61 protein-coding genes, 2 tRNA genes and 1 pseudogene (2 of these 64 cut by a window edge) are annotated in these 52,818 nt (G+C 68.4%); 36 read left to right on the forward strand and 28 right to left on the reverse strand.

Translation table 11 applies throughout. The annotated features are described in order from the left end of the window. The 3 genes in view from ACQHIV_RS29060 to ACQHIV_RS29070 are tightly spaced (at most 16 nt apart) and all read left to right on the forward strand, a layout consistent with a single transcriptional unit that may run on beyond the window. Positions 1–688: the end of a hypothetical protein gene (locus ACQHIV_RS29060; protein WP_427886973.1), read on the forward strand. It extends 5,867 nt beyond the left edge of the window; the window shows 688 of its 6,555 coding nt (coding positions 5,868–6,555); its start codon lies beyond the left edge, outside the window; its stop codon occupies positions 686–688. 16 nt (positions 689–704) lie between these two features. Then, a complete protein-coding gene (locus tag ACQHIV_RS29065) occupies positions 705–1,337 on the forward strand; it encodes a class F sortase (RefSeq protein WP_427886975.1) in 633 nt (210 codons plus the stop codon). A 6-nt stretch (positions 1,338–1,343) separates the two neighbouring features. Continuing rightward, positions 1,344–1,958 (forward strand): class F sortase, encoded by a 615-nt coding sequence (locus ACQHIV_RS29070; protein ID WP_427886977.1) that lies wholly within the window; start codon positions 1,344–1,346, stop codon positions 1,956–1,958. Positions 1,959–2,148: 190 nt separating this feature from the next. Here the strand turns inward: ACQHIV_RS29070 and ACQHIV_RS29075 are convergent, their stop codons facing one another. Beyond that, positions 2,149–3,015 carry an HIRAN domain-containing protein gene (locus ACQHIV_RS29075; protein ID WP_427886979.1) on the reverse strand — a complete coding sequence of 289 codons (867 nt, stop codon included), beginning with the start codon at positions 3,013–3,015 and terminating at the stop codon, positions 2,149–2,151. Positions 3,016–3,247: 232 nt separating this feature from the next. Here ACQHIV_RS29075 and ilvA point away from each other — a divergent pair, with 232 nt between their 5' ends. Next, on the forward strand, positions 3,248–4,519 hold the full coding sequence (gene ilvA, locus ACQHIV_RS29080) for a threonine ammonia-lyase IlvA (protein ID WP_427886981.1): 1,272 nt from the start codon (positions 3,248–3,250) through the stop codon (positions 4,517–4,519). 20 nt (positions 4,520–4,539) lie between these two features. Here ilvA and ACQHIV_RS29085 read toward each other — a convergent pair whose 3' ends face one another. Genes ACQHIV_RS29085 through ACQHIV_RS29110 form a run of 6 tightly spaced genes read right to left on the reverse strand, consistent with a single transcriptional unit; the run spans position 4,540 to position 11,163 of the window. Beyond that, entirely contained in the window at positions 4,540–4,782 is a 243-nt protein-coding gene (locus ACQHIV_RS29085) for a LuxR C-terminal-related transcriptional regulator (RefSeq protein WP_325036210.1), read from the reverse strand. A 5-nt stretch (positions 4,783–4,787) separates the two neighbouring features. Then, positions 4,788–6,209: a rhamnulokinase gene (locus ACQHIV_RS29090; protein ID WP_427886982.1), complete on the reverse strand. Its 1,422-nt coding sequence runs from the start codon at positions 6,207–6,209 to the stop codon at positions 4,788–4,790. Beyond that, positions 6,206–7,630, reverse strand: a complete 1,425-nt coding sequence (locus tag ACQHIV_RS29095; protein WP_427886984.1) for an arabinose isomerase — start codon at positions 7,628–7,630, stop codon at positions 6,206–6,208. Before ACQHIV_RS29095 ends, ACQHIV_RS29090 begins: the two co-directional genes overlap by 4 nt. 10 nt (positions 7,631–7,640) lie before the next feature. Beyond that, a complete protein-coding gene (locus ACQHIV_RS29100) occupies positions 7,641–9,674 on the reverse strand; it encodes a bifunctional aldolase/short-chain dehydrogenase (RefSeq protein WP_427886986.1) in 2,034 nt (677 codons plus the stop codon). Further along, entirely contained in the window at positions 9,671–10,834 is a 1,164-nt protein-coding gene (gene rhaI / locus ACQHIV_RS29105) for an L-rhamnose isomerase (protein WP_427886987.1), read from the reverse strand. The genes ACQHIV_RS29100 and rhaI overlap by 4 nt, the downstream gene beginning before the upstream one ends. Positions 10,835–10,836: 2 nt before the next feature. Next, positions 10,837–11,163, reverse strand: coding sequence for an L-rhamnose mutarotase (locus ACQHIV_RS29110; RefSeq protein ID WP_427886989.1), 327 nt, complete (start codon positions 11,161–11,163; stop codon positions 10,837–10,839). 194 nt (positions 11,164–11,357) lie between these two features. Between ACQHIV_RS29110 and ACQHIV_RS29115 the strand changes: the two genes are divergently transcribed. Continuing rightward, positions 11,358–12,428 carry a LacI family DNA-binding transcriptional regulator gene (locus ACQHIV_RS29115; RefSeq protein WP_427886991.1) on the forward strand — a complete coding sequence of 357 codons (1,071 nt, stop codon included), beginning with the start codon at positions 11,358–11,360 and terminating at the stop codon, positions 12,426–12,428. Here ACQHIV_RS29115 and ACQHIV_RS29120 read toward each other — a convergent pair. Then, positions 12,408–13,055, reverse strand: coding sequence for a TetR/AcrR family transcriptional regulator (locus ACQHIV_RS29120; protein WP_427886993.1), 648 nt, complete (start codon positions 13,053–13,055; stop codon positions 12,408–12,410). The two genes, ACQHIV_RS29115 and ACQHIV_RS29120, sit on opposite strands and share 21 nt — an antisense overlap. 78 nt (positions 13,056–13,133) lie before the next feature. Here ACQHIV_RS29120 and ACQHIV_RS29125 point away from each other — a divergent pair, with 78 nt between their 5' ends. The 3 genes from ACQHIV_RS29125 to ACQHIV_RS29135 are packed head-to-tail and all read left to right on the forward strand — an operon-like array spanning position 13,134 to position 15,513. Then, on the forward strand, positions 13,134–13,949 hold the full coding sequence (locus ACQHIV_RS29125) for an alpha/beta fold hydrolase (RefSeq protein ID WP_427886995.1): 816 nt from the start codon (positions 13,134–13,136) through the stop codon (positions 13,947–13,949). A 29-nt stretch (positions 13,950–13,978) separates the two neighbouring features. Continuing rightward, positions 13,979–14,923: an aldo/keto reductase gene (locus ACQHIV_RS29130; protein WP_427886997.1), complete on the forward strand. Its 945-nt coding sequence runs from the start codon at positions 13,979–13,981 to the stop codon at positions 14,921–14,923. 44 nt (positions 14,924–14,967) lie between these two features. Continuing rightward, positions 14,968–15,513 carry a DUF4240 domain-containing protein gene (locus tag ACQHIV_RS29135; RefSeq protein WP_427886999.1) on the forward strand — a complete coding sequence of 182 codons (546 nt, stop codon included), beginning with the start codon at positions 14,968–14,970 and terminating at the stop codon, positions 15,511–15,513. Here ACQHIV_RS29135 and ACQHIV_RS29140 read toward each other — a convergent pair. From ACQHIV_RS29140 to ACQHIV_RS29150, 3 genes are read right to left on the reverse strand one after another with little or no spacing between them, the layout of a single operon-like run. Next, a complete protein-coding gene (locus ACQHIV_RS29140) occupies positions 15,510–16,142 on the reverse strand; it encodes a hypothetical protein (protein WP_427887001.1) in 633 nt (210 codons plus the stop codon). The two genes, ACQHIV_RS29135 and ACQHIV_RS29140, sit on opposite strands and share 4 nt — an antisense overlap. A 12-nt stretch (positions 16,143–16,154) precedes the next feature. Next, positions 16,155–17,381, reverse strand: coding sequence for an RNA polymerase sigma factor (locus tag ACQHIV_RS29145; protein ID WP_427887003.1), 1,227 nt, complete (start codon positions 17,379–17,381; stop codon positions 16,155–16,157). After that, on the reverse strand, positions 17,378–17,731 hold the full coding sequence (locus ACQHIV_RS29150) for a YciI family protein (RefSeq protein ID WP_380190877.1): 354 nt from the start codon (positions 17,729–17,731) through the stop codon (positions 17,378–17,380). The genes ACQHIV_RS29145 and ACQHIV_RS29150 overlap by 4 nt, the downstream gene beginning before the upstream one ends. A gap of 182 nt (positions 17,732–17,913) precedes the next feature. Between ACQHIV_RS29150 and ACQHIV_RS29155 the strand changes: the two genes are divergently transcribed. Genes ACQHIV_RS29155 through ACQHIV_RS29165 form a run of 3 tightly spaced genes read left to right on the forward strand, consistent with a single transcriptional unit; the run spans position 17,914 to position 19,886 of the window. Next, positions 17,914–19,365, forward strand: coding sequence for an MFS transporter (locus ACQHIV_RS29155; protein ID WP_427887005.1), 1,452 nt, complete (start codon positions 17,914–17,916; stop codon positions 19,363–19,365). Next, positions 19,347–19,502, forward strand: coding sequence for a DUF6131 family protein (locus ACQHIV_RS29160; protein WP_427887006.1), 156 nt, complete (start codon positions 19,347–19,349; stop codon positions 19,500–19,502). The genes ACQHIV_RS29155 and ACQHIV_RS29160 overlap by 19 nt, the downstream gene beginning before the upstream one ends. 48 nt (positions 19,503–19,550) lie before the next feature. Beyond that, positions 19,551–19,886, forward strand: a complete 336-nt coding sequence (locus ACQHIV_RS29165) for a YciI family protein (RefSeq protein ID WP_427887008.1) — start codon at positions 19,551–19,553, stop codon at positions 19,884–19,886. Here the strand turns inward: ACQHIV_RS29165 and ACQHIV_RS29170 are convergent. Together ACQHIV_RS29170 and ACQHIV_RS29175 are read right to left on the reverse strand one after the other, a co-directional pair. Next, positions 19,879–20,634 (reverse strand): enoyl-CoA hydratase/isomerase family protein, encoded by a 756-nt coding sequence (locus ACQHIV_RS29170; protein WP_427887010.1) that lies wholly within the window; start codon positions 20,632–20,634, stop codon positions 19,879–19,881. The two genes, ACQHIV_RS29165 and ACQHIV_RS29170, sit on opposite strands and share 8 nt — an antisense overlap. A gap of 166 nt (positions 20,635–20,800) precedes the next feature. Further along, a complete protein-coding gene (locus ACQHIV_RS29175; protein WP_427887012.1) occupies positions 20,801–21,319 on the reverse strand; it encodes an ester cyclase in 519 nt (172 codons plus the stop codon). 55 nt (positions 21,320–21,374) lie between these two features. On the opposite strand from ACQHIV_RS29175, the gene ACQHIV_RS29180 reads away from it, so the two are divergent. Both ACQHIV_RS29180 and ACQHIV_RS29185 read left to right on the forward strand, forming a co-directional pair. Further along, positions 21,375–22,022, forward strand: coding sequence for a TetR/AcrR family transcriptional regulator (locus ACQHIV_RS29180; RefSeq protein ID WP_427887013.1), 648 nt, complete (start codon positions 21,375–21,377; stop codon positions 22,020–22,022). 261 nt (positions 22,023–22,283) lie between these two features. Next, complete coding sequence (locus tag ACQHIV_RS29185; protein WP_427896585.1) at positions 22,284–23,156, forward strand: SH3 domain-containing protein; 873 nt, start codon at positions 22,284–22,286, stop codon at positions 23,154–23,156. On the opposite strand, the gene ACQHIV_RS29190 is transcribed toward ACQHIV_RS29185, so the two are convergent. Beyond that, entirely contained in the window at positions 23,153–24,421 is a 1,269-nt protein-coding gene (locus ACQHIV_RS29190; protein ID WP_427887014.1) for an FAD-binding oxidoreductase, read from the reverse strand. The two genes, ACQHIV_RS29185 and ACQHIV_RS29190, sit on opposite strands and share 4 nt — an antisense overlap. A 64-nt stretch (positions 24,422–24,485) precedes the next feature. Between ACQHIV_RS29190 and ACQHIV_RS29195 the strand changes: the two genes are divergently transcribed. Beyond that, entirely contained in the window at positions 24,486–25,226 is a 741-nt protein-coding gene (locus ACQHIV_RS29195; RefSeq protein WP_427887016.1) for an aminoglycoside phosphotransferase family protein, read from the forward strand. Here the strand turns inward: ACQHIV_RS29195 and ACQHIV_RS29200 are convergent. Next, entirely contained in the window at positions 25,207–26,085 is an 879-nt protein-coding gene (locus ACQHIV_RS29200) for a sigma-70 family RNA polymerase sigma factor (RefSeq protein WP_427887018.1), read from the reverse strand. The genes ACQHIV_RS29195 and ACQHIV_RS29200 overlap by 20 nt on opposite strands. 289 nt (positions 26,086–26,374) lie before the next feature. Between ACQHIV_RS29200 and ACQHIV_RS29205 the strand changes: the two are divergent. The 4 genes and pseudogenes from ACQHIV_RS29205 to ACQHIV_RS29220 all read left to right on the forward strand — a co-directional run. Then, a pseudogene (locus tag ACQHIV_RS29205) lies at positions 26,375–26,434 on the forward strand (hypothetical protein); the annotation flags it as partial. An 89-nt stretch (positions 26,435–26,523) separates the two neighbouring features. Further along, on the forward strand, positions 26,524–27,324 hold the full coding sequence (gene trpD, locus ACQHIV_RS29210; RefSeq protein WP_427887020.1) for an anthranilate phosphoribosyltransferase: 801 nt from the start codon (positions 26,524–26,526) through the stop codon (positions 27,322–27,324). Next, positions 27,324–28,211: an RNA polymerase subunit sigma-70 gene (locus tag ACQHIV_RS29215; RefSeq protein WP_427887022.1), complete on the forward strand. Its 888-nt coding sequence runs from the start codon at positions 27,324–27,326 to the stop codon at positions 28,209–28,211. Before trpD ends, ACQHIV_RS29215 begins: the two co-directional genes overlap by 1 nt. 55 nt (positions 28,212–28,266) lie before the next feature. Further along, on the forward strand, positions 28,267–29,007 hold the full coding sequence (locus ACQHIV_RS29220) for a YybH family protein (protein ID WP_427887024.1): 741 nt from the start codon (positions 28,267–28,269) through the stop codon (positions 29,005–29,007). Here the strand turns inward: ACQHIV_RS29220 and ACQHIV_RS29225 are convergent. The 3 genes from ACQHIV_RS29225 to ACQHIV_RS29235 are packed head-to-tail and all read right to left on the reverse strand — an operon-like array spanning position 29,004 to position 30,654. Further along, a complete protein-coding gene (locus tag ACQHIV_RS29225) occupies positions 29,004–29,540 on the reverse strand; it encodes an alpha/beta fold hydrolase (protein ID WP_427887026.1) in 537 nt (178 codons plus the stop codon). The two genes, ACQHIV_RS29220 and ACQHIV_RS29225, sit on opposite strands and share 4 nt — an antisense overlap. A gap of 14 nt (positions 29,541–29,554) precedes the next feature. Next, positions 29,555–29,764: an alpha/beta fold hydrolase gene (locus tag ACQHIV_RS29230; protein WP_427887027.1), complete on the reverse strand. Its 210-nt coding sequence runs from the start codon at positions 29,762–29,764 to the stop codon at positions 29,555–29,557. Then, positions 29,755–30,654, reverse strand: a complete 900-nt coding sequence (locus ACQHIV_RS29235; protein WP_427887029.1) for an acyltransferase domain-containing protein — start codon at positions 30,652–30,654, stop codon at positions 29,755–29,757. Before ACQHIV_RS29235 ends, ACQHIV_RS29230 begins: the two co-directional genes overlap by 10 nt. A 103-nt stretch (positions 30,655–30,757) precedes the next feature. Between ACQHIV_RS29235 and ACQHIV_RS29240 the strand changes: the two genes are divergently transcribed. The 3 genes from ACQHIV_RS29240 to ACQHIV_RS29250 all read left to right on the forward strand — a co-directional run bounded on the left by ACQHIV_RS29240 (position 30,758) and on the right by ACQHIV_RS29250 (position 33,102). Next, positions 30,758–31,477, forward strand: a complete 720-nt coding sequence (locus ACQHIV_RS29240) for a DinB family protein (RefSeq protein ID WP_427887030.1) — start codon at positions 30,758–30,760, stop codon at positions 31,475–31,477. A 9-nt stretch (positions 31,478–31,486) separates the two neighbouring features. Continuing rightward, entirely contained in the window at positions 31,487–31,927 is a 441-nt protein-coding gene (locus ACQHIV_RS29245) for a GNAT family N-acetyltransferase (RefSeq protein ID WP_427887032.1), read from the forward strand. 128 nt (positions 31,928–32,055) lie between these two features. Further along, positions 32,056–33,102 carry a DDE-type integrase/transposase/recombinase gene (locus ACQHIV_RS29250; protein ID WP_427887034.1) on the forward strand — a complete coding sequence of 349 codons (1,047 nt, stop codon included), beginning with the start codon at positions 32,056–32,058 and terminating at the stop codon, positions 33,100–33,102. A gap of 21 nt (positions 33,103–33,123) precedes the next feature. Here the strand turns inward: ACQHIV_RS29250 and ACQHIV_RS29255 are convergent. Then, positions 33,124–33,214 (reverse strand) — tRNA-Ser (locus tag ACQHIV_RS29255). 420 nt (positions 33,215–33,634) lie between these two features. Here ACQHIV_RS29255 and ACQHIV_RS29260 point away from each other — a divergent pair. Beyond that, positions 33,635–34,438 (forward strand): inositol monophosphatase family protein, encoded by an 804-nt coding sequence (locus ACQHIV_RS29260; protein WP_427887036.1) that lies wholly within the window; start codon positions 33,635–33,637, stop codon positions 34,436–34,438. Further along, positions 34,438–35,109, forward strand: a complete 672-nt coding sequence (locus ACQHIV_RS29265; protein WP_427887038.1) for a hypothetical protein — start codon at positions 34,438–34,440, stop codon at positions 35,107–35,109. Before ACQHIV_RS29260 ends, ACQHIV_RS29265 begins: the two co-directional genes overlap by 1 nt. A gap of 24 nt (positions 35,110–35,133) precedes the next feature. On the opposite strand, the gene ACQHIV_RS29270 is transcribed toward ACQHIV_RS29265, so the two are convergent. Next, positions 35,134–35,712, reverse strand: coding sequence for a hypothetical protein (locus ACQHIV_RS29270; RefSeq protein WP_427887040.1), 579 nt, complete (start codon positions 35,710–35,712; stop codon positions 35,134–35,136). Between the two features lie 27 nt (positions 35,713–35,739). On the opposite strand from ACQHIV_RS29270, the gene ACQHIV_RS29275 reads away from it, so the two are divergent. Further along, positions 35,740–35,898, forward strand: a complete 159-nt coding sequence (locus tag ACQHIV_RS29275) for a hypothetical protein (RefSeq protein WP_427887041.1) — start codon at positions 35,740–35,742, stop codon at positions 35,896–35,898. Positions 35,899–35,958: 60 nt separating this feature from the next. Here the strand turns inward: ACQHIV_RS29275 and ACQHIV_RS29280 are convergent, their stop codons facing one another. Continuing rightward, on the reverse strand, positions 35,959–36,294 hold the full coding sequence (locus ACQHIV_RS29280) for a helix-turn-helix domain-containing protein (RefSeq protein WP_427887043.1): 336 nt from the start codon (positions 36,292–36,294) through the stop codon (positions 35,959–35,961). Between the two features lie 271 nt (positions 36,295–36,565). Between ACQHIV_RS29280 and ACQHIV_RS29285 the strand changes: the two genes are divergently transcribed. Beyond that, positions 36,566–36,760: a hypothetical protein gene (locus ACQHIV_RS29285; RefSeq protein WP_427887044.1), complete on the forward strand. Its 195-nt coding sequence runs from the start codon at positions 36,566–36,568 to the stop codon at positions 36,758–36,760. Positions 36,761–36,858: 98 nt separating this feature from the next. On the opposite strand, the gene ACQHIV_RS29290 is transcribed toward ACQHIV_RS29285, so the two are convergent. Beyond that, entirely contained in the window at positions 36,859–37,401 is a 543-nt protein-coding gene (locus tag ACQHIV_RS29290; RefSeq protein ID WP_427896587.1) for an ETEC_3214 domain-containing protein, read from the reverse strand. 1,433 nt (positions 37,402–38,834) lie between these two features. Further along, positions 38,835–38,923: transfer RNA gene (locus ACQHIV_RS29295), tRNA-Ser, on the reverse strand. 253 nt (positions 38,924–39,176) lie between these two features. Here ACQHIV_RS29295 and ACQHIV_RS29300 point away from each other — a divergent pair. The 3 genes from ACQHIV_RS29300 to ACQHIV_RS29310 all read left to right on the forward strand — a co-directional run bounded on the left by ACQHIV_RS29300 (position 39,177) and on the right by ACQHIV_RS29310 (position 42,541). After that, the gene (locus ACQHIV_RS29300; protein WP_427887046.1) at positions 39,177–40,415 is read left to right on the forward strand and encodes an MFS transporter; all 1,239 of its coding nucleotides are present in this window, start codon (positions 39,177–39,179) and stop codon (positions 40,413–40,415) included. Between the two features lie 76 nt (positions 40,416–40,491). Further along, positions 40,492–41,709 (forward strand): MFS transporter, encoded by a 1,218-nt coding sequence (locus ACQHIV_RS29305; protein WP_427887048.1) that lies wholly within the window; start codon positions 40,492–40,494, stop codon positions 41,707–41,709. Positions 41,710–41,941: 232 nt separating this feature from the next. Beyond that, positions 41,942–42,541 (forward strand): gamma carbonic anhydrase family protein, encoded by a 600-nt coding sequence (locus ACQHIV_RS29310; protein WP_427887049.1) that lies wholly within the window; start codon positions 41,942–41,944, stop codon positions 42,539–42,541. Between the two features lie 460 nt (positions 42,542–43,001). Here the strand turns inward: ACQHIV_RS29310 and ACQHIV_RS29315 are convergent, their stop codons facing one another. The 4 genes from ACQHIV_RS29315 to ACQHIV_RS29330 all read right to left on the reverse strand — a co-directional run bounded on the left by ACQHIV_RS29315 (position 43,002) and on the right by ACQHIV_RS29330 (position 46,440). Next, the gene (locus tag ACQHIV_RS29315) at positions 43,002–43,397 is read right to left on the reverse strand and encodes a hypothetical protein (RefSeq protein ID WP_427887050.1); all 396 of its coding nucleotides are present in this window, start codon (positions 43,395–43,397) and stop codon (positions 43,002–43,004) included. A 215-nt stretch (positions 43,398–43,612) separates the two neighbouring features. Further along, entirely contained in the window at positions 43,613–44,437 is an 825-nt protein-coding gene (locus ACQHIV_RS29320; RefSeq protein WP_427887051.1) for a hypothetical protein, read from the reverse strand. A 127-nt stretch (positions 44,438–44,564) separates the two neighbouring features. Beyond that, entirely contained in the window at positions 44,565–45,593 is a 1,029-nt protein-coding gene (gene cobC / locus ACQHIV_RS29325; RefSeq protein WP_427887052.1) for an Rv2231c family pyridoxal phosphate-dependent protein CobC, read from the reverse strand. Between the two features lie 55 nt (positions 45,594–45,648). After that, positions 45,649–46,440 (reverse strand): carbon-nitrogen hydrolase family protein, encoded by a 792-nt coding sequence (locus ACQHIV_RS29330; RefSeq protein ID WP_427887054.1) that lies wholly within the window; start codon positions 46,438–46,440, stop codon positions 45,649–45,651. Between the two features lie 66 nt (positions 46,441–46,506). Here ACQHIV_RS29330 and ACQHIV_RS29335 point away from each other — a divergent pair, with 66 nt between their 5' ends. The 4 genes from ACQHIV_RS29335 to ACQHIV_RS29350 are packed head-to-tail and all read left to right on the forward strand — an operon-like array spanning position 46,507 to position 49,540. Further along, entirely contained in the window at positions 46,507–47,094 is a 588-nt protein-coding gene (locus ACQHIV_RS29335; RefSeq protein ID WP_427887056.1) for a MerR family transcriptional regulator, read from the forward strand. 27 nt (positions 47,095–47,121) lie between these two features. Then, positions 47,122–47,661 carry a molybdenum cofactor guanylyltransferase gene (gene mobA / locus ACQHIV_RS29340; protein ID WP_427887057.1) on the forward strand — a complete coding sequence of 180 codons (540 nt, stop codon included), beginning with the start codon at positions 47,122–47,124 and terminating at the stop codon, positions 47,659–47,661. A gap of 33 nt (positions 47,662–47,694) precedes the next feature. Beyond that, on the forward strand, positions 47,695–48,552 hold the full coding sequence (locus ACQHIV_RS29345; protein ID WP_427887059.1) for a phosphotransferase family protein: 858 nt from the start codon (positions 47,695–47,697) through the stop codon (positions 48,550–48,552). 10 nt (positions 48,553–48,562) lie between these two features. Further along, positions 48,563–49,540 carry an NAD(P)H-quinone oxidoreductase gene (locus ACQHIV_RS29350; RefSeq protein WP_427887061.1) on the forward strand — a complete coding sequence of 326 codons (978 nt, stop codon included), beginning with the start codon at positions 48,563–48,565 and terminating at the stop codon, positions 49,538–49,540. 114 nt (positions 49,541–49,654) lie between these two features. Here the strand turns inward: ACQHIV_RS29350 and ACQHIV_RS29355 are convergent, their stop codons facing one another. Further along, the gene (locus ACQHIV_RS29355) at positions 49,655–50,074 is read right to left on the reverse strand and encodes a VOC family protein (protein WP_427887063.1); all 420 of its coding nucleotides are present in this window, start codon (positions 50,072–50,074) and stop codon (positions 49,655–49,657) included. Between the two features lie 73 nt (positions 50,075–50,147). On the opposite strand from ACQHIV_RS29355, the gene ACQHIV_RS29360 reads away from it, so the two are divergent. The 4 genes in view from ACQHIV_RS29360 to ACQHIV_RS29375 are tightly spaced (at most 34 nt apart) and all read left to right on the forward strand, a layout consistent with a single transcriptional unit that may run on beyond the window. After that, complete coding sequence (locus ACQHIV_RS29360; RefSeq protein ID WP_427887065.1) at positions 50,148–50,720, forward strand: TetR/AcrR family transcriptional regulator; 573 nt, start codon at positions 50,148–50,150, stop codon at positions 50,718–50,720. A gap of 34 nt (positions 50,721–50,754) precedes the next feature. Then, the gene (locus ACQHIV_RS29365) at positions 50,755–51,327 is read left to right on the forward strand and encodes a helix-turn-helix transcriptional regulator (RefSeq protein WP_427887067.1); all 573 of its coding nucleotides are present in this window, start codon (positions 50,755–50,757) and stop codon (positions 51,325–51,327) included. Further along, the gene (locus tag ACQHIV_RS29370; RefSeq protein ID WP_427887069.1) at positions 51,324–52,040 is read left to right on the forward strand and encodes an ABC transporter ATP-binding protein; all 717 of its coding nucleotides are present in this window, start codon (positions 51,324–51,326) and stop codon (positions 52,038–52,040) included. The genes ACQHIV_RS29365 and ACQHIV_RS29370 overlap by 4 nt, the downstream gene beginning before the upstream one ends. Next, positions 52,040–52,818, forward strand: partial view of an FtsX-like permease family protein gene (locus ACQHIV_RS29375; RefSeq protein WP_427887071.1) — the start only. Its footprint extends 1,831 nt past the window's final position; only the first 779 of its 2,610 coding nucleotides appear in the window; its start codon is at positions 52,040–52,042; the stop codon falls past the right edge of the window. The genes ACQHIV_RS29370 and ACQHIV_RS29375 overlap by 1 nt, the downstream gene beginning before the upstream one ends.

The following is a 52,818-nucleotide window of genomic DNA, read 5'->3' on the forward strand; positions in this document are numbered from 1 at the left end:
CCTCACCGCGAGCACCCCGGGCGGCCGGCTGGCATGTGCCAAGAGCACCCTGCGGCCGGGAGAGTCCACTACCTGTACGGCGACCACCACGGCGCAGCCTGGTACGCACAACGCGACCTTCACGGCCAGCGCGACCGGGCCGGACGGCAGTACGACGTCCGCCGCGACCACGGCGTTCTACACCGGCGCAACCACCTCCAACGGCACAGCGTCTGGGAACAAGAACCAATTGGTGATCGGCCGTCCGACAGTCAGCGGCAGGACCACCGACTCCGGCGTACTCGTGCCGGTCACCAACACGACCAACCACCGCATCGACAACCTCGGCGGTACGTCGGACCGCGGCCGGCTGGTCTGCAAGGACCGCTCGCTCGCAGCGGGTCAGTCGACCCTCTGCTGGCTGGGTACGCGCGCAGCCACCGGGCAGCAGGCAGTCCCGGTGTCCATCACAGGCGTCTCCGCGACGACCGGCAACGGCGTCGTGGCGACTGGTGTGGTCCGCTTCCGCGGCAGCACCACCGCACTACCCAGCACCAAGAGTCAGGTCACCAAGAAGCCGGTCGGACCGGTCCGCGCCGGTGGTGGAACAGGGGCCACCACCGTCGACGGTTGGCTGCTCGGCATCGGCCTGCTGACTCTGTTCGGCGCAGTGCTCCTCACGGCACGCCGGCGTCCGAGCGAGTCCTGACCAAGGAGATCAACTCATGACAAGGAGGATCCGCGGTGGTCGCGGAGGCGTGATCGCCTCCGCGGCCGTCGCCGGCCTGGCCACGCTCGTCGTACTGGTGATGAGCCTGGGCCCGACTGCCACCGGCCCGATGGCGATCACGCCTGACGCGGCCACGCCAACGCCGACGCCAGCCGCCGCTCCAACCAGCGCACCACTCGGCTACTCGCCAGCCACCTACCTGTCGGTCCCCAGCCTCGGAATCCGCACCAGTCTGGTCCAGCTAGGGACAACCAAGGACAAGAAGGACATCCAGCTACCACAGGTGGGCAAAGCAGGTTGGTTCCGCCTCTCAGCGGCACCCGGCCAGCAGGGTATTACCGTGCTGCTCGGCTACATCAGGCACTCAAAGACCGAGCCTGGCGTCTTCGTACAGCTGGCAAAGCTCAAACCAGGCGCCCAGTTCGCCGTACGCCGAGCAGACGGCCGCACGGCGTCGTACAAGGTCAGCGCGGTCGCCTACTACCCGCAGGGAAAGCTGCCCGCGGCCACCGTCTACAAGCGGACAACACCGTCAGAACTACGGCTGATCACCTGCGGCGGCGCGCTGAAGCCGAACCAGCCCGCCGGCAACGCGGTCGTCACCGCCCACCTCATCTCCACGAAGTAGGCGCCCATGCACCCACGTGTGATTCCGCTGGCGCTGGCGGCCGTAGGCGTCGCCTGTGTCACCGGAGCCTTTGCTTTCCACAGCCCAGAGCCGCCATCCACAGCCCCACCACCGCAGTTATCCACAGCCAAGCCCACGACTCCAGCCAAGCCCATCCCGAGCTCCGTCCCGGTCAGCCTGCAGATCCCCAAGCTCGGAGTCACCACCAAACTCGCCCAGCTCGGCCTCAACGACGACGGCACCATCGAAGTACCGCCGTTCAACCACCCCGAGCTGGCCGGCTGGTACCGCTACTCGCCGGCGCCGGGCAGCATCGGCCCGGCTGTCATCGTCGGGCACGTCTACGTCACCGGCCGCGGCCCGGGCGTGTTCCGTCACCTCACGGACCTCCGCCGCGGCGACACGGTACGAGTCACGCGCGCGGACCGTCGTACGGCGGTGTTCACCGTCGACAACGTCGCGCAGTACCCGAAGTCCGCCTTCCCCACAGCGCTCGTGTACGGCGACATCGACCACGCGGGGTTGCGCCTGATCACCTGCGGCGGGACGTACGACGGCGGCTACCCGGACAACGTTGTCGTCTACGCAACCCTGAAAAACTTGCCGAAAGTACCGTCATGATTGCCTGGCGCAACCGTCTCACCGGTGCGGGGACTCGGACCCCGTGGACGTGCGTGCGGACCGACCTCCGCCGTCGTCCGGTGCCGGGCAGCTCTCCAAGGGAAGCTGCCCGGCGCCATCTCACGTAGTTTCCAGTAGCTCCGCAGCGCCGGCCTGGTGAGGCATGGTCAGTACTGCGCAGCCGCCTTGTCTAGTTCGCTTCTTTCGTCGCCCAGTAGTGCCACTGCGGGGAAGCGACTGGGGAGCGGGCCAGGCCGTCCGGCCAGGTGGCCGGCAGGTCGTGACTCCGTGCCGCGTACAGGATCACCTCCGATGCGGAACGGTCGCCGCGGACGGTCACCCGGGCGGCGGTCTCGGCACGCATGTCGGCGAGGTAGTGGACGGCGGGCAGGAACTCGGCGCTCAGCCGCGCGCTGAGCCGGCCGACGGGTTCGTCGTCGAGCCGGATCTCGACCACGATCCGGTGCCGGTCCTGGATGCCGTCCTCCTCCTCGATCGCGTGCATGGTGGCGTACGCCCAGCACTCGCCCTCCGGACGGAAGAACGGTGCCAGTACGTCGGGATGCACCTCGCTGCCCGGGACCACGATGCCGCTCCCGGGCGGTAGCAGGTGAAAGCTGCCTGGCGGGGGCAGGTTCACCGGCACCAGCATGTGCGGCTGCCCGAGGGCGATCGCCACGCTGGCATGGAACTCGGTGCCCTGGGTGCCTCTGCGCTCCCAGTCCGCCGGTTCCCATTCGCTGACCCACAGGTGACACGGAACCCGCGGTTGCAGGCCCTGTGCGATCAGCTCCGACAGCACCGGGTGGTACCGGTGCGCGTCGTCCCTCGGCAGATAGCCGACCACCTTGCCCTCGACCCGGACGGCGATCGACCGTGGGTCGAAACGGTTGTGCGGTTCCGGGACGAGGTCCGCCTCGGTGTCCAGATCTGCGCCACGCGCCGGGATGGGGTCCGGGAACAGGCTACGGATCGCCTGCTCGTGCGGGGCCTCCCGCACGACCTCCTGACCACACCACAGGGCGTCTCCCCACAGACTGAACGGAATCAGTCCCATCTGTGCCCTCCAGTCCTCACTGACACGCTTCACCCGGCTCATCCGATCCAGGGCCCTGGTCGTTACACCGAGTGAGCGTATGAAAACTAGACTGCCCCGTGAAGGGCCGTTTCACGCATGGTGCAAGAGTCTGAAACGCAAAAGGAATCCCGTCGTCCGGACTCTGGACGCGGATCGTCTTGGGCAGCGAGCGAATCGGCGAAGATCGTGCAGATGCACGGGAAGGAACGTCATGCAGGGCAGCAGTTCAGTCGCTCGATCGACGGTTGACGCCGGTACGATCGAGGCCGCGGTCAAGCGCTTGGACGGCGTCGCCGTCCGGACCCCGTTACAACGCAATCTGCGCCTGTCGGAGCGCACCGGCGCCGAGGTCTGGCTGAAGCGCGAGGACCTGCAGATCGGGCGCTCGTACAAGCTCCGCGGCGCCTACAACCTGATCGCGCAGCTCGACGACACCGCCAAGGCGGCCGGCGTGGTGTGCGCGAGCGCGGGCAACCACGGTCAGGGGCTGGCGTATTCGTGCCACATCCTCGGCGTCCGGGGCAAGGTGTACGTCCCGCGGACGACGCCGCGGCAGAAGCGGGACCGGATCGCCGCGCTCGGCGGCAAGCAGATCACGGTGATCGTCACCGGTGACACGTACGACGACGCCGCCGCGGCCGCCTCCGCGGAGGGTGCGGCGAGCGGCGCGACGATGGTGCCGGCGTTCGACGACCCGCGAACCGTTGCGGGGCAGGGGACCGTGGCCGTCGAGCTGGTCGAGCAGCTCGGCCACGCGCCCGACGTACTCGTGGTCCCGGTCGGCGGCGGTGGTCTCGTTGCAGGGGTTGCAACCTGGATCCAGGAACGGCATCCGGGCGTCCGCATCGTGGGCGTCGAGCCGGGTGGCGCGGCGAGTATGGCGGCGGCGCTGGCGGCCGGTACGCCGGTGACGCTGCCGCAGCTGGACAGCTTCGTCGACGGCGCCGCCGTACGCCGGGCCGGCGACGTCACGCTCCCGCTGGTACGGGACGCCGGTGTCGAGCTGATGTCGGTGCCCGAGGGGCTGGTCTGCTCGGAGATGCTCGCGCTGTACCAGACCGACGGGCTGATCGCCGAGCCCGCGGGCGCTTTGTCGACAAGTGCCCTTGGCAACGGTCTCGACGTACGTCCCGGGGAGACCGTGGTCTGCCTGCTCTCCGGCGGCAACAACGACGTCAGCCGGTACGGCGAGATCCTCGAGCGCTCGCTCGTGTACGAAGGGCTGAAGCACTACTTCCTGGTGACGTTCCCGCAGGAGCCCGGCGCACTCCGCACGTTCCTCGACGAAACCCTCGGCCCGGACGACGACATCACCCTGTTCGAGTACGTGAAACGCAACAACCGCGAAACCGGCGTCGCCCTGGTAGGCATCGAGATCAGCACCCGCGACGACCTCCCGGGCCTCCTCACCCGAATGGAAGCCGCCCCCCTCGACATCGAACAGATCAACCCGAACTCCCCGGAGTTCAGATACCTGATCTGAACTCCGGGGAGCCCCAAGGCTCAGACGAGGCCGCGGCGGGCGGCCCAGACGATGGCTTCGATGGCGGTGCTGAAGCCGAGGCGGTCGCAGATCAGCCTGGTACGGCGACGCACGGTCCGCTCGGACAGGTCGAGGCGCCGGGCGACGCCGTCGACGGGCAGTCCGGTGGCGAGCAGACGGAGCAGTTGCAGGTCGTCGTGGCTGATCTCACGCGGCGGCACCCGGCGCGCCACCGGTCGAAGTTCCTGGGGGAGGACGGTCATGCTGATCACCTGGTTCCGAAGACCCGGGACTCGGCGGCGTCCCAGTCGGCCGGTTTGCCCTGCGGGGCGTAGCGCCGCAGAGAATGGGTGGACCGGACCAGGGCGCGCATCGCGGCCAGGTCCGGGAGGGGCTCGCCGAGGGCACGAGCCTGAACGAGTACGTTGCCGAGCGCGGACGCCTCGACCGGCCCGGCGAGGACCGGTACGCCGCACGCGTCGGCAGTCAGTTGGCAGAGCAGCTCGTTCTGCGAGCCGCCCCCGATCACATGCAGTACGTCGACGTCGCGGTCGGCGATCGTCTGCGCGGCGCGGAGCGTACGGCGATACGCGAGCGCCAGACTCTCGAGGATGCAACGGACCGCGGCGCCCCGGGTCCGCGGTGGTTCCTGCCCGGTCCGTCCGCAGTGCGCGGCGACCCGCTCCGGCATGTTGCCGGGGGCAAGAAATTCGGGGGCGTCAGGGTCGATCAGCACCGCGAACGGCGGGGCTTCGGCGGCGGCGCGGAGGAGGTCGTCGAGGTCGTTGCCCCAGACCCGTTGGCATTCCTGCAGGATCCACAGGCCCATCACGTTCCGGAGGAACCGGACGCGGCCGTCGACACCGCCCTCGTTGGTGAAGTTCGCTTCCCGCGCCTCGTCGGTCAGCACCGGCGCGTCGAGCTCGAGCCCGACGAGCGACCAGGTCCCCGAGGAGATGTAGGCGAACCGATCGCCACTGGCAGGCACCGCCACCACAGCAGATGCCGTGTCATGCGACCCCACCGCAATCACCGGAATCCCAGGCGCCAGCCCGGTCTCGTCTGGCAGCACGCTCCCGATCGTGTCCCCCGGTTCACGCACAGCAGGAAACACCCGCCGAGGAAGCCCCAGCCGGGCGATCAGCTCTTCACTCCAGTCCCGGGCCGACACGTCGTACAGCTGGGTCGTGGATGCGTTCGTCCGCTCCACCCCGATCTCACCCGTCAGCCAGTACGCCAGCAGATCCGGGATCATCAGGAACGTCTCAGCCTCACGGACCGTCCCGTCGGCAACCAGTTGGTAGATGGTGTTGAAGGGGAGTTGCTGGAGCCCGGTGATCGCGTACAAGTCCGTTGCCGGTGCCTGCGCGAGTACCTCCGCCATTACGCCGTCGGTACGCGAGTCGCGGTAGTGCACAGGATTGCCGAGCAGACGACCCGCCTGATCGAGCAGGCCGTAGTCGACCGCCCAGGAATCTATGCCGATGCTGTCGAGCGAACCGGCCAGGTGCAGGCCGTCCAGGACTGAGCGGTAGAGGTGCAGGATGTCCCAGTGGAGCGTCCCCCGCACCCGGACAGGGCCGTTCCAGAAGCGATTCAGTTCACGAAGCTGGAGTACGCCGGGACCGACCTCGCCGAGCATTACCCGCCCGCTCGAGGCGCCGAGGTCCACCGCGGCGATCCGCTTCACAGGGACACCACCGTCAGATCGAGCTTCAACAGATCCGCGACAGCCGCCAGGTCAGCAGCCCGGTGCCCGGTCCCGAGCGCCCAGTGATGCGCCACCCCCGACGCCGACCAGGCGTCGGTCCACTCGCCCGGATCGCACCCGAAGTCGACCCGCGACGTGGTGTTCCCGATCCGCAGCAACGGCCCCGGTACGACGGTCCCCTCGGACGCGATCAGCGTGAACGTCCCGTCCCGCCGCTGCCCCATCCCGCACAGCGTGACCGGCCCCGGCTGTACGTCGAACTCGACCGACACGCCCCACCCGCGCTTGCCGTGGTACACGCCGAGCCCACGCAGCAGAGGTTTCCGCGCCGAGATCGCCAGATGCGCCGGCCCGTCGTGCCCCATCTCGACCACGTTGTCCTCGAAGTTCAGCGCCTGCAGCTCGGTGAACGACCCGCCGGCGCCGAGCCGGTCCATCACCAACATCGCCAGCGACGTCCGCAACTCGTACTCGCCGGCGGCCGGCACACCCCTAGCCGTCAGCAACGACGCGCCGAGGATCATCCCGGCCGCGACCCGTTCATGGGTCTCGCCGTCAAGCCCACGGTGGTAGTACGCCAGCGAATCAAGGGAAAAGTCCTCGACCAACCGATCCAGCGCCACCGACACCGTCGCGCCCCACCGGAAGTCCTCGGTCTTCACCGACTCGTCCAGCGTGAAGATCTCCCGGGCCAGCTCCATCCGGGCGGTCGTCTCGGCGTCGGTCACCTTCTCGACCCGCACCCGCAGGTCGTCGATCTCCAGCACCTCGACGTGCCCGCCGAGCTGTGCGGACACCAGCGTCGGATCGGTGATCACGTCCATCATCCCCGGATACACATGCCCGAGCAGGCCGTGCCGCCCGTGCCGCAACGCCGCCCGTACGCCGGCCGACCGGATCCACCGGTCGATCCGGGTCCAGGCCCGCTCGTCCTCCAGGTACCCGGAGACCGAGCGGAAGTCGATCCCGCAGCGCTCGAACGCGTTCGCCATCTCGGGCAGCGGGCACGCCCCGCAGTACGCGAGCCACGCGCCGGTGTCGAACGACGCGTGGTCCATCGACTCGGTCGGCTGCAGGTTCAGCAACAGCACGGGCGATCCGCTGCGCTGGGCAACCGGTACCAGCATCGAGGCAGTCATGTACGTCGTGAGGAACCCGACGATCAGGTCGCAGTCGGCCGCCCGCAGCTTCTCGGCCGCGACGGCGCCCTCCTGCGCGTCCGAGATGAACCCGACGTCGACCACCTCGCAGTCGAGCGCCGCGAACCGCTCGGACACCCGCCGCGCGGACGCCTGCAGCTGCGGCAGCAGCTCCGGGAACTGCGGCCAGTACGCACCCAGCCCGCCGGCCACCAGACCGATCCGGGTCCGGCGGGGCGCGATCCGCTCGAGCTGGGTCATCCGTCGGCTCCTAACGCAGGAACGCGGCAGCCACGCCGGCGTCGACAGGCACGTGCAGGCCGGTGGTGTGCGTGAGCTCTCCGCCGGTCAGCGCGAACACCGCGGCCGCGACGTTCTCCGGCAGCACCTCACGCTTGAGCAGGGTCCGCTGCGCGTAGTACGCACCGAGCTCTTCCTCGGGTACGCCGTACACCGCGGCCCGCTTCGCACCCCAGCCGCCGGCGAAGATCCCGGAGCCACGGACGACGCCGTCGGGGTTCACGCCGTTCACCCGGATGCCGTGTTCGCCGAGCTCGGCGGCGAGCAGCCGGACCTGGTGCGCCTGGTCCGCCTTCGCGGCGCCGTACGCGACGTTGTTCGGGCCGGCGAACACCGAGTTCTTGCTGGAGATGTAGACGATGTCGCCGCCGAGGCCCTGGTCGATCAGCACCTTCGCGGCCGCCCGCGACACCAGGAACGAGCCCTTGGCCATCACGTCGTGCTGCAGGTCCCAGTCGCGTTCGGTTGTCTCCAGCAACGACTTCGAGATCGACAGGCCGGCGTTGTTGACGATCAGGTCGACGCCGCCGAACGCCAGCACGGCCTCCCGCAGCGCGGCCTCGACCGCCTCCGCCGAGGACACGTCCGCGGCCACCGCGACCGCCACGTCGGTCGAGCCGATCTCCTTCGCGACCGCCTCGGCCGCTGCCTGGTCGAGGTCCGCGACCACGACACACGCGCCCTCGGCCGCCAGCCGCTGCGCGATCGCCTTGCCGATCCCGGACCCGCCGCCGGTCACGAAGGCCACCCGCGTGGCCAACGGCTTCGGACGAGGCATCCGCTGCAGCTTCGCCTCCTCGAGCGCCCAGTACTCGATCCGGAACTTCTCCCGCTCGTCGATCGGCGCGTACGTCGACACCGCCTCGGCGCCACGCATCACGTTGATCGCGTTCACGTAGAACTCGCCGGCCACTCGAGCGGTCTGCTTGTCCTTACCGAAGGAGAACATCCCCACCCCCGGCACCAGCACGATCGCCGGATCCGCCCCCCGCATCGCCGGACTGTCGGCCTCGGCGTACGCGTTGTAGTACGCCTCGTAGTCCGCACGGTACTGGGTGTGCAGCTCCTTCAACCGGGCAGTGCATTCGTCCACCGACGCCGACGGCGGCAGGTCCAGTACGAGCGGCCGGACCTTCGTACGAAGGAAGTGGTCCGGGCAGGAGGTGCCCAACTGGGCGAGCGAATGGAGTTTCTCGCGCGACAGGAACTCGAGTACTGCCTCCGAGTCGTTGAAGTGGCCGACCTGTGGCTTGTCTGTTGACGCAAGCCCACGGATGAAAGGCGCGAGGGCGGCTGCCTTCGTACGGCGTTCTTCCGCCGCGAGAGGCTCGTGGACCAGTGCGCCGAAGGGTTCGGGTACGCCGCGGTCGGCGAGGAACTGTTCCGCGGTACGGATGATCTCGAGGGAGTTGGCCTCGCACTGCGCCGAGGTGTCGCCCCAGGCGGTGATGCCGTGGCCGCCGAGGATGCAGCCGATGGCCTGCGGGTTCTCGCGCTTGACGGCCGCGATGTCCAGGCCGAGCTGGAACCCGGGCCGCCGCCACGGCACCCACACCACGCGGTCGCCGAAGCAGTCCGCGGTCAGCTTCTCGCCGTCCGCCGCGGTCGCGAGCGCGATCCCGGAGTCCGGGTGCAGGTGGTCGACGTGCGGTGCGTCGACGAGCCCGTGCATCGCGGTGTCGATCGACGGCGCCGCGCCGCCCTTGCCGTGCAGGCAGTAGTCGAACGCGGCGACCATCTCGTCCTCCCGGTCCACGCCCGGGTAGACGTCGACGAGCGAACGCAACCGGTCGATCCGCAGCACAGCCAGCCCCGCCGGCGTCAGCGTCCCGAGATCACCACCGGATCCCTTGACCCACAACAACTCAACAGAGTCCTGGGTCACCGGATCGGTCGCCTTACCTTTCGCCGACGTGTTGCCGCCGGCGTAGTTGGTGTTGCGCGGATCGGCACCCAGCCGGTTGCTCCGCGCAACCAGTTCGGCAGCGGTGTCGGTCACTGTCATGCTCCCCATCCGGCTTGCTGACCGCCTTGACGGTCCTTGGTGATCTGATCGAAGTACCCGCTGCGCTTGTACGCGGCGATCGGGTCCGCATCCAGGCCCTGCGACTCGCGCAGTTCGGCGAGCAGCGGGCGGACGTCGGTGTTGTACGCGTCCATCAGCGCGGCGTTCGCACCGAGTACGTCGCCTTCCTGCTGGGCCTTCCGCAGTACGTCGCGGTCCACCAGCAGCGCCTTCGCGGTGGCCTCCTGGACGTTCATCACCGAGCGGATGATCGCGGGGATCTTCTCCTCGATGTTGTGGCACTGGTCGAGCATGAACGCGATCCCGGCGGCCGGGTCGAGCGCGTCGCCGCGGACGATCTCGTTCATGATCCGGAACAGCTGGAACGGGTCCGCCGCCCCGACCATCAGGTCGTCGTCGGCGTAGAACCGGCTGTTGAAGTCGAACGCGCCGAGCTTCTTCGCCCGCAGCAGGAACGCCACGATGAACTCGATGTTGGTCCCCGGCGCGTGGTGCCCGGTGTCGATACAGACCGTTGCCTTCGGCCCCAGTTCCAGGCAGTGCGCGTACGACGTACCCCAGTCCGGCACGTCCGTGGTGTAGAAGGCCGGCTCGAACAGCTTGTACTCGAGCAGCATCCGCTGGTCGTCGCCGAGCCGGTCGTACACCTCCCGCAACGCCTCCGCGAGGCGCTCCTGCCGGTCCTGGATGTCGTCCTGGCCCGGGTAGTTCGTACCGTCGGAGAACCACAGCTTCAGGTCCCGCGACCCGGTCTGATCCATGATGTCGACGCACTCGAGCAGATGGTCGGTGGCCTTGCGCCGTACGGCGGGGTCCGGGTTCGTCACGCTGCCGAGCTTGTAGTCGTCGTCCTGGAAGACGTTGCTGTTGATCGCCCCGAGCCGTACGCCCTGCTCCTTCGCGTACGCCGACAGCGCCGCGTAGTCGTCGACCTTGTCCCAGGGGATGTGCAGCGCCACGCTCGGCGCGACGCCGGTGTACCTGTGGACGACGGCCGCGTCCGCGATCTTCTCCTCCGGCGACCGCGGGACGCCGGGCTGGGTGAAGACCTTGAACCGGGTGCCGGAGTTCCCGAACGCCCACGAGGGCAACTCGATCTCCTGACGGCTCAGCGCGTCCTTCGCGGCATCGGGTGTCATGGTCAGTTCTCCTTCAGGTGGAAGATCTCGGGCAGCAGCAGGAACGATTCGTCGGGCGGCCGGCCGTCGATCCCCTGGAAGAACTCGGTCATCTGCGCCTGCCAGCGGGTGTTCACCTCGGTCGCCGCCATCGCCTGCTGCGCCGCCTCCAGGTCCTCGGACTCGACGTACCCGACCAGCAGGCCGTCGGCGCGGAGGAACAGCGAGTAGTTGTGCCAGCCGGACTCGCGCAGCGCTGCCTGCATGTCGGGCCAGACGTTGCGGTGCCGGTCGACGTACTCGTCGAGGCGGTCGGGCCGGACCTGCAGGCAGAAGCAGTAACGATTCACGGCGGCACCTCTGCTGTGGGCGGTCTGTGAAAGGTTTCAAGAGCGTGCCTTGACGCTAAGCGGGCGTACGGGTGGGCGTCAAGGGCCTGCCCAGCTTTTACGTCCGATTGCGGACCGTCGGCGCGGAGATTCCGGCGAAACCGGGTATCCTTCGGCAGCTAACACGTTTCAAGTGCGCAGGGAGGTGGCGGTCCGTGGACGATGCGGAAGCCTTGCCCGAACGCACCCGCCGGCGGCCGGCGCCGAAGCCGCACGCGGCCGGCGTGAAGGCGGTCGCGGCCGCCGCCGGGGTCTCGCTCGGGACCGTGTCGAACGTGCTGAACCGGCCCGAGGTGGTCAGCCCGCTGACCCGGGCCAAGGTCGAGGCCGCGATGGCCTCCCTCGGTTTCGTCCGGAACGAGTCCGCCCGGCAGTTGCGCGCCGGGTCGAGCCGGATCCTCGCGTACCTGATGCTCGACGCCGGCAACCCGTTCTTCACCGACGTCGCGAAGGGCGTCGAGGAGGCGGCCCAGGCGGCCGGGCTGTCGGTGTTCCTGTGTACGAGCAGCGAGGACGCCGACCGCGAGGCGGCGTACCTGGATCTGCTCGAGCAGCAGCGCGTGCAGGGCATCCTGATCACGCCGATCGACCAGCACTCGTCCCGGCTCCGCAAACTGCCGTCCCGCGGTACGCCGGTCGTGGTCGTGGACCGGACCCTCGACGAGGCCACGCACTGCTCGGTCGCGGTGAACGACGTACTCGGCGGCGAGCTGGCGATCTCGCACCTGCTCGAACTCGGCCACGAACGGATCGCGTACGTCGGCGGGCCGAATACGCTCGGTCAGGTCGTGGACCGGCGCGACGGCGCCCGGCGCGCGCTGCGGACCGCCGGGAAGCCGATCACCGACCTGATCGAGCTGACCACCGGCGCGCTCACCGTCGCCGAAGGCAGGGGCGCAGGGCAACGACTTGCCGGACTGCCCGCGGACCGCAGGCCGACCGCCGCGTTCTGCGCGAACGACCTGCTGGCATTGGGTTTGCTGCAACAGTGCGTGAGCCTCGGCCTGCGCGTCCCGGAGGACCTGGCGATCGTCGGGTACGACGACATCGAGTTCGCCGAGGCCGCCGCCGTACCGCTGACGTCGGTGCGGCAGCCGCGCCAGCTGCTCGGCCGGACCGCGGCGGAGCTGCTGCTGGACGAGTCGTCGAACCCGGACCACGAGCACCAGCGCGTCACGTTCACGCCGGAGCTGGTCGTCCGGACCTCAACGCGCGGGACTATCTAGGCCGTACGCCGCCAGGAACACGTCGGCCGCCCGGTCGGCAAGCTTGTCCAGCTCGTCGTCCTTCGGCCGCTGACGGGTGCCGGCGAACATCGCGCGGTTCATCGGCTTGTACATCACCAGCCCGGCGAACTGGTACGCCACCAGCGTCGGGTCGTCGAGCTGCTTGAGCAGGCCGCGGTCGCTGAGTTTCGTCAGCGCCTCACCCAGCGCATCGAGCGACTTCTCGAAGCCGCTGGTGAACCACGCGCCGCAGACCTCCGGGAAACGGTCCGCTTCGGCGATCACCAGCCGCCGGAGCTGCAGCACACTGTCCGCGGTCAGGCTCTGCAGCAGCCGATGCGCCAGCGCCCGCAGGGCCTCCCGGGCGTCGGCCGCGTTCTCGAGCGTGTCGACGTACGCCTGGAAGAGGCCGTCCAGCAGCTGGTCGCTGGTGCCGAGCACGATCTCGGCGAACAGGCGTTCCTTGTTCTCGAACTGCTTGTAGACGGTCTGTTTGGAGACGCCGGCCTTGGCGGCGACCTCGTCCATGCTCGCGCCGAGGTACCCGTGCTGGAGGAACACCTCGGTGGCGGCGGCCAGGATCGCGCGGCGTTTGCGGGGCGTCCGTCCCTCGGTCTCCGGCTCCATGACGAAACCATACTAGACAGTCCAGTTCTCTGCGCAGTACTGTACGGTCTAGTTTCCGTTTCAGGTGGGGAGAAGACCATGAGCACCGTGACATCGGCCGACGGCACCACGATCGGCTTCGAGGCGTACGGCGCCGGCCGGCCGCTGATCCTGATCGACGGCGCGACCGCGCACCGGGCCGTGAACCCGATCAACGACCAGCTCGGGCAGCTGCTGAGCGACGGGTTCCGGACGTACGCGTACGACCGGCGCGGGCGCGGCGCCAGCACCGACACCGCGCCGTACGCGATCCAGCGCGAGATCGAGGACCTCGGCGCGCTGATCGAGACTGCATCGGTTGAGGGCGGCGGCCAGCCCGCGATCCTGTTCGGCTGGTCGTCGGGGTGCCTGCTGGCGCTGGACGCCGCGGCGGCGGGGCTGCCGGTCGCGGGCCTCGTACTGTTCGAGCCGCCGGTCGTGGTGGACGACGTACGGCCGCCGCTGCCGTCGGACTACGTCGAGCAGCTGGACGCGTTCGTCGCCGCCGGCCGCCGGGACCAGGCCGCCGAGCTGTTCATGACCGCGGCCGCCGGGATGCCCGCGGAGGCGGTCGCCGGGATGAAGCAGTCGCCGTACTGGGCGCCGCTGGAGGAGATCGCGCACACGATCGCGTACGACGGCCGCATCATGGGCACCACGATGTCCGGCAACCCGCTGCCCGCGGACCGTTGGGCCGACGTGAAGGTGCCTGTGCTGGTGCTGTACGGCGACAAGACCTGGCCGGCACTGTCCGCCGGGGCTCGTGCGGTCGCGGCGAACCTGGACGCGCCGCTGAAGGCGGTTCCGGGCGAGAACCACTCGACCGAGGCTGCCACGCTGGTCCCGGTCCTGCGGGAGTTCGCGGACTTGACCTAGACAGCGCTCTAGCTTGTTGGATCTGGCGCATGGTGAATCTTGCGCTGGGCGCGATGGAGTACGGGACGCGGATCGACGAGGAGACCTCGTTCCGGTTGCTGGATGCCTTTGTGGACGCGGGCGGTGAGTGGATCGACACCGCGAACTGCTACGCGTTCTGGCAGCACCCGAGCGGACAGGGCGGTCAGAGCGAGGAGCTGCTCGGGCGGTGGCTGGCGCAGCGTCCCGGCGTACGGGACCGGATCAAGCTGGCGACGAAGGTCGGCTGCGAACCGCTCTGGCCGGGCAGCTACCCGGAGCACTCGGAAGGCCTGAGCACGAAGGCGATCGACTCGGCCCTCGAGACCTCGCTACGCCGGCTGGGCGTCGACCACATCGACCTGTACTGGGCACACCGCGACGACAGGTCCACCCCGCTGGAGGAGACGACCGCGGCCTTCGGCAAGCACGCGGAGAACGGCACGATCGGTCGCATCGGCCTGTCGAACTACGCCCTCTGGCGAGTCGAACGGATGCGCGGCCTGGCCCTGGAGCAAGGCGTCCTGGGCCCGACCGCCCTCCAGTTGCGCTACTCGTACCTGCAGCCCCGCCCGTTCGTCCGCGACCATGCCCACGACCACCGGTTCGGCTGGATCACCGACGAGGTCCTGGACTACGCGGAAACCAACCCGGAGCAGCAGCTATTCGCCTACAGCCCCCTGATGTCCGGCACCTACGAGAACCGCCCCGACCGCCCCCTGGACCCCGCCTTCACCCACCCCGGCACCACCCGCCGCCTGGAGGCCCTCAACGACGTCGCAACCTCCCTCAACACCACCCCGTCCGCAGTAGTACTCGCCTGGCTGACCGGCGGCACCCCCGCCGTCACCCCCATCGTCGGCATCAGCAAACCGACCTACCTCGAAACCGCCCTCACCGGCGCCCAACTCCAACTAACCACCGACCACCGCCACCAACTCGACGAGGTGTGGTGATTTCACCCTCCCGTTGGACCCGGGGTCGGTGAGATGGTTTGTAGGTGGACAGGGACAGGTTCTGGGGTCTGGTCGAGGATGCGCGTGCCTCGGTGGATGACACTGTGGCTGATCCGGACGGGGTCGCGGACGCGTTGACCAAGGTGCTGGGTGCGGCGCGGGTCGAGGCGATCGTGGGGTTCGGGACCGAGCTGGCGCGGTTGCAGGTGGAGTCGTACCGGTGGGATCTGTGGGCGGCGGCGCACCTGATCAACTCGGGGGCTTCGGAGGACGGGTTCGACTCGTTCCGGGGCTGGTTGATCGCGCAGGGGCGGGAGGTGTGGGAGGCGGCGCTCGCGGACCCGGACTCGCTGGCCGACGTGGTGGACGAGGACCGGCCGGAAGGGTTCGAGGGGTTCGACGGGGAAGGGATGCTGCACGTCGGCAGTCACGCGTACAAGAACGTGACCGGCGACGAAGCGGCGTACTGGAAGGCCGTCGACGCGGAGGCGCCGGACACGCCGGACGTTCCGGTGGGTAAGGAGATCGACTTCGACGACGAAGACGACCTGGAGATCCGTCTGCCGCGGCTGGCGGCGCTCTACCTCTAGGCGGGCTCTCCGGAGAGCCTCTCGATCGCGTTGCGCAGCCGGCGGCGCCAGCCGGACTGGCCGGCCTCGTCGTCGGCAGCCGCGAGACTGACCAGGTGCTGGGCGGTCTCGAAGCCCTCGTCGATCAGCGGGGCCTCGGGCTCGATCTCACGAGTGGCCCAGCCGAACCCGTCCGGCACCAGCAGCTCCGGTACGAGCGTCTCGTGGCTGAGCGACGTCAACTCCTTGTCGCCGTTGCCGATGCTGAAGATCGTCGTACCGCGCTTCCTGACGTCGCTGATGCGCTCCAGCAGCGTCTCGGCCGGAGCGTCCTCGGCCACCACCAGCAACGACTCGCCGCGGCCGGCGTCGCGTAACCGGTCCAGCCCGATCGCCAGGTGCGGTGGCGCGTCCGCGGGCGGCGCCCAGCGAACCAGTGACGGCCGCATGTCCTCGACGCCGGCCATCCGCAGCTCGTCGTCCAGGTGCGCCGTGAGGTGCCAAGGCTCCTCGTCGACCGGTCCGAACAGCATCAGCCCGCTACGCCTCGTCGTGAACCGCCGTAGCGCGTAACCGAACTCGGTGGTCCGGTTACCCAGCTCGGTGCCGCTCAGCATCTCCCGGAGGAGTGAGGCCCTGGTGAGATCCACCAGTCCAACATCTCACGCCAAGCGGTCCGCCTTCGACTGCAAGTAGTGCCTCTCCGGCACACTCGTCGTACGCCGTGCCGCCAACAGGTAGCTCTCCCGCGCAGCAGCCACGTCCCCGGACATCTCGAGGAGGTGTGCGCGTACTGCCTCCAGCCGGTGGTTCATGCGGTCGTCCGACGCGAGTGGCTCGAGTACGGCAAGCCCCTCCTTCGGGCCGACCGCCATACCGACCGCTACCGCGTGGTTGAGCTTCACCATCGGGTTGTCGACCAGCTGCTCGAGTACGTCGTACAGCGCGACGATCTGACGCCAGTCCGTCTTGTCCGCGCTCTCGGCCGTGTCATGGACGGCCGCGATCGCTGCCTGCACCTGGTACGGCCCCAGCTGGGTCCGGGACAGTGCATCGCTCACCAGGGCCTCGCCCTCGACGATGGCCGCCCGGTCCCACTTCGCCCGGTCCTGCTCGGCAAGCGGGATCAGGGCTCCGTCAGCTCCCGTACGGGCGGCCCGCCGGGCGTCGGTGAGCAGCATCAGCGCCAAGAGCCCAGCCACTTCGCCGTCGTCAGGCAGCAGCTTCCGTACGCCGCGCACCAACCGGATCGCCTCCGTCGTCAGCTCCGTGCTCTGCAACGCCGTACCGGACGACGCCGTGTAGCCCTCGTTGAAGATCAGGTAGAGGACATGCAGTACGGCGCCCATCCGCTCGTCGCGGTCCGCCTCCGGGGGCATTTCGAACGTGCTGCCGGCCTGCTTGATGCTCCGCTTCGCGCGGCTGATCCGCTGCGCCATGGTCGACTCCGGTACCAGGAACGCCGCCGCGATCTGGGCCGTACTGAGACCGCCGACCGCCCGCAGCGTCAGCGCGATCTGCGACGCCGGGGACAACGCCGGATGGCAGCACAGGAACAGCAACGTCAGCGTGTCGTCCCGCCCGCCCGGGTCGTCGATCTCGGGGCCTGAGGCAACGAACTCCTCCGGCGCGGCCAGCTGCGCCGCGTTCTCCTCGCGCCGCCGGCGCGCCGACTCGCTGCGGAGCAGGTCCGTGAGCCGCCGCGACCCGACCCGGATCAGCCAGCCGCGCGGGTTGTCCGGTACGCCTTCTTCCGGCCACTGCTGCGCAGCCGCGAGCAGGGCCTCCTGTACGGCCTCCTCAGCGAGGTCGAAGTGGCCGTAGTGCCGGACGAGCGCACTCAGCACCTGCGGCGCCTGCTCGCGGAGCAGGAGCTCGAAGTTCCTCACATTTCCAGCCCGGACATGTCCATCACGGGTCGCACCTCCACGGCGACGTACTCCGCGTCCGGCAGCCGGGCGGCGTACCCGATCGCCTGGTCGATGTCGTCGCACTCCACCAGGTAGAACCCGGCCAGGTGCTCCTTGGCCTCGGCGTACGGCCCGTCCGTGGTCGTCGCGGTCTCGTCGACCACCCGTACGGTCCGGGTGGTGATCGGGTCCGCCAGGCCGGCCGCACTGACCAGCAGGCCCTGGTCGGTGAGCTCCTGCGCCATCGACTCGTGCGCCCGCACCAGGCCCTCCCGCTGCTCGGCGGACAGGCCTTCCCAGCTCTCGGCGTTGCTGTAGATCAGCAGCATGTACTTCACAGACACCATCCTGTCCCCAGCGGAGGCCTATGTGACCTCCAGTTACCGGGTACGTCGAAACAGGAAGGCCGTACTTCGACAAACCCCGCTATGTCGAAGTACAGCAGGTCAGCGCCGACGTACCGGGCGAGTGACGCTCAGCCGGGGTGTCCCTGCCGTACTGGAGCTGACTGATGGTGCTGGAGTCGAAGCGCTGGCTGGCGCTCGCGTTGCTGTGTCTGACCGGGTTCATGATCATCCTGGACGCGTCGATCGTGCTGGTCGCGATCCCGTCGATCGAACGGGAGCTGACGTTCTCGCTCGGCGGAGTGCAGTGGGTGCCCAGCGGGTACGCGCTGATGTTCGGTGGGCTGCTGTTGCTCGGCGGGCGGATCTCCGACCTGCTGGGGCGCCGGCGCGTGTTCATGACCGGGCTGTTGCTGTTCGCCGGGTCCTCGCTGTTGTGCGGGTTCGCGTGGAGCGGGGACGCCCTGGTGCTTGCCCGCGGCCTGCAGGGCGCTGCTGCCGCCGTACTGGCGCCGAGCGCGTTGTCGATCGTGATGACCACGTTCCCGTCGGGGCCGGACCGCAACAAGGCCCTGGGGATCTGGGGTGCGACGAGTGGCGTGGGAGGTACGGCGGGCTCGCTCATCGGAGGCCCTGTCACCGACGGGCTCGGCTGGCAGTGGATCTTCTTCATCAACGTGCCCGTGTGCCTGCTGGTGGTCGTACTGGCGCCCCTACTGCTGCAGGACAGCCGTGGACCTGGCCGGCGCGGCTTTGATGTAGCCGGCGCAGTTACGGTCACGGCCGCACTCATTGTGCTCGTGTACGCCGTGATCCAAGCCCCCGCGTCGTCTGTCACGCGCACGGTGCTCCTGGCACTGGTGTCAGCCCTCTTGTTCGTGCTGTTCGTGTACGTCGAGAAGCGCTCGGCTGAGCCGCTGGTACCGCTCAGGATCTTCCGTTCACGCGCGCTGGTCGGTGGGAACCTCATCACGATCAGCTGGGGTCTGGCGGCGTTCGGCCTGAACTTTGTGTACACGCAGTACGCACAGCTCGCTCTTGGCGCGTCAGCGATCCGCTACGGCCTCATGTCCGCCGTACTCGCCGCAACGGCGGTAGGCGGGTCCATGGTCGGCCAGCACCTCGTCACCCGCGTCGGCCCGCGCACGGTCGCGTTCGTGTCGCTCCTGGTCGCAGGAGCCGGTACGACGCTGATGGCCCGGCTGACCGTGACGTCCGGGTACTTCGAGCTGGCGTTCTGGGGCCTCACGATCTTCGGCGCCGGACTGGGTGCAGGCACGGTCGCCGGCTCGATCGCGTCCCTCAGCGACGTACCGGCCGCGGACGCGGGCGTCGCCTCCGGGCTACAGAACGCGAGTTTCCAGATCGGCGGCGCGGTCGGTGTCGCCGTGGTCTCCGCCGTCGCCACCGCGAGTACGTCGGGAACCACGCCGCTCGCGCTCACCCACGGGTACCGGGTCGCGTTCGGGACCGTGTGGGTGTTCGTCGCGATCGGCCTGGCCGGATGCGTACTGATCAAACAACTGTTGGAGGTTCGCGGCGCGGGCAGTGGGCACCGGAAGACGGTCGCCGCCAGGGCGACCGAGTCGAAGGAGGTCCCATGCTCATCGTCGGAGTGATCCTGCTGATCCTCGGGTTCGTGCTGAACATCTCGATCCTGTGGACGGTCGGCGTCATCCTGCTGCTGGTCGGCGCCGTGTTCTGGATCCTCGGAGCGACCGGACGCGCGATCGGCGGCCGGCGGCACTGGTACTGATCGGGACACACCCTCCGGCCTGTCCGTCCCGGTGGCTACGGTGACTTCATGAAGTACGTCGTGATGATCTTCCGGAGCGTCGACCGGGAATGGACCGCCGAGGACGAGGCGGCACTCAAGCGGCTGATCGCGCTCGAGCAGGAGCTGGCGAGCTCCGGTGAGCTGATCAGTTCGGAAGGACTGGTGCCGCCGGAGCAGGGGCGGATCGTGCGGATCCGGGACGGTCAGCAGGTGGTGACGGACGGGCCGTTCGGTGAGGCGAAGGAGCAGCTGGCCGGGTTCTACCTGGTCGACGCGGCCGACGACGACCACGCGCAGGCGCTCGCCGGGCGGGTGTCGGCGGCGGTCGGCGACCGGGTCGAGCTCCGCGGCACGGTCATCTGAACCTCGGAGCCCGCTTCTCGGTGAAGGCCTGGATGCCCTCGGCGAGTTCGCCGGACGCGATCGTCTCGCGATACCGCCGTACCGCCGCAGCGTCCGCGTCCGCGCCACTCAGCAGCGCGTTCACGGACTCCTTGGCCGAGCGAATCGTCAGCTGCGACCGCGACACCAGCGTCGCGGCGAAGACCTCGGCCGCCGCCATCGGGTCGTCGGCGACCCGATCCACCAGGCCCTTCAGCAACGCCTCGTCGGCGGTCAGCAGTTCGCCGCTGAACAGCAGGTACTTGGTCGTCGCCGGACCGACCAGGTCGAGCAGCACCTTGATCGCGTCCGGCGGATAGACGACGCCGATTCGCGCCGGCGTCACGCCGAAGCTCGCGTCCGGCGCGACGAACCGGAAGTCGCAGTTCACCGCGATCTCCAGGCCACCTCCGATGCAATGCCCGCGGACGACGGCCACGGTCGGCTTCGGGAACTCCCGCAGCGCTGCCTGCGCTCGCAGGTTGGACGCCCGGAGTTCGGCCATCGGATCGGCCGGGTCGTCGCCGGTGATCAGCTCGCGGATGTCGGCGCCCGCCGAGAAGCTCGGCCCGTCGCCCGTCACCAGCAGGACCCGCACGTCGTCGTCGACCGCCAGCCCCGCGAGCAGGCCGGGCAGTTCCGCCCACATCGCCCGCGTCAACGCGTTCCGCTTGGCGGCCCGGTCGATCACGAGCCGGGCCACTACGCCCCGTTCGATCCGAAATCCCACGCTCGCAGTCAACCGCAAACCACGGCCACCCCGCCGCGCCGTGGATCACATGAACGGCAAGCGGACCTCCCGCACTCACCAACGCCGACGCCGGCCGCTCCTCCCCGCTCAGCCGGACGCCGATCCTGCCGCCAGCGCGGACATGGTGAGTGCGGGAGGTCCGGGCTCAAGCCGCCGCACGCTTGGCGCGCGACTTCGCGCGGGCCATCCGGAGCAGGTACGCCGGCGTCGGTGGGACCCAGCCGAGTTGCTGCGCCTGGCCGAGGTCGTCGCGGTTCGCCCAGTGCTCGACGATCTGCCCGTCCCGCACCCGGAGCCAGTGCGACTGGGTGACCGCGAACTCCTTCCCGGTCGGTGGGAACGCGGTGTCCACCTGGCCGTCCGGCGTCCACACCACGAACGGCGCGACATGCCGCCCGCGCATCGTCACGTGCACCGCCATCAGGTTGCCATCAGCAACAACCTGGTGGACGTCGTACGCCAGCCCCGCGAAGGCCGTCCGCACCCACAGCGCGGTCGCGTAGTACCCGGCGGGTCCACCGACCCGGCATTCCGGCGGCTCGACCCGGCCCTCCCGGTTCACCGCGTCCGGATGGATCAGCTCGTCGAAGTCGGCGCGCTCCCCGTCGGCCATGATCTGGATGCCGCGGACGGCGATCTCACCGGCGTGTGCTGTCGTACTCATCAGGTCCCCCACCTATTAGATACAGTTCGACTGTACCCAAAGCATCGGATCGGTGATGGCAGAAGTCAAGAGGACGTACGACGCGACCTCGCGGCGCGAGGTCGCCCGGCAGCGACGCCTGGACGTGGTCCTCGCCGCGCAGGAACTGTTCGACGCGAACGGCTTCCAGGCGACCACGATCAGCGAGGTCGCCCGCCGCTCGGGCGTCTCCGCGGAGAGCATCTACAAGGGCTTCGGCACCAAGGCCGCGCTCGCGAAGGCGGTCTTCGACTACGTCATCGCCGGCGACGACGAACCGGCCCCGATCGCGGAACGCCCACACGTCCAGGCGATCCAGGACGAACCCGACGTACGGCGGAAGATCCGGTTGTACCTGACCGGCGCCGGGGAGCGGCAGCAACGGTCGGCCCGGGTTCAGATCGTGATCCGGGACGGGCGGCACAGCGACGAGGCGCTGCGCGCGACCTGGCAGACGCTGCTCGACGAGCGGCTGACCGGGATGACGATGTTCGGCCGGCACTTGTTCGAGACCGGCGACCTGCGCCCCGGGATCACCCTCGACGAGGTCGTCGACGTGCTGTGGACGTACATCTCCGTCGAGCTCTACGAACTGCTCGTCCTGCTCCGCGGCTGGTCGCTCGAACGGTACGAGGAGCACCTCGCGACCGCCGTCGTCGCGGCCCTCTGCCGACCAAGCGTTTGATCTCGAACCAATTACTTCCGGATAGCGGGCAGATCACGGCGGAGCCCTGCCTGTGGATGTTCGCAATGCGTTAAGACTCCGGGCCGATTCGAACCGGCGCGGCGATGTGTGCTTGACTCCTCCGGTCGATAACGTTTTGGTCTCGGCAGATTGGGTTCGAAAGTGGCAGGTCGACATAGTCAGGCGCGACACCGTCAGTCGCGTCCGAAGGTGCTCCAGCCCGGCATTGTGAAGGTTGCGATCCCGGGAGCGGCGGTGGCGATGGTGGCCACCGGCTCCGCGGCCGCCTTCCCCAGCCAGCACGTCCAGCTCGATCCGTCGGTCGCCAGCTCGTCCCTGCAGCTGTCGCGCGACGCCACGATCAGCCGGGACGCCCTGCGCCCGCCGATCAGCCCGACCACGGCGACGCCGAGCAACACGCCGACGCCGTCGGCGAGCCCGACGGCGAAGCACCTGAAGAAGCAGGCGCCGATCCCGAAGCCGACCGCCGCGAAGACCCGCGCCAGCCAAGAGGTGAAGGCGCCGCCGCCGGTGGCCACCGGCACGAAGTTCACCACCACCGACGTGAACCTGTGGTCGCTCCCGCTCACCGGCATCCTGCTGGACGTGCTGCCGAAGGGCACCAAGGTCTCGGTCACCGGCAAGGTCGACGGCCTGTACGCCGAGGTCGTCAGCGACGGCAAGTCCCGCTGGGTGAAGTCGCAGTACCTGTCCGCCACCAAGCCGGTCCAGCAGGTCGTCGGCGCGATCTCGCAGGCGGCCTGCAAGTCCGGCTCCGCGATGGAGCAGGGTCTGACCCCGGACGCGATCCGGGTGCACCGGGCGATCTGCGCGATGTTCCCCGACATCACGACGTACGGCGGTCTCCGGGCCGGCGACACCGGGTCCGAGCACGCGACCGGGCACGCGGTGGACATCATGATCAACAGCTCGTCGGAGGGTCAGGAGATCGCCGACTGGCTGAAGGCGAACTACCAGAAGCTCGGCGTCAGCCAGCTGATCTGGGAACAGCACATCTGGACGGTGCAGCGCAGCAGCGAGGGCTGGCGGGCGATGCCGGACCGCGGCAGCCCGACCGCCAACCACATGGACCACGTGCACGTCTCGGTCTACGGCAACACGGGCACTGTCTAGGGGCGGATGTTCGCGTTGAGGTGGAACAGGTTCGCCGGGTCGTAGGCGCGTTTCACCTCACGCAGCCGTCGCAGGTCCTTCGGGTCGTACGCCGTGTCCGCGCGGCCGGGGTCGCCGAGGAAGTTCACGAACGTCCGGCCGGAACACGGGAGCTCCGCCACCTCGCGGTCGATGATCAGCGAGTACGCCGCCGCGCGGTGCCCGACCGGTCCGGCGCCCGGGCCGGGGTGCGCCATCGCGCCGCCCCAGTGCCGGACCTCGACCGTCGCGTCCTCGAGCTCGGCGACCACGTCGATGACCTCGTCGGTCAGCGTGTCCAGGAAGTCCAGGTGCCGCGCGGGCGTGCCGCCCATCGCGGCGTCGGCGTACTCGATCGTCCTCAGTTCGCCCGCCAGGCGTGGGCCGGCGGTGTCGAAGAGCGGCTTGAGCAGGTGTTCGGCGAGCTCGGCGGGTCCGGCGTACAGGACCTTGATCGCGACGGCGCGCTGCTCGGTGCCGGGGACGCGGGTGAGGACGACGGCTGTGCTCAGCTCGTTCGGGATCGTCGCGGTCCAGTCGCGGTATCGGCGGAGGATCGCGGCGGCGCGGTCGATGCCGTAGTACACGATGCCGGCGTGCACCTCGCGGACCGGGTACAGGCGGAACTCGAGCGAGGTGACCACGCCGAAGTTGCCGGTGCCGCCGCGGATCGCCCAGAACAGGTCCGGGTGCTGCTCGGCGCTCGCGGTGACCAGCCGGCCGTTGGCGGTGACCAGCTCGGCGCGTACGACGCTGTCGGCCGCGAACCCGTACTTGCGGGCCAGCCACCCGACGCCGCCGCCGAGCGTGTACCCGGTGACGCCGACGTCGCGGTGCGAGCCGGACAACGGCGCGAGCCCGAACTGCCGGGCCGCGTCCAGGACCGCACCCCAGCGCGCGCCCGGCGCGACCTTCGCGATCCGCCGCTCCGGGTCGATCAGCACCGTCGTCATCGGTGTCGTCTTCAACAGGATCCCGCCGTCCGCCGGCACCCGCGTCCCGTGCCCGGTCGCCTGCACCGCGATCGGTACGCCGTACTCCCGGGCTGTCCGCACCGCCGCCTGGACGTCGGTCCGCCCGTACGCCTCGGCCACCACGAGCGGACGCGAGTCCACCGACGGAATCACCGACCGCCGCTGCTCGTCGTACTCGACCTCACCCGGCAGCCGCACGGCACCGTTGAACCCGGCCCCCAACAGCCCCGCCACCACGTCCTGCGTACCCGCCACCACTGCCTGCGTAGACATCCGGTCCACTCCCTCGCCGTATCAGCTCTTGCCCATACGTCGAAGAGGAAGCTCTGACATCGACATGACCCACGACATCGAATTCACCGAGACGACAGTCACCAAGCACTACAGGTCCTGGTCCCGCAACGAACCCACCCGCGAGCGAACAGCCCTCACAGTCCTCTCCCAGTCAGCCCCGGACCTAACCCCCACCCCGCTGGCGTCTTCCTCAGGCCCACCCCCATGGCTACAGATGACCCGCACCCCCGGCCACCCCTTGACGCCCCCAGTCACCCCCACCCAACTAACAGCACTGGGCAACGCACTCGAGACCCTCTGGTCAACCCCATTCGAGCCCCTGGACCCGATCGACCTCACACCGCTCGTCGAACGCACCCGCGCAGGCCTGCAAGCCCTCAGCACCACCGAAGGCGTCATCGGGAAAGCCGCCACCACCTGGCTCGACAACGAACCGCCAGTCCCCACAACCCACGACCCCGTCGTGGCACACGGTGACCCGAACCTCACCAACTACCTCTGGGACGGCACCCGCGTCCGCATCATCGACTTCGAGGACTCCGGCCGCGGTGACCGCACCGTGGAGCTGGCCAACCTGGTCGAACACCTCGCCTGGCGTGCCAGCGACCCCACCCCGCTCGTACGACGCTTCGCCGCCGACCCGCAGCGGTTCCACACGGCACGCCGGCTCTGGTCCGGTTTCTGGCTGACGCTGATCGGCCCAGGTGGCCCCAGCGCCAACCGCAACCCGCCAGGCACCGCCGAAGCCCAGGCCCGCCGCGTACTCACGCTGGCAGCGGAATGACCTCCAGCCGCTCCACATCCGCGAGGACGTCCAGCTCGGTGATCAGCCCGTCCGTGACGGTGACCGCCATGACACCCATCAGCCGCCCGTTGACGACAGTGATGAGCCCAGGCGTCCCGTTGACCAGCGCCACCTGGAGGTACGGTCCCATCCGGCTGAACATGAGCGCCTGCTCCACAACCGCCTTCGCCCCGCGCACCAGCTTCGACACGGCCGGACCGGCGTACTGCGCACTCGCCGCGCCGGCGTCCGCACGGAGCAACACCTCCGGGTCGAGCAACGCCAACAGTCCCTCGAAGTCACCGCCTCGCGACGCGGCCATGAACGCCTCGACGATCGCTCGCTGCCGCCCGACGTCCCCGTCGCTGACCGGCGCGCCCTGCACCCGCCGCCGCGCCCGGCTGGCCAGCTGACGCGTGGCGGCCGGCGACTTGTCCACAATCGTCGCGATGTCGTCGAACCCGACCCCGAACATGTCGTGCAGCACGAACGCCAGCCGCTCGGCCGGCGACAGCGTCTCCAGTACGACGAGCAACGCCAGCCCGATCGCATCCGCCTGCACAGCCTCGTCCTCCGGGCCGAGCTCGCTCAGCACCGGGTCCGGCACGTACGTGTCCAGTGCGTCCTCACGCCGCGACTTACGGCTGCGCAGCATGTCCAGGCACACCCGTGAGACCACCGTGGTCAGCCAGCCGCCAAGATTGCCGACATCACTCACGTCGGTCCGGCTCAACCGCAGCCAGGCCTCCTGTACGGCGTCCTCTGCCTCCGCCAGCGACCCGAGCATCCGGTAAGCGACAGCCCGCAGGTGTCCGCGGTTCTCCTCGAACCGCAGCGCCAACTGCTCGTGCTCGTTCACTACTGCCCTCCTCAGAGCCCTGACGGACCGGCCCACGACAATGTGACAGCCAGGGTAAAGTGAGGACATGTTCCAGCGCGCAGGTATGTGGTGGGCCGTCGACCAGACGGCCTGATCCCGCGCGTACCCACCCGGCCGTCTCCTGCGAGGCGGCCGTTGTCATGTTCTCCTCGTGGGCGGCCCCGCACCCCGAGGAATGCCGATGGCAACAACGCTCCGGACGTGGTCCGGTCTGATCTCCGCGCTCCTGGCCGGTTCCGACCTGTCGGCTGCGGACACGGGCTGGGCCATGGACCAGCTGGTGCTGGGCGAGGCGTCGCCGGCCCAGATCTCCGGGTTCCTGATCGCGCTGCGTGCAAAGGGCGAGACCGCGGACGAGCTGAACGGCCTGGCGACCGCCCTGCGCACGCGACCCCAGTGCGGATCAACGGGCCGTTCGTGGACATCGTCGGTACGGGCGGCGACCGTACCGGTGCAGCCAACATCTCTACGATGGCCTCGGTCGTGGTGGCTGCTACCGGCACCACGGTGGTCAAACACGGCGGCAGGGCGGCTTCGTCGTCAGCCGCGGGCTCTGGCGACCTCGTGGAACACCTGGGCGTGCCGCTGGACCTGTCTCCTACCGACGCGGCACAGGTGGCGGCTGAGGTCGGGCTGACCTATCTGTTCGCGCCCCGGTTCAACCCGGCGCTCCGTGCGGCCGCCGTCGTACGGCGTGAGCTGGCCGTTCCCACTGCGCTCAACGTACTGGCACCGTTGCTGAACCCTGCTGACCCGCAGCACCAACTGGTAGGAGTCGCCAACGCGAGGATGCTCCCGGTGCTCGCAGAAGCACTTGCGGCGCAAGGCAGGTCGGCACTGGTCGCTCGAGGTGACGACGGGTTGGACAAGCTCACAACCACTGGGTACTCGCGGCTGTGGGTAGTGCACGAGGGGGCCGCGTCGGAGGTCGTCTTCGACCCGCGTTCGCTCGGGTTGCGGCCGTCGTCGCTCGCGGAGCTCCGCGGTGGCGATGCAGCGTTCAACGCGCAACTGCTCCGCGGGCTGGTCGACGGAGAACGCGGGCCGGTGCGGGACGTCGTACTGCTCAATGCTGCTGCCGCGCTGGCCACGCTGACGTTGGGGTCAGGTCTTGAACAGTTGGCGGACTGTTTCGAGCGGTGTCAGGAGGCCGTGGACAGCGGGCGAGCGGCTTCGGTACTGGATCGCTGGGCCAACCACTCGTTAGCGTTTCGGTGATGCATGAGCACGCCTTCACCCAACTGGTCGCGCCGTGGCGCGGTGAGCTGCACGCGCACTGCTACCGGATGCTCGGCTCCGACGCGGACGCCGAGGACGCGGTACAGGAGACGCTGTTGCGCGCGTGGCGAGCTCTTGACAAGTACGAGGACCGCGGCTCGATCCGTGGGTGGCTCTACACGATCGCCACGAACAGATGCCTCACGCTGATCGAACGGCGGCGCGATGTGGAGTCGTTGGAGCCGTACCCGGAGAGCAGGCTCGCGTGGACGTCGTCTTTGACGCCAGAGGGTCAGCTACTGGCGTTGGAGTCGGTAGAGCTCGCGTTTGTCGCGTCTTTGCAGCACCTGTCCGCTCTGCAACGTGCAGTGCTGCTACTGCGCGACGTACTCGCGTTCAGTGCGCGTGAGGTGGCGGAGCAGTTGGGTACGTCGGTTGCTGCGGTCAACAGTGCGCTGCAGCGTGCCCGGTCAGTGGTGAGCGCCGTACCGAGTCAACAGGAGACTCTGCGCGCATTGGGTGAGTCGGGCGAGCGTGAGCTGGTGCGGCGGTACGTGGCCGCGTGGGAGGCGCGGGACGTCGACGCGATCGTGGCCATGCTCGCGGCGGACGCGAAGTACTCGATGCCGCCGTTGCCGGACTGGTTCCACGGCCGGGAGGCGATCCGGGCGTTCCTGGTCGACGGACCGTTGCGCGAGGAGTGGCGCTTCCTCCCGGCGCGTGCGAACGGCCAGCTCGCGTTCGGGACGTACCTGCTGCAGGGCGACCGGTACGTCCCGGGCGGGCTGGATGTCGTCGTACTGCGTGGTTCCGAGATCGTCGAGGTCGTGTCGTACCTGGAGGCGGACTTCCCGACGTACGGGCTGCCGGCCGAGCTGCCGCGATGAGTTTCGGCGATCTCCCGGGTTGTAAGGGGTAAGGAGTTCCCCACGGAGGAGAGACATGACTGACGAGCAGCAGATCCGCACACTGATCGAGGACTGGGTCACGGCCGTGCACACGGGCGACCTGGAGACGGTGCTGGCGGATCACGCGCCGGACATCGTGATGTTCGACGTGCCGCCGCCGTACGAGGGTGTGCGTGGGCTGGCGGCGTACACGAAGACCTGGCCCGGCTTCTTCGAGTGGCAGCGGTCCGGCGGCTCTTTCGAGCTGGAGTCGCTGGAGGTGACCGCGGGCGCCGACGTGGCGTTCGCTTTCGCGCTGCTGCACTGCAGGGAGGCCGACGGCGATCCGCGGCGGTTGCTGCGGCTGACGATCGGGCTGCGCAAGGTGGTCGGGCGCTGGACCGTGACGCACGAGCACCACTCGTTCCCGCACGAGGACGAGTCGGTCGCGCCCGAGATCACGGCAGTGCTGGACAAGTGGGGTGCCGACACCGCGGCGGGCGACCTGGACGCGTTGATGGAGCCGATCGCCGAGGACGTGGTGTCGTACGAGATCGACGGCAACTACACGGGGAAGGCGGCGGTCCGGGAGGTGTGCGCCGCCGGCCTCGCGTCCAGCGGCGAACCGATCACGTTCCGCATCCCGGACCCGACGGTCGTGTCGGCCGGTGAACTCGCCGTCGCCTGGTCGATCGACCACGTCACCGCGAACGGAGCCGAGACCACCTCCCGCGCCACCCGGGTCTTCCGCCGGGCCGGGACGGGCTGGCGGATGATCCACCAGCACCTGTCCTAGTCTTCGGCGAGGCGCAGGATGGTTTCGGTGACCAGTTGCGGCTCGCGCAGGCTCGGGAAGTGGTCGACGCCGGGCATCCAGACGAACTCGCAGCCGGGGATCCGGGCCGACGTACCGCCGGCCACGGCTGCGAGGATCGGTCGGTCCTTGTCACCGACCATGACCACAGCTGGGGCCTTGATCTCCTGCAAGCGGTCGTAGACGGGCGGGTCCTGCTGCAGGTACTCGTCCTGGTCGAACCATGCTGGGATCGCTGCCCGCAGCTGAGCGACCACGGTGTCGTCGGAGCCCGCGGCTGCCCACTCCCGGAGCCCTAGCTTCACGAGACCGTCAACGTCCCGCTCTGCCGCGAGTACGTCGTACCGTGCGTCAAGCTCGGGCTCCTCGGGCCAGGGGAAGCCGGGTACGCCCGGGCACAACAGAACCAGCCCGTGTACGCGTTCCGGATGCGCCAGGGCGTAGCTGAGCGCCGTACCGCCGCCCATAGAGCAGCCGACAAGCAGGACTCGCTCCAGCTCCAACTGATCCAGCACTGTCTCCAGGTCGTTCAGTAGCGAGAACTGCTCGGTTGGCGCAGCGATCGGCCGTAGCCGCGAACGTCGTACCGCAGCATGCGGTGGCCGTCGAGCCCTTGCACCACGGGGTCCCAGGCGCGCGAGTCCCCGATGCCTGGGTGCAGAAGCACGATCGGTACGCCGTCACCCGCCAGGTGCTCGGTCCAGACCGTGTCCTGCCCCACCGGGATCGTCAGCTCCATGTCTTCAGCATGCCCGTACGCCCCTGCCAGTGGCGACCGGCCCGCAGGTGTTCGACGAACGCCCGCTGCAGGGTGGTCTCTTGAGGCACAGCTGCGAGGTCCAAGGGCCCATCAGGTGTTGGGAGGTGCAGACCGAGGCGCATCAGCTCGCGGTCGCCCTCGGTTGGGTCATCTGTCGGCAAGTACGGCAGCAGGTCGAAGCGGGACTGGAAACGGATGATGTTGGAGTCAGGGCGGAGATACTCGGCCAACTGTGGGTCCAGGAGCCAGGAATAGCAGACGAAGCCGGCCAGCGGCTCTTCCGGGAACCAGCGCCCGAAGTACTCCACGGCTGCAGCAACGGACGCCTCTGACTCCTGTGCGTCGAGCGGGCCGATCGGCGGGATGTGAATCGAGAGCACGTGCCCGGAGACGCCGTCGCCCATCCCCAGGTGCGTACGCGTGAACGCGTGCCGGCCGATCTCGTAGTCCGCACCCCGGAACCGCAGCGGTGGACTCCACAGCGGCATCAGCCCGACGCCCGGGCGCCCATGGATGTGCCGGTGCGTCCCCATCACTCCGCCCAGCGCGGACACCGTCGCCACGGTCACCTCCTCCGGTACGCCGCGTTCCGCATGGAGCTCGCGCAGCCGGGGCAGGTTCGCCAGCAACGCCCACGCGGCCGCGAAGAGCCCTTGCGGCGAAGCGTCTGGGCGTACGGTCGGCCAGCTCGTGAAGCCCGTGGACGGTACGGCGAGCCCCAGGTCGCGCTCGACCTCGGCGGCCAGCGTCGACGTGAGCTCCCACCACTCCGGCTCCCGCTCCGGGTCCGGGCGCGCGGCCAGCATCGCGCGGCGGTCGTCCTGGACGACACCGCAGTACACCATCATCTGCTCGGCATTCTCGATCATCGGGTCCATCCGTCGAGCCCACCACGGGCCGGGGCGTCGGCGCACGACTTTTGTGTCCCACCTCACGGTTAGGCTCGCCGCGACGACTAACGAAGGAGCAGGAATGGCGAAGTTCGGGCAGTCCGACGACTTGCGCGGAGCGGAGTTCGCGGACGCGAACCTGAAGGGGTCACGGTTCGTCGAGTGCGACCTGACCGACGTGGTGATGCGCGGTGTCGACATCGGCGGCACCGACATCGACGCGCCGTGGCTGGCCGAGCCCGGGGCCAGCCTGATCGTGAACGGTGTCGAGGTCGCGCCGTACGTCCAGGCCGAACTCGACCGCCGCTTCCCTGGCCGGTCCGAGCGCCGCGCCGAGGACCCCGACGGACTCCGGGCCGCCTGGGCCGCCGCCGAAAAGGCCTGGTCCGCCGCCTGCGACCGCGCCGCGAGCATGCCCGACGGCACCGTCGACGCGTCGGTCGGCGGCGAGTGGTCGTTCGCCAAGACCCAGCGCCACCTGGTCCACGCCACCGACCTGTGGATCGGCCGCTCCGTCCTCGGCCGCGAGGACGCCCACCCGCTCGGCATCCGCTACGCCGAGGGCAACGACCCCACCGACACCGCGCCGTACGCCGACGTGCTCGAGGCCCGCGCCAGCCGGGTCGCCATGGTCCGCGACCTCCTCGCCACCATCACCCCCGAAGAACTCGACACCCCGCGCACCAACCCGCACGGCCCCCGCCCCGAAACCACCCGCTCCTGCCTCCAGGTGATCCTCGGAGAAGAATGGGAACACCTCCGCTTCGCCACCCGAGACCTCGACACCCTCGCCGCCGGCTGACCCACCATCGTGACGATCACCCGTACCGCCGTACCCGAGGACGCCCCACAACTCCTCGGCCTGTGGGCAATGCTGTTCGACGGGGACGGTCCGTGGCGGGCGAACGCGCAGGAATGGTTCGCCCGCACGGTCGACGACCCGGGCACCGCCCGCTTCCCGGTGATCGAGGTCGACGGCGTGATCGTCGCCACCGCGATCGGCACCCTCGAACTTGGCGTCCCCAACCCACACTGCCCCCGCGGCCGCACCGTCCGCCTCGCGAACGTCGTCACACACCCCACCCACCGCGCCCGCGGCTACGGCACAGCCCTGGTCGAGGACGTCGTCAACTGGGCGAGATCGATCAACGCCGACCGCGTCGACCTGAGCGCAACCCCCGAAGGCGAGCCGATCTACACGAAGACCGGCTTCGTCCACACGTCCGCGCCACGAATGAAACTCACGCTCTGAGCGGAGGGTGTGGTGGTGTGGTTCAAGACATAGGCGACACATGTCTCAAGTCATAGGCGACACATGTGTCAGGTGATCGGCGACAGGGCTGGTGGGCCGGATGCTCGGGGGTGTCGAAGGCTCGGTTGGTGATCACCGGTTTGTTCGTCGAGGGTCAAACTGCCTCTGAGGTAGCTGCTCGCTACGGGGTGCATCGGGCGTGGGTCTACAAACTGAAGGCCAGGTACCTGGCCGAGGCCGGGCTGGATGCCGGCGCGGACACGATCGGCTGGCACCTGGAGGGCCACCACCAGATCACGCTGTCGCGGGCAACGATCCACCGGATCCTCACCCGGGCCGGCGCCGTCGTACCAGAGCCCGGGAAGCGGCCCAGGTCGTCGTACCTGCGATTCGCCGCCGACCAGCCCAACGAGTGCTGGCAGTCCGACTTCACCCACTACCGACTCACCACCCGCACAGGCCGTCCCGGGGCCGACGTCGAGATCATCAGCTGGCTCGACGATCACGCCCGCTACGCCCTCCGGGTGACCGCCCACCACCGGATCACCGGCCCGATCGTGGTCTCGACCTTCCGCGAAACCGTTGCCCAGCACGGGGTTCCGGCCTCCACGCTGACCGACAACGGGATGGCCTACACCACGAGGCTGTCCGGCGGAAAGGCGGCCGCAACGGCCTCGAGACCGAACTACGCCGCCTCAACGTGGTCCAGAAGAAGTCCCAGCCCACCACCATCGCCGAACTCCAGACCCTGCTCGACGCGTTCGTCGAGGAGTACAACCACCGCCGTCCGCACCGATCCCTTCCACCCCCTTCCACACCGAGCCACCCCGGCCACCACCTACCACGCCCGCCCCAAAGCCGCCCCAAACACCGACCGCACCGCCGACACCCACGACCGGGTCCGCACCGACCGCCTCGACGACACCGGCGTCGTCACCCTGCGCGTCAACGGACGCCTCCATCACATCGGCATCGGCCGAACCCACGCCCGAACCCACGTCTTCATTCTGGTCCAGGACCTGCACATCAGAGTCGTCCACGCCACCACCGGCGAACTCCTGCGCGAACTCACCCTCGACCCCACCAAGGACTACCAACCCGCCGGCCGACCCCGCGGACCGATCCCCAAAAGAACAGGTGAACCCACGAACCGTGGGTTCACCTGTCGCCGATGACTTGAGACATCACACTTGTAGGCCCCGTGGGACTCGAACCCACGATGACGGTCACCCGCCATACCGGTTTTCAAGGCCGGACAGGTTGCAGGCCGGATGTGGCCCCTGACCTGGGCAGACACCGCCAAGACGTGCGCAGATGACGGCACGCGGGCACTATGCGGGCACACGGCTCCCGATTCGACCCCGAAACGCAGCGAACGGCCCGCCTCGGTGATGAGGCGAGCCGTTCACGAGTGAGGACGTCAGGCGCTCAATGCGGCTTCAATCCGCTTGCGTGCAACGTCCTCTTGGCCATCTAGGAACTTGGCGTAGACCCTGAGCAGTACGTCGACGCTGTGCCCTGCCCAGGCAGCCACACGCGGCGCCTCGACCCCGCTCGCGAGCCATGTCGACATGCAGACCTACCTGCCAGCGCTACGGGGGCTTGATTCGCCGACGTTCGTCGTGGAACGATCCGGCAACGAACCCTCGGATCTCTACTCAGTCTATGACCATATTTCGCTTCGCTTTGGGAGACGGGTAAGCCCTTATGACAGACCTGTCGAAACTCCTCAGTGTCGCAAACGAAGCGGTCGAAATCGGCCGAAAGGCGGCTCTAAACCAAGACCTAGGCGAGATCACATCCAAGGGTGACCGAGACATGGCCTCAGAGGTGGACTTCGCAATAGAGCAGGCCATCAGGTCACATCTTGCCAAGGCCACACCAGAGATCGAGTTCCTTGGCGAGGAGGAGGGACGGTCCGGAAACAACTCCGGCGGTCTACTTTGGGTCCTCGATCCCATCGACGGCACAGCAAACTTCATCCACGGAATCCCGCTGGTCGCGATATCCCTCGGCCTGGTCGCGGGTGAGTCGTCGTTGGCCGGCGTCATTGACATGCCGTTCCTGAACCGACGCTACGCCGCGAGCCCTGAAGGCGGGGCGTCCTGCAACGGTCGCCCCATCCACGGCAGTACTTGCAGCCAACTGAAAGACGCGATCATCGCAATCGGCGACTACGCCGTAGGCGAGGGTGCCGAAGAGCGGAACGTATCGCGCCTAGCGCTCACGTCCCTGCTTGCCGCACAGATCCAACGCGTCCGAATGCTCGGCACCGCAGCAACTGACCTTGCATGGGTGGCAGAAGGCACCCTCGACGCCTCAATCATGTTCAACAACAAGTCTTGGGACACAAGCGCAGGAGTCATCATCGCGCCCGAGGCGGGCGTCCAATTGCTCGACGTCGACGGCACGCAACACACCTTCAACTCAAGAGGCACGGTCGCGGTCGCCGCGCCGATCGCAGGGGACTTGCTCGACCTCATTGCGCGTTCAGAGCGAGGGCACAGCTAATGGATCTGTGGGCCATTGTCGTCACGGGCGGAGTCGGGTTGGCGGCCGGTCAGATAGGCGCTTGGCTGCAGGGACGCCGAGATGCTGCCGCCGATCGACGGCGGCAATCTGCCGAGATCGAGCGACTTAACGTCCAACTGGAAGACGGCCGCAAGACGCAGGAGATCGAGCGGAGGCAAAAAGACCTACTTGAGTGGCGTGAGCGCCGCCTGTCCGCGTATCAACTCACGTCGGATAGCCACGAAGAGATCCTCAAACCTATTCGAACTCTTCTACGCGCCGACGAGCTTGAAGTTGTCGAAGAAGCGGTAAATGAAATTTATCGAATTGCGGATGAGCTTGAAGATCAACTGAATAAATGCGCTCTGATTTCAACCAATCCGACTCGCGATGCGGCAAGCCAACTCACCTTACGGTTGTACGCGCTTCGCATTGCAGTAGCATCATACGAGAAAAGCGTATCAGAACTCGCAGAAGACTCTGAGATGGGCAAGTACACGCTTGCGACGATAAGGCACCGCGGCAGAGTCTTCAAAGAATTCCGATCGAACCCGGCATACAGTTCGATGGAAAGTTTCTTAGAATCATTTACGACTGCCGCAGAGGAATTCGCTGAGGCCGCCGAAAATTGGCGCGGCGCGGCACGAGAAGAGCTTGGGGTCCCCGACTAGCGAAGGACACGCGGTCCTCGTGGTCTAGACGGCGCGAAGCGCCTCTTCCAAGCCAATCACGGCCTCTTCGTTGGGGAATCGCCGACGTAACTCCTGGTCCAACTCGCTTGCGATCATTCGCAGGTGAACCTTGCTCTGCCGACCGTCCTTCAGTCCTTCGACTCCGAGACCGACGGCCTGCTCTAGATCGCCCGAGCGCTCAGCGACGAACGCGAGCGTCAGCCTGCACTCGGAGATCCGCATGGAGCTTAGCTCACTGCCGTCCGGCGAGATGTTGTCGTTAATGACGGCAGTGGCGTACTCGCTCGCCTGCGCGTTGTTCTGCGCCATCCGGTGAATGTCCATGGAGTAGTAGTCCCACTTCGCGGGATCAACTTTGAAGTGGTTGTCTGGCCGGTCCGGGTACGGCAGTTCCTCAAGCAGATCACGCCCCGACTCAAGCAAGGTCGACAGCCCAGATTCGCCGAGGCGCGCCCGCGCCTTCGCCTCCTGGGCGAGGAGCTGCACTTGAACGCTGGTGCCTTGAGCAACAGCCTGCCCGCGTCGCGATGCCTCGACGGCCTGCCGGAACCGTCCCTGGGTCAGGGCGAACCACGCGGTCATCTCGTGACCCCACCCAACAATCTCCGGGTGCCCTGCCTCCGCGCCGAGCTGCGCGGCCGCTACCCGCGTCGACTCCGCGGCTGTGCCCATCCCGAGGTCGTACTCGACACAACCCGCAAGCAGGGCAAGCCAACCGCCGGCCACCAGCAGATCTGTATGCGCTCGCAGGCCAACGGGACGGCGTAGGAGGCTGCCGACATACTGGAGCCACTCGTGCGCCTCCTGACGGAGTTCTAGGGCGTCGCGTCAGTTGTACTGGCAGCACAGCTCCTCGACGGTCGAGTGCAGCGCCTCGATCGTGTTCGGTGTCGTGTCCGATGCCTGCAGGCGTGAGACCAGCTCGGCCGTCTGCCAGGGCGTGTCGTTGAGCTTCGCTGTCGCGTCCTGGCGGGCCGCTGCGATCAGTTCGCCCTTCGCCCGCAGTGCCGAGTCACATGCCCGCGCGACCTCGGCGGTCGCGGGCTTCCGACCGTTCTCGATGTTCGACAGGTAGGACCGGCTGAAGTGCGTCGCACGTGACAGGTCACCCAGCGACCAACCGCGATGGTCGCGGTACTCGTGGAGGCGGCTCCCGAACGACATAACCTCAGTGTCACCCACGCTCTGTATCCCTGTCTCCCGATGCCGAGGGATACGCGGGAATGATCGATCCGAGGCGCCGCGTCGATCAGGATCTGGACATGACCGAAACGACACGGGGACCCGAGAGAGACGCTGCAGGGTGGCCAATCCTGCGGGCTGCACAAGACATCGACTGCGATGGGAAGAACCCCACGAGCGGTCGGAGTTGTGTCCTCGGCCATCACCACGGCTATCACCGGGATGAGACCGGCTCGCAGCGGCTGGACGACTGATGCGCCGCAAGATCCGCCGCCTTCTCAACCGCTACTCGCCCTGGCGACGTGGCTATGAGGAGGGCTTTGACGGAGGCATCTGGACGGCGGCCGAGTACGTTGACCGGCTCCTGACCGATCACCCCACGTCGATCATCACGCGAGGCGACGTGCGAAACCTTGCAGCCCGGATCCGCAGAGAGCTGCGTCCCTAGTCCGGTCAGGTCGGCATGTAAGACCGTGATTCCCCCGCCTTGCCGACCTGACCGCACCACCCGCGATTCCCTCTGAGCTAGGCCGTATGCGACATGGCTCAGAACGGCCTGAAGAACCGGATGACAGTCCGCTCCAGGCGCAACCAGGCCGACTCATTCAGCGGCAGCAACCTGTAGGTGTCGAGATCGAGCGCGGCGGGAGTCGCGGAGGCCTCGCTCTGGTAGACGCCGACAGTATTTGGACGACCAAACCTGTGGACGTATGCCCTCGCTGCCTCGTTCTGTTCGTCGCTACCAATCTTTCCCTCTGCGCCGTCTGGCGGCAGCTCGAAATGACCGACACGAGAACTGTCGCTCCACGCAAGAACGTAGTGCAAGTATCCGCCAGGATTGCCGAAGTAGTGAGTCTCGAAATAGCTCATACGTCGAGCGCCAGCGAAAAGGGCTGCACGCCTGGGCTGGTGATCCGCAAGGACAGCGCCTTGGTACGTAACCGAACCAAGACGGCCACGGAAGTGGTCGAACGAGAATTTTCGTAAGTCGAGGCGAAATGTCTTGTCGACAACAGTCACGGCGTAGCCGGTGGCAGCGCCATTCTCGAGCAGTATCGAGATATGTGCGTAAGGATTGACCCAGACCAGTCTGACGACGTCCTAGTCTATCTGAGTGTAGACCGGGGACCCTAGCAGGCTGAGCAGGTACTCCTCGTTGACTCCAATGCCAATCCCGTAGATTGCCGATCGAATCGACTGCCGCCGTCCACCCGTCCGATTCCAGACTCCCGCAAGGGTGCCGCGAAGGACGAAGAGTGCGACCACGGTCGCGGTTACGTTGTCTGCCCCACCAAGCCATTTCCACATGTCGAGAACACTCCTTCCCCCAACAGATCGACCGATGAGTTGCGTTGCCGCCGCCAGTCCCTCCCGGTCCATCGGCCGCCAGGCGGGAGAGTAACGCCCTGTCCGACAATCTGGCTCGTCGACTGCAGCCAACTCGCGAGCCCGGCTGCACAGCGATCTCCACCACGGATCGGCTCTCCAGCCCACCCAAGGCACCACATCGAAGGGCACCTGGACGTTCAGGGCTCCAACACTCGTGACAAGGCGGATCGCCGGTCAGCAGATCAAACCGCCTCACAGCGCTCCAACGCGCTTCAATGCGCACCAACCGGCTGCATTTCGGTTACCGTGAGGGTGTTACTTTCGACTTGACGACCGAGGGGCCCACTCCCGCTGGAACGAGAGCAGACCCCAAGGCCAGTTAGAAGAAGGTACGGAACAACCTGATGAGGGTTGCTAGAACCGAACCGATCTGCACCGCGAGGGCTAACCAGTGGGGCAGTGAGGTTCGGTTCTTGCGTTTCCGGCGGTTCTTACGTCCTTCTCCGCCGCCAGGGGGCGGATGCCTGCCAGTGGGCTTGGCCATAGGACGGACTCCTTTCAGGACCTGGCCGAGGTAATCGGTTTTTCCCCGGTCGCCAGTGAGAAGAGCGTACCGAGTGAGCTGCACAAAACCGGGACGCCGACGACGGCGCCGCATCGCGTCGTGAAACGGCGCCACCCTGAGCGACCAGCCGGTAGCCAGGACGACACAAACTCTGCGTTCTGTTGCGTTACGTTGCGTCAAATTGCGTTCCCATCGCTCCTGGCAGAATCTCCCACTTGAAATCCATTTTGGGCGTGTCGTCTTGCAGTGAGCGGCGCGGCATGCATGCGCTTGCAGTTGTGGTTGTCCCAGCTATCCCACTGTCCTAGCAGGTGCGCCGACCTGCTGAGCTGTCTGGGACGACACCGGGCGGACTGTGTCCCACGTGTCCCCAGCTCCGCCCCCCATGCTTCAGCGGACCGGCTGTACCGATGCTGAAACGTGCGGGACGGGGTGGAGGACCTTGGGACGGCCTATCTAGCTGCTTCGGTCGGTCGCAGAGTCCTCGTCGAACGCGGGCACAATGCGGGCACAAACAGCCGCATTTGCCCAGGACTGGCCGGACAGGGCCGATGACGGCCTGACACGTTCCCGATCCGGCAGTGACGGCGTTTCCGTAGGTCAGCGGCTGATCGATGGTCAGGTTGAGCGGAGGGTGTGGGATTCGAACCCACGATGACGGTCACCCGCCATACCGGTTTTCAAGACCAGCGCACTCGGCCACTATGCGAACCCTCCAGGCGGACTCCGCCGAAGGTCGAGGATAGCGCAGGGAGCGTGGGCGGAATCGGAGTGCGGGGGCGGGGGTAGGCCGGTACGGTGTGCGGAGCGGCGGGGTCGTCGCGGGTACGGACGGAGGTGGGAGCAATGTCTACGTCGTTCGAGGACATGGCACACACCGTCCGGTCGGTGCGCTGACGCGGCTGACCGGGCGGACCGCCGGCTGGAGAAGCCGGTGTCCCGTCGTTCCGTCATGCCCTCAGGAGTTCAGATGCGTTCCCTTGGTGCGTACGTCGTTCCGGCCGAGCTCGGTGGCGACTTCCGCAAGATCTTCCCGGCCGCGATCATCTCCAACCTCGGCGACGGCGCCATGCTCGCCGCCGGGCCGTTGCTGGTCGCCTCGATCACCACCCAGCCGGCGGCCGTCGGAGCCGCCGCGTTCGTGCAGCAGCTGCCGTGGCTGCTGTTCGCGCTGTTCAGCGGCGTCCTCGTCGATCGGCTCGACCGGCGCCTGATGATCGTTGCCGCTGACACCTTTCGCGCACTGGTGCTGGCCGCGCTCGGTGCCGCCGTACTGTTCCACACTTCTCCGCTCTGGGCGGTCTACGCTGCCCTGTTCCTGCTAGGTACCGCAGAAACCCTTGCAGACAACGCATCCGGCGCACTGCTCGTTAGCGCCGTACCTAAGGAGCACCTAGGCCAGGCGAATGCACGGCTGTTCGCCAGCGGCACGGTGCTTCAGCAACTCGGTGGACCACCGTTGGGTGCGTTGCTGTTCGCTGCTGGTGCCGGCATCCCGCTTGTCTTCAACGCAGTCACCTTTGCAGCAGCCGCGGCTCTCGTAGCGCGAGTCGCCGTACGGCCGCCGTTGCCCGACCCTGCTACGCGTGCGGCGCTCTGGGACGAAGTACGTGAAGGTGTCCGGTGGCTCTGGCAGCACTCCGGCGTACGGACGTTGGCCCTGTCGATTCTTGTCATGAACATCACCTTCTGCGCGGCCTTCGCGACCTGGGTGCTGTTCGCTCGCGAGCGGCTCGGGTTGACCGACACCCAGTTCGGTCTGCTCGTGTCGGTCGGCGCGGTGGGCGGCGTGCTCGGAATGCCGGCGTACCACTTCCTGGAGCCGCGGGTCGGCGCGGTGACGCTGCTCCGGGTCGGGCTGGTCATAGAGACGACCATCCACCTCATCTTGGCGCTCACCAGGGACCCATGGGTGGCCGGCGCGACCATGGCCGTGTTCGGCGTCCACGCGGTGGTGTGGGGCATTGTCTCGACTACTACGCGTCAGCTAGCCACTCCGGAGCAGTTGATGGGCAGGGTCAACAGTGTGTATCTCCTGGCCTCGGTGGGCGGTGCTGCGATTGGTTCGGCGCTGGGCGGCGTACTGGCGCAACGGTTCGGGCTGGCTGCTCCGTTCGCGATCGCCTTCGTGGCGATGGTGGTGACGACGCTGGTGGCATGGCGTCCGTTGCGACACGTTGCGGTACGGCGAGTGCCCGCTACGGAGTGAAATCGGCTGGAAGGGGCCGGCGAACGCTTGCTAGTGTTCGCCAGCCGCCGAGATGACCCGATGGGAGCGCTTCGCCATGCCCGCAGCCGCGTCACTCGGCCTCCCGAACGTCCGCGGGCGGGTCCCGCTGCTGGCCGGTCTGGCGATCGACTCGTTCGGCGGCGGCTGCGCGGGCCCGCTGCTGCTCCTGTACTTCAACAAGGTCGCGGACATCCCGCTCGGCACGGCGGGCATCATGCTGACGGTCGCGACGCTGTTCTCGATCGCGGCGCCGGCCGTCGTCGGGGTGATCGTCGACCGGGTCGGCCCGCGGAACATCGTGGTGGGCGCACAGTTCGCACAGGGACTGGCGTTCACCGGGTTCTTCCTGGGACGGTCGATCTGGCTGCTGTTCCTGTGCTCGCTCGTGATGGCCACCGGGCAGCGGGCGTTCTGGTCGGCGATCTTCAGTCTGCTCGCGGACGTCGCCGACGAGGGCGAGCGGGACAAGTGGTTCGGGCTGGGCGGGATGATGCAGGCGGGTGGTCTGGCCATCGGCGCGTTGGCCGCCGGGTGGCTGCTGGCCATTGGCGGCAACGGACCGTTCCTGGTTGCGATGGCCGTGAACGCCGTGAGTTTCTACCTGGCCGGTCTGCTGCTCCTGCGTCTGCACCCGTCGCACCACGAGCGCACCACGCAAGACAGTGGCCCTGCTCCACTGCTGCGGAAAGACAGGACGTTCCTGGTGCTGATCGGCGCCAACACGTTGCTGGCGCTCTGCACGATGATGCTCGGCGTCGGCATGCCCGTGTACGTCACGGAGGCGCTGACAGTGCCGAAGTGGCTGGTCGGCGTACTGATCGCCGCGACGTCCGTCGTACTGGCGACCGGCCAGACGCTCGTAGTACGCCACACCGAGCGGCGCCGCCGTACGAACGTCATGGTGGTCGCCGGGATCACGTACGCCGCCTGGGCGTTGCTGATGGCGCTACAAGTGCACATCCCGGGCGGGTGGGTCGTACCGGCGCTGGTGCTGGCTACGGCCTGCTACGCGTTCGCCGACGTGCTGCACGCGGCGACCAACAACGCACTGTCGGCCGCCATCTCGCCGGAGGTCGGGCGCGGGAAGTACCTGTCGTACTGGCAGTACTCGTTCACGTTCTCGAGCGTGCTGGCGCCGGGGTTCTTCGCACAGCTCTTCGAGGTGCACCACGAGCTGCCGTGGGTCGTGCTCGCGGGGCTGGCGCTGGTGGCGAGCCTGACGATCTACGTGCTCGCGCGGGTCGCTCCGCGGCTGAGCGCAGGGCGGATCTGAGCGGCGTTTCCTGACCTGTCAGGATGCGTTGCGTTCGATCGAACATCTGTTCTAATGTTGGCTCAGTTCGCGGTTCTCCACCCCGGATTGTCCGGCGGACCGAGCCTCCCACCTCGACGTGGACGGCCCGGCGGACACCGCCGCCCGGGGTTGTGAGGACCCGGGCAGTGGAGAGTCCGCACGCAGATCGGGTACAGCTTGAGGAGGTCAGGCTAGGAGAGGACACCGACAGATGTTGATGGAGCACCGCGGCCACCGGCCGGTCGTGCCTGCCTCCGCGTACGTCGCCCCATCGGCCGTGCTCTGCGGCGCCGTCGTCCTGAGCGAGGGCAGCAGAGTCCTGCACGGTGCGGTGCTGACGGCGGAGAACGGCGAGGTCCGGCTCGGCGAGAACAGTGTGGTGATGGAGAACGCCCTGGTGCGCGGCCGGGCGGATCATCCCGCAGTGGTCGGCGACGCGGTTCTGGTAGGTCCCCATGCGCATGTCAACGGCGCCACGGTCGAGGACGAGGTCTTCATCGCCACGGGCGCTGCGTTGTTCCCCGGTTCCGTCGCCGGCGCAGGCGCGGAGCTCCGGATCAACAGCGTGCTGCATGTGAACTCGCGATTGGCAGCAGGCACGGTCCTCCCGATCGGATGGATCGCGGCCGGCAACCCGGCGCAGCTCTTCTCCCCGGACCGGCACGAGGAGCTGTGGCAGATCCAACGCGAACTGGACTTCCCAGGCACGGTGTACGGCGTGCCCCGCGGCACGCCGATGCGCGAGATCATGGCGCGCCAGTCGGAGTACTACGGTGCACACGCCACGGACCGCGACCTGGATCCAAGCTGAGCCGATCGAACCCGAACCGCCGGAGCGGCCCGGGATGTGCAGCCGGGCTTCGGGCGGTCGGTCAGCGGTCGGTCAGCGGTCGGTCAGCGGTCGGTCAGCGGTCGGTCAGCGGTCGGTCAGCGGTCGGTCAGCGGTCGGTCAGCGGTCGGTCAGCGGTCGGTCAGCGGTCGGTCAGCGGTCGGTCAGCGGTCGGTCAGCGGTCGGTCAGCGGTCGGTCAGCGGTCGGTCAGCGGTCGGTCAGCGGTCGGTCAGCGGTCGGTCAGCGGTCGGTCAGCGGTCGGTCAGCGGTCGGTCAGCGGTCGGTCAGCGGTCGGTCAGCGGTCGGTCAGCGGTCGGTCAGCGGTCGGTCAGCGGTCGGTCAGCGACGAGGACGGCTTCGGTGAGGGACGGCGTACCAGGACCAGTTGGTCGGGCTCGTTCAGCCCGGGCAGCTCACCGACCTCGCAGTCGACGCCGGAGATCAGCTGCTCGACGTCTGCCGCAGTACTGGGCGGGAAGGTGATCGTTCGGTCCGGGAGTTGCAGGACGAGCGGGTCGCCGGGGAGCAGGCGGCAGCGGAGGCCGACGCGCAGGCGGGCCGTCGTCCCGACGGCGAGCGAGGCGATCGCTGCGGCGTGGGCGAGAGGCGCGAGTGGCGCGGGGCGGTTGCTGGACGAGGTACGGCGCCGCAGGCGGTCCGTGAAGGCGTTGGGCGTTCCGCGAACAGCGCGGCGACCTTGTCGTCGCGGAACGTCAGGTGCGGGTCGAGCGGTGCCGGGAGGGTGACGTCCTGGCCGAGCGTCGACTGGTCGGTGATCTCCGCGCCGGCAGCGGCCGGGGTGGTGAACTGGTTGTCTACGACAACCGATCCGTTCATGGCGATCCGCAGGAACGGGGTTCGCAGGCCTCGGCGGGAGTGGAGTTCCGCGTCGAGGCTGAACAGGTCGTCGTACGGCGCGGGGAGGTCGGGCGCGGGGGTGAGCAGCGCCTGGGAACCTCAGTAGGAGGTGGCGAACTCGTCGAGGTCGCCGGCCACACAGCGCCGGAGTGCCGGGCGGTCATCGTGCAACGGCCCGGCCTCCGGCGCCGGACTCACCAGCTTCCGGAGTTCCCGCCGCCGTCGCCGCCCGAGCCACCAGACCCCGAGCCGCCGCCATAGCCCCCACCTTGGCCACCGCCGTCGCCACCACCAGAGCCTTCGCCGTAGCCGCCGCCCTGGCCACCACCAGAGCCTTCGCCGTAGCTGCCGCCCTGGCCACCGCCGTCCCCACCACCAGTGCCTTCGCCGTAGCCACCGCCCTGGTCACTGCGCTCGCCACCGCCCTGGCCGCCGCCGTCTCCGCCACCGGAGCCTTCGCCGTAGCCGCCGCCTCCACCGGAGCCGGAGTCGCCACCCTGGCCGTAGCCGCCGCCGCCGGAACCCGAGTCCCCACCGTCGCCATAGCCGCCACCGGAACCGCCGGAGTCACCACCACTGCCGTACCCGCCGCCGGCTCCACCATCGGCGCCGTCGTCCTGGCCACCTCGCGAAGCTCCACCGTCCGCAGACCCTTCGCCGGACCCACCGCCCGAGCCAGAGTCACCGCCTTGGCCGTAACCGCCACCCGAGCCCGAGTCCCCGCCGTCGCCATAGCCACCGCCGCCACCGGAACCACCGGAGTCACCGCCCTGGCCGTAACCGCCGCCACCGCCGGAGCCGGAGTCACCGCCCCCGTACCCGCCGGCTCCACCATCGGCGCCGCCGTCCGCGGTGTCCTCGCGGGAGCCGCCCTCGGACGAGTCGCCGTAGCCACCACCGGGCGAAGCCGACTCACCGGACGAGCCGTAGCCGCCCTCCGACCGTTCGCCGTCGTTCGAGCCTCCGTACCCGCCCTGGTTCTCGGAGGAGGTGTTCATGTCGTCGTCATTGAGACCCATTGTGCTGCTCCCTTCGCGAACGGCCAGAAAGAAGTTGCCCAGTGAAACCGAACGGGCACCTGGCCATCTTGTGCGCAAAGTGGACCTCGGCTAAACCCTCCGCCGCGTTACAGCGCCGACTCGATTGTCACCGCACCAGATCCGACAGCACCTTCACAAATCCATCGGTGACATCCTCCGGCCGTACGGCGATCCGCAACCAGTCTGGCCCCAACCCGGGGAACGTGTCGCCCCGTCGTACCGCGAAACCCTGTGTACGCAGGGATTCCCGCACCTCCACAGCACCCGGCACGTGCACGAGAACGAACGGCGCCCGCGGTAGGCCGTACACCGAAACGCCCGGAACCGTACCGAGACTGTCAAGCAAATGGACACGCTGCCGTTCGATGTCGAGCGCCGCCTGGGCCGCCTCCACCACGGAACGCTCGTTGCTGCAGGCAATCGCCGCCGCGAGTGCAGGAGTGGACACCGGCCAGTGCGGCTGGACCGCGGCCAACTGCTCGATCAGGCTCGCGTGCGCGAGGACGTACCCGATCCGCAGCCCGGCCAGCCCCCACGTCTTCGTCAGGCTCCGGACCACCACCAGCCCGGGGATCGACGCGCCGGCGAGCGACTCGGGCTCGCCGGGTACGGCGTCCATGAACGCCTCGTCGACGACCAGGATCCGGTCGGGCCGCGCGAGCTCGCGGAGGTCGTCGGCGCGGTGCAGTACCGACGTCGGGTTGGTCGGGTTGCCGATGACAACCAGATCGGCGTCGCGCGGTACGGCGGCGGGATCGAGCACGAACCCGTCCTCCGGCCGCAGGATCACGCGGTCGACCAGGTGCCCGGCCGAACGGAGCGCCGCCTCCGGCTCGGTGAACTGCGGGTGTACCACGACCGGGTGCCGCGGCCGGAACGCCCGCGCGATCAGCACGAACGCCTCCGCCGCACCCGCGGTCAGCAGTACCCGGTCGGGCGCGACCCCGTGCCGTCCAGCGACAGCAGCTATCGCGGCATCAGGCCGTGGGTACGCCGCCAAGTCCGTGAGGCTCTCGGTGATCGCGGCCAGCAGCCAGGGCGGCGGGGTGCCCGCGCGGACGTTGACGGCGAGGTCGACGAGCCCCTCGCCGACCTCGAGATCGCCGTGATGTTCCAGATCAAACCCATCCAGCACGCTCAGGAGGCTAACGTGTCAGCGGGTTTTCCGGACCAGGCGGTCCGCGCACTGGTCAGCGCGGGGTGACGGAGTACCGGCGGTTCTGCAGGGAGGGGTTCCGCTTGCGTACGTCGGCCAGGCGCTCGGCGGAGATCTCGGCGTACGCGATCCCGTCCGACTCGCCTACGGAGGCCAGTGCGATGCCTTGCGGGTCTACGACCTGGCTGAGGCCGCAGTACTTCTTACCGTTCTGTGCGGCTGCTGCGACGTAGCAGGTGTTCTCTACGGCGCGTGCCGTGAGCAGGGTGGTCCAGTGGTGTTCCTTGAGCGGTCCACGGACCCAGGCGGCTGGGACGACCAGTACCTCGGCGCCGGCGTCTACGAGCGCACGGGACAGCTCCGGGAAACGTAGGTCGTAGCAGGTCATCAGCCCGAGCTGATGGTCTCCGACTTGGATCACCACCGGCGCTACGTCGCCTGCTGTCAGCTGGTCGGACTCCTTGTACCCAAAGGCGTCGTACAGATGGATCTTGCGGTAAGCGCCTAGCAGTACGCCGTCTGCGCCCACTGCGAGCAGGGTGTTGTACGGGCGGTGCTGGTCGCAGCTGAGCTCGAACATGCCGGCCACGATCGCCACGTTGTGTTCGACGGCCGCCTTCCGGAGCGTCGCGACGAACTCCCCGTCCAGGGACTCGGCGGCGTCCGCGACCGACTCTCCCTCGACGGCGAAGTCGGACATCATCGCTTCCGGCAGTACGACGAGGTCCGGCCGGCCGTGTGCCGCGTCCGCGACCAGGCGGGTGACCAGGTCCCGGTTGGCGGCCTTGTCGTAGCTGCTGGCGGTCTGCACCACGGCGATCCTCATCTCTCCATGGTGCCGCACAACGCGGGGCTTGAACCTCCCGTTACGGCAGGACCTACCGTCGAGGACATGGACATCGAGAACAGGACCTGGCGGGTCGGCGAACTGGCCGACGCCACGGGGCTCAGCGTCCGGACCCTGCATCACTACGACGAGATCGGCTTGCTGCGGCCGGGGTGGCGGAGTGCGTCCGGGCATCGGCAGTACGACGCGACCGACGTACGGCGGCTGCATCGGATTGTCGCGTTGCGCGGGTTCGGGCTGGCGCTGGCGGAGATCGGGCAGGTGCTCGACGGGGAGCTGACGGATCCGCGCGCGCTGATCCGGACGCAACTCGAGGTCGTCGAGGAGCAACTCGCGGCGGCGACGCAGGTCCGGGACAAGTTGCTCGGCGTGCTGGACGGACTCGAGAAGACGGCTGAACCGTCCGCTCAAACACTCATCGAGCTCATTGAGGTGACAACAGCTATGAACCGGACACTGACGCACCAGGAATTCCAGCAGCTGGCGGAGACCCGCCGCCAACTCACCGAGAGCCTCTCCGCGGAGGAACTCGAAGCGATGTCGGCCCGGCGCCGACAGGCGATGGAGGCGCTGACGCCGGAGGAACGCGAACGCATGCACCGAGCACGCGAGGCCCTCGTCCCCCACGACTGAACGGTACGGGGGTGGGAGACTGCGGGGGTGGAGTTTGACGCGGTGGTGTTGGCCGGGGGTGGGTCCACGCGATTCGGGGGTGTGGACAAGGCGATGCTGGTGCTGGATGGGGTGTCGTTGCTGGATCGGGTGTTGACGGCGACGGCGGGGGCGGTGGCGACTGTGGTGGTAGGGCCGGTGCGTACTGCGTGCCGGGAGGTCAGCTGGACCTTGGAGGAGCCGCCTTCCGGGGGGCCGGTCGCCGGGCTGGCTGCGGGGCTGGGGTACGGCGTGGCGCCGGTTGTTGTGGTGGTCAGCTGTGACCTGCCGTGGATCACCGCCGCCGACGTACAGACGCTGGTCGACGGGCTGGGCCCGCGGGATGGGTTTGGGTTGCGGGATGGGGGTGGGCGGGAGCAGTGGTTGGCGGCGGCTTATCGGCGCGGTGCGTTGGCGGGGGCGATTGCCCAGGTGGGGGATCCGCGGGACAAGTCGGTACGGCGTACTCTCGCCGGGCTCGACCTCGCCTGGACTGAGCCGTCCCATGCGGGTGACGACGTCGACACCTGGGCTGATCTCGACGGCTGAAAACCGCTGGACGGTGCCCGTAGGTTCGTCTGCATGGATGTCGCGCAACTGGTCGAGGACGCACTCCACGTCAAGGCCGGCACAACTACGGAGCGCACCGGTGGGCAGCTCAGCACCGTGTACGAGGTGCAGACCGCGGACGACCCGGTGATCGTGAAGGTCTACGCGCCCGAGTGGCGCTGGAAGCAGGCCAAAGAGGTCCACGTCTACCGCATGCTCGAACCCGCGGTCGGCGGGCAGGTGCCGAAGGTGCTGCATGTCGGCGACGGCGTCACGATTCTCAGCAAGCTCGACGGCGTACCGCTCTCGCAGACACAACCGGCCGACTGGCGTACGACGTACGCGCAGCTTGGCGGGCTGCTCCGGAAGATCCACTCCATCGGGCAACCGGAGTACGGCTACCTGACCGACCAGATCCTCGACCCGCTGCCGGACAACGACCGGTACATGCGCCGCCAGTTCGCCAAGAAGCTCCGCGAGTTCGAAGAACTCGAAGGCAACCCGGAGCTTCACGCGAAGATCGCCGACCACGTCGAGCGCCACCAGCACCTGTTCGCGGACAACGAGGCCGCTGTCCTCTGCCACAACGACTTCCACGAAGGCAACATCCTGGTGGACCCAGCGACCTGGCGGATCAACGGCTTCATCGACGTCGAGAACGCGATCGCCGCCGACCCGCTCGTCGACCTCGCGAAGACGATCCAGTACTCCGCACACGACAACGCCGACAAACTCGCCGGCCTGTACGACGGGTACGGCGCCGTACCGCAGGACCGGATCGACCTCTACCGGCTGTACCACTCGCTCGAACTCTGGGACTGGTTCAAGTCGATAGGCGAGACCACCTACCTCGACAGCATCGCCCAGGACATGGAGAAGCTGGTCCAGTAAGTTGGGCGGCATGCGAGCTGTCGTGTGTGATGGTGCCGGCGGAATCGACGTGCTCGGGATCGGCGAGATCCCGGACCCGGAGCCTGCTGTCGACGAGGTCGTGATCGACGTCGTCGCGGCCGGCGTGAACCGGGCCGACCTGCTGCAGCGCCAGGGTTTCTACCCGCCGCCGCCCGGTGCGCCCGGCACGATCGGGCTCGAGGTGTCGGGCCGGATCGCCGCGGTCGGCGCGGAGGTCGAGGGCTGGGCGGTCGGTGACGAGTGCTGCGCGCTGCTGGCCGGCGGCGGGTACGCCGAGAAGGTCGTCGTACCGGCGCCGCAGGTGATGCCGGTGCCGGACGGGGTCGACCTGGGCAGCGCGGCCGCGCTGCCGGAGGTCGTGGCGACGGTCTGGTCGAACATCTTCATGACCGCGCACCTGAAGGCCGGCGAGACGCTGCTCGTGCACGGCGGATCGTCCGGGATCGGGACGATGGCGATCCAGCTCGGTGTCGCGCACGGCGCGCGGGTGCTGACCACGGTCGGGTCCCGGGAGAAGATGGAGTTCTGTACCCGGCTCGGCGCGGACGTCGCGATCAACTACAAGGAAGCCGAGTGGCCGTCCGTGGTCAAGGAGGCCACGAAGGGCGCGGGCGCCGACGTGATCCTCGACATCATGGGCGCGAAGTACCTGTCGGACAACGTGAAGACGCTCGCCTTCGACGGGCGCCTGGTGGTGATCGGCATGCAGGGCGGCGCGACCGGTGAGCTGGATCTCGGCCGGTTGATGAGCCGCCGCGGGTCGGTGATCGCGACCGGTCTGCGGTTCCGGTCGGTCGAGGACAAGGGCCGGATCCTCGCCGAGGTGGTCGGCCATGTCTGGCCGCTGGTCGCGGAGAAGACGGTCCGCCCGATCGTGCACTCCACGTTCCCGCTCGCCGAGGTCGCCAAGGCGCACGAGACCCTCGAACAGTCCACCCAGCTCGGCAAGGTGCTCCTCACCATCTGACGCGGACCTCCAGCACTCACCAACGGACGGCTCCGCCGTCGTCCCACGCTCAGCACGTCGGTCTGCGCGTGGCGCACACCGACTTGGTGAGTGCTGGAGATCCGCACCGTCGGCTCATGGGGCAGTCGGCAGGTTGGCGGCGGCCCATTCCGGGTCGGGCTCGACCAACTGGATAACGTCGATCCACGTCCCGGCCGGGTCACGGACGAAGAAGTGGCGTTGGCCGAAGGGCTCCGTCACGGGCTCGCCCTCCAGTCGTACGCCGCCTTCGCGGAGCGCGTTGGCGACCTTGTCGGCGTCGTCCACGACGAAGCCGAACACATTGCCGGTCTCGGGGAGTGCCGATACGGCCGCCGGGATCGTCGGGTGGCCGCGCTCCATGATCGCGAGCTCCCAGTCCGCCGTACCGCGGCGCACCGTGATGAACCAGCCGAGGTCGATCCCGACCTGCAGGTCGAGGTACTGCGTGTAGAAGGCGGCGACGTCCGCGGGCCGGTCGGTGACCACGGTCGCGCCGAATGCTGCGGGTTGCATACATTCTCCTAAGTACTACAGCTGTCGTTGTTGTGTACGACAGTTGTAGTGGATCTCCTGCTACGCTGTCAACATGCCCGCGAATCCGGAACGCCGTACCCAGCTCGCCGACGCCGGCCTCGACGTACTCGCCACCCAGGGCGCCCGCGGCCTGACCCACCGCGCCGTCGACGCCGCGGCCGGACTTCCCGCCGGTACGGCGTCCAACTACTTCAAGTCCCGCGACGCGCTGCTCGGCGCGCTCGGCGAGCGGATCTTCGAACGACTCGCCCCCGACGAGGCCGTCCTCGAACCGCTGGCGAAGCGCGAGCCCGGCCTGGACCTCGCGATCGACTACGTGCACTACATCGTCGAGCGGCTGCTCGCCCGCCCCGACCTCACGCTCGCCCTGTTCGAGCTCCGCCTCGAAGCGGCCCGCCGGCCCGGCCTGCACGAGATCCTGTCCCGCACCCTCCGGCAGGGGTTCGACGCGGACGTCGCGTTCCACGCGCACGCCGGCCTGCCGGGCGGCGCCGAGGAGATCCGGCTGCTGCATTTCGCGATCGACGGCCTGATGCTCGACCAGCTGACCCCGGGCACCGGCCGTCCGTACGACGTGAACGCGATCACCGAGCGTCTGGTCCGCCGCCTGAACCGGGAGGATTGACGACTCGCATACCCAGTATGCATACTCGGTATCCATGTCGATCAAGCATGGATTGCTGGCGCTGCTCCAGGACGAGCCGAAGTACGGCTACCAGCTGCGCGGCGAGTTCGAAGCCGCCACCGGGGCGACCTGGCCGCTGAACATCGGGCAGGTCTACACCACGCTCACCCGCCTGGAGCGCGACGGACTGGTCCGGGCCGCGTCCAGCGAGGGCGACGGCCGGTCGATGTACGAGATCACCGACGCCGGCCGGACCGAGCTGGCGAACTGGTTCGCGACGCCGGTGACCCGGGAGTCCCGGCCACGCGACGAACTCGCGATCAAGCTCGCCCTCGCGCTCGCCGTACCGGGTGTGGACGTCAGCGCCGTGGTCCAGCGGCAGCGGATGTCGACGATGCAGTCGCTGCAGGAGCTGACCCGGCTGAAGCGGAACAGCGCCGAGGCCGAGATCTCCTGGCAGCTCGTGATCGAGTCGATGATCTTCGGCGCCGAGGCAGAGATCCGCTGGCTCGACCACTGCGAGGCAATGCTCTTACGCCACCGCGGAAAACCCCGCGCCGTGCCGCAGAAGTACGACGCCCCGGAGGAACAGGAGACCCGCTCATGATCCTCGACATCCGCAACCTGACCAGGACCCACGGCGACGGCGAGCAGGCCGTACACGCCTTGCGTGGCGTGGATCTGGGCGTCGCCGCCGGCGAACTGGTCGCCGTCATGGGCCCGTCCGGTTCCGGCAAGTCGACGTTGCTGACCTGCGCCGGCGGTCTCGACCGCCCGACCAGTGGCGAGGTGCTTGTCGATGGCAACGACCTGGCGACCCTCGGCACGAACGCCGTGGCCGCGCTCCGCCGGCGCCGGATCGGCTACGTGTTCCAGGACTTCAACCTGATCCCGGCCCTCACCGCCGCCGAGAACGTCGCGCTACCGCTCGAACTGGACGGCACGCGGAGCCGCAGCGCCCGCAAGTATGCCGTCACCGCGCTGGAGGAGGTCGGCATCGGCGACCTCGCGGACCGCTTCCCCGACGACATGTCCGGCGGCCAGCGGCAGCGGGTCGCGATCGCCCGCGCGATCGTCGGCGAGCGCCGCCTGCTGCTCGCGGACGAGCCGACCGGTGCGCTCGACTCGGACACCGGTGAGGCCGTACTGCGGCTGCTCCGCGACCGTTGCGACCAGCACGGCATCGGCGGCGTACTCGTCACGCACGACGCCCGCCACGCCGCCTGGGCGGACCGCGTGGTCTACCTGCGCGACGGCGTACTCGTGGGCCAGTCGGGGCCGCTTCTCGACGCGGACGCGCTGCTGCAGGAGAGCAACTGATGGGCCAGTGGGGGCCGCCGCTACGGATCGCTCGGCGGACGGCGCGAAGATCGCTCGGGCGGACGCTGCTCGTCGCGGCGCTGATCGGGCTGCCGGTGCTGGCCGCGACCTGGCTGGGCATCGTCCTGAAGACCGCGAGTCCGAGCGGCGAGGCGCTGGCGAACAACACGATCGGGCGCGCCGACGCGCGGCTCGACGTCACGCAGTACGACAAGGTCCAGGTCACGCCGGGGCAGGAGATCTACGGCGAGCCGCCGCCTGCCGACGGGCATGACAAGGCCGTACGGACACCGAGTACGTTCGACCCGTTGCCGCTGCTGCCGCCCGGGAGCAAAGTCGCGCGGCAGCTCGTCGACTCCGGGATGGCCGAGCTGCGGACCGCGGACTCGCGGACCTCCGCCACGCTGATCGTCGGCGACGGCGCGAATCCGCTGGCCACCGGGACGGTCAAGGTGGACAAGGGGCGGATGCCCGCGAAGGCCGACGAGGTCGCGATCTCCCCTGCGCTGGCGAAGAAGCTCGGGTCGTCCGACACCGTGGTGAGCGCCGATGGTACGAAGTACACAGTGGTCGGCATCGCCCGGATGCTCACCAACCAGAGCACGCCGACCGTCTTCGGTACGCCGGACAACGCCCTGGCCGAGCCTGACCCGACCCGCACCGTCCAGTACCTCGTCGACCTGCCGGATGCGGTCGACTCTGATCAACTCGGTGCGAAGCTCGTCGACCAGGGCCTCTTTCTCTTGCCGCGGGCAACCATCATCGACCCGCCGCCGTC

This window comes from Kribbella polygonati (assembly GCF_050320105.1).
Classification (GTDB): Bacteria; Actinomycetota; Actinomycetes; order Propionibacteriales; family Kribbellaceae; genus Kribbella.

What these genes read in the sequence shown, in the direction of transcription:
- ACQHIV_RS29065 (WP_427886975.1), top strand. Translation starts at nt 705, where the DNA reads ATGACAAGGAGGATCCGCGGTGGTCGCGGAGGCGTGATCGCCTCCGCG.
- ACQHIV_RS29070 (WP_427886977.1), top strand. Translation starts at nt 1,344, where the DNA reads ATGCACCCACGTGTGATTCCGCTGGCGCTGGCGGCCGTAGGCGTCGCC.
- ACQHIV_RS29075 (WP_427886979.1), bottom strand. Translation starts at nt 3,015, where the DNA reads ATGGGACTGATTCCGTTCAGTCTGTGGGGAGACGCCCTGTGGTGTGGT.
- ilvA (WP_427886981.1), top strand. Translation starts at nt 3,248, where the DNA reads ATGCAGGGCAGCAGTTCAGTCGCTCGATCGACGGTTGACGCCGGTACG.
- ACQHIV_RS29085 (WP_325036210.1), bottom strand. Translation starts at nt 4,782, where the DNA reads ATGACCGTCCTCCCCCAGGAACTTCGACCGGTGGCGCGCCGGGTGCCG.
- ACQHIV_RS29095 (WP_427886984.1), bottom strand. Translation starts at nt 7,630, where the DNA reads ATGACCCAGCTCGAGCGGATCGCGCCCCGCCGGACCCGGATCGGTCTG.
- ACQHIV_RS29100 (WP_427886986.1), bottom strand. Translation starts at nt 9,674, where the DNA reads ATGACAGTGACCGACACCGCTGCCGAACTGGTTGCGCGGAGCAACCGG.
- rhaI (WP_427886987.1), bottom strand. Translation starts at nt 10,834, where the DNA reads ATGACACCCGATGCCGCGAAGGACGCGCTGAGCCGTCAGGAGATCGAG.
- ACQHIV_RS29120 (WP_427886993.1), bottom strand. Translation starts at nt 13,055, where the DNA reads ATGGAGCCGGAGACCGAGGGACGGACGCCCCGCAAACGCCGCGCGATC.
- ACQHIV_RS29125 (WP_427886995.1), top strand. Translation starts at nt 13,134, where the DNA reads ATGAGCACCGTGACATCGGCCGACGGCACCACGATCGGCTTCGAGGCG.
- ACQHIV_RS29130 (WP_427886997.1), top strand. Translation starts at nt 13,979, where the DNA reads ATGGTGAATCTTGCGCTGGGCGCGATGGAGTACGGGACGCGGATCGAC.
- ACQHIV_RS29150 (WP_380190877.1), bottom strand. Translation starts at nt 17,731, where the DNA reads ATGCTGCTGATCTACAGCAACGCCGAGAGCTGGGAAGGCCTGTCCGCC.
- ACQHIV_RS29155 (WP_427887005.1), top strand. Translation starts at nt 17,914, where the DNA reads ATGGTGCTGGAGTCGAAGCGCTGGCTGGCGCTCGCGTTGCTGTGTCTG.
- ACQHIV_RS29160 (WP_427887006.1), top strand. Translation starts at nt 19,347, where the DNA reads ATGCTCATCGTCGGAGTGATCCTGCTGATCCTCGGGTTCGTGCTGAAC.
- ACQHIV_RS29165 (WP_427887008.1), top strand. Translation starts at nt 19,551, where the DNA reads ATGAAGTACGTCGTGATGATCTTCCGGAGCGTCGACCGGGAATGGACC.
- ACQHIV_RS29175 (WP_427887012.1), bottom strand. Translation starts at nt 21,319, where the DNA reads ATGAGTACGACAGCACACGCCGGTGAGATCGCCGTCCGCGGCATCCAG.
- ACQHIV_RS29180 (WP_427887013.1), top strand. Translation starts at nt 21,375, where the DNA reads ATGGCAGAAGTCAAGAGGACGTACGACGCGACCTCGCGGCGCGAGGTC.
- ACQHIV_RS29185 (WP_427896585.1), top strand. Translation starts at nt 22,284, where the DNA reads ATGGTGGCCACCGGCTCCGCGGCCGCCTTCCCCAGCCAGCACGTCCAG.
- ACQHIV_RS29190 (WP_427887014.1), bottom strand. Translation starts at nt 24,421, where the DNA reads ATGTCTACGCAGGCAGTGGTGGCGGGTACGCAGGACGTGGTGGCGGGG.
- ACQHIV_RS29195 (WP_427887016.1), top strand. Translation starts at nt 24,486, where the DNA reads ATGACCCACGACATCGAATTCACCGAGACGACAGTCACCAAGCACTAC.
- ACQHIV_RS29215 (WP_427887022.1), top strand. Translation starts at nt 27,324, where the DNA reads ATGCATGAGCACGCCTTCACCCAACTGGTCGCGCCGTGGCGCGGTGAG.
- ACQHIV_RS29220 (WP_427887024.1), top strand. Translation starts at nt 28,267, where the DNA reads ATGACTGACGAGCAGCAGATCCGCACACTGATCGAGGACTGGGTCACG.
- ACQHIV_RS29230 (WP_427887027.1), bottom strand. Translation starts at nt 29,764, where the DNA reads ATGGAGCTGACGATCCCGGTGGGGCAGGACACGGTCTGGACCGAGCAC.
- ACQHIV_RS29235 (WP_427887029.1), bottom strand. Translation starts at nt 30,654, where the DNA reads ATGATCGAGAATGCCGAGCAGATGATGGTGTACTGCGGTGTCGTCCAG.
- ACQHIV_RS29240 (WP_427887030.1), top strand. Translation starts at nt 30,758, where the DNA reads ATGGCGAAGTTCGGGCAGTCCGACGACTTGCGCGGAGCGGAGTTCGCG.
- ACQHIV_RS29260 (WP_427887036.1), top strand. Translation starts at nt 33,635, where the DNA reads ATGACAGACCTGTCGAAACTCCTCAGTGTCGCAAACGAAGCGGTCGAA.
- ACQHIV_RS29265 (WP_427887038.1), top strand. Translation starts at nt 34,438, where the DNA reads ATGGATCTGTGGGCCATTGTCGTCACGGGCGGAGTCGGGTTGGCGGCC.
- ACQHIV_RS29270 (WP_427887040.1), bottom strand. Translation starts at nt 35,712, where the DNA reads ATGACCGCGTGGTTCGCCCTGACCCAGGGACGGTTCCGGCAGGCCGTC.
- ACQHIV_RS29280 (WP_427887043.1), bottom strand. Translation starts at nt 36,294, where the DNA reads ATGTCGTTCGGGAGCCGCCTCCACGAGTACCGCGACCATCGCGGTTGG.
- ACQHIV_RS29285 (WP_427887044.1), top strand. Translation starts at nt 36,566, where the DNA reads ATGCGCCGCAAGATCCGCCGCCTTCTCAACCGCTACTCGCCCTGGCGA.
- ACQHIV_RS29300 (WP_427887046.1), top strand. Translation starts at nt 39,177, where the DNA reads ATGCGTTCCCTTGGTGCGTACGTCGTTCCGGCCGAGCTCGGTGGCGAC.
- ACQHIV_RS29305 (WP_427887048.1), top strand. Translation starts at nt 40,492, where the DNA reads ATGCCCGCAGCCGCGTCACTCGGCCTCCCGAACGTCCGCGGGCGGGTC.
- ACQHIV_RS29310 (WP_427887049.1), top strand. Translation starts at nt 41,942, where the DNA reads ATGTTGATGGAGCACCGCGGCCACCGGCCGGTCGTGCCTGCCTCCGCG.
- ACQHIV_RS29315 (WP_427887050.1), bottom strand. Translation starts at nt 43,397, where the DNA reads ATGAACGGATCGGTTGTCGTAGACAACCAGTTCACCACCCCGGCCGCT.
- ACQHIV_RS29320 (WP_427887051.1), bottom strand. Translation starts at nt 44,437, where the DNA reads ATGGGTCTCAATGACGACGACATGAACACCTCCTCCGAGAACCAGGGC.
- ACQHIV_RS29330 (WP_427887054.1), bottom strand. Translation starts at nt 46,440, where the DNA reads ATGAGGATCGCCGTGGTGCAGACCGCCAGCAGCTACGACAAGGCCGCC.
- ACQHIV_RS29335 (WP_427887056.1), top strand. Translation starts at nt 46,507, where the DNA reads ATGGACATCGAGAACAGGACCTGGCGGGTCGGCGAACTGGCCGACGCC.
- ACQHIV_RS29345 (WP_427887059.1), top strand. Translation starts at nt 47,695, where the DNA reads ATGGATGTCGCGCAACTGGTCGAGGACGCACTCCACGTCAAGGCCGGC.
- ACQHIV_RS29350 (WP_427887061.1), top strand. Translation starts at nt 48,563, where the DNA reads ATGCGAGCTGTCGTGTGTGATGGTGCCGGCGGAATCGACGTGCTCGGG.
- ACQHIV_RS29355 (WP_427887063.1), bottom strand. Translation starts at nt 50,074, where the DNA reads ATGCAACCCGCAGCATTCGGCGCGACCGTGGTCACCGACCGGCCCGCG.
- ACQHIV_RS29360 (WP_427887065.1), top strand. Translation starts at nt 50,148, where the DNA reads ATGCCCGCGAATCCGGAACGCCGTACCCAGCTCGCCGACGCCGGCCTC.
- ACQHIV_RS29365 (WP_427887067.1), top strand. Translation starts at nt 50,755, where the DNA reads ATGTCGATCAAGCATGGATTGCTGGCGCTGCTCCAGGACGAGCCGAAG.
- ACQHIV_RS29370 (WP_427887069.1), top strand. Translation starts at nt 51,324, where the DNA reads ATGATCCTCGACATCCGCAACCTGACCAGGACCCACGGCGACGGCGAG.